The following is a 55553-nucleotide window of genomic DNA, read 5'->3' on the forward strand; positions in this document are numbered from 1 at the left end:
CAGTGGCACGCCGGACCACCCGGCCCGCCACCCCCGCCGATGAGCCCGGGCGGTCAGCCGCTGGCGAGCTTCGCCGACCGGCTGCTGGCCTGGATGATCGACACGGCGCTGGCGACCGCCGTGGCGCTGGCGTTGTTCAGCCCGTTCTTCGTCATCCTGTGGTTGCGGATGTTCAGCGAGATCACCCGGACCAGTCCGGACGGGGCCTTCGTGGAACCCGACCCGGGCATCTTCCTCGTGGACTTCTTCCTGCCGATAGTCTTGCTCCAGTTCGGGCTGTTCGTGGTGATGCTCGGGCTCTACTGGCTCTACCACGTGGAATACCTCAAGCGCGGCGGTCAGACGCTCGGCAAGAAGGTGATGAAGCTGCGGGTGGTGCCGCTCGACCCGAGTCGCACGCTCAACCGGGGTATGGCCGGCCGACGGTGGGTGGTGCAGTACCTGGTGGGTTCGTTGGTCCCTGGGGGCAGCTACCTGGACGGGTTCTGGCAGCTCTGGGACAAGCCGTGGCAGCAGTGCCTCCACGACAAGTTCGCCGAAACGGTCGTCGTTAGGGTGTCCTCGTGAGTGTGCAACCCGGCTGGTACGTCGACCCCGCCGACACCGAGACCCGGCGCTACTGGGACGGCGAGGGTTGGCTCGGCGCGCCCATTCCCGTCGACGCCACCCCGCCGGACGGCCCACCGCCGCCCGAGCCGGAGCCTCCCGCGCCGGCCACCCCGGACGCGCCCCCGACCTCCCCGGGGCCCGTCGCACCGGGCTGGCCGCCACACCAGGGCCCACAACCGGGTCCAGGACCACAACCGGGGTACGGCCCGCAGCCGGGGTACGGCCCGCAGCCGGGTCACGGCCCGGGCTGGGGACCGCAGGCCGGCCCGCCCGGTTGGGGACCGCAGGGTGGCCCGCCCGGCTGGGGTCCGCAGGGCGGCCCGCAGGGCTGGGCGCCTCCGGCCGGTCACCCCGGCTGGCTCGGACGACCGCCCGAGCCGCGACCGCACGGCCTCAGGCTGGCCGGCTACGGCCGTAGGCTGGTCGCCCGGCTGATCGACTTCGGCATCGTCTTCGCACTGAACGTGGTCGTCAACGGCTGGTTCGTCTGGCGCTGGGCGCAGGAGTGGGCCCCGTACTGGCAGGAGGTCTTCCGGCGCGCGTCGCGCGGCGACACCTCCGCCGACGGCCTGCCGCTCCCCAGTGAGCAGGCCAACTCTCTGCTGGTGGCGATCCTGCTGATCGCCACCGCGCTCTGGCTGGCGTACGAGGTGCCGACAATGGCCTCCGGCGGGCAGACCGTCGGCAAGCGGGTGATGCGGATCCGGGCGGTGCCGATGGCCGCCGACCAGCCGCTGGGCGTCCGCCGAGCGCTGAGCCGGTGGAGCACGCTGGGCCTGCCGACTCTGCTCTGGTACTGCGCCGGGCTCGGCCTGGTGCTGCAACTGGTCGACGCTCTCTCCCCCCTCTTCGACCACCCCCTGCGCCAGGCGCTGCACGACAAGCGCGCGCAGACGGTGGTCGTCGAAGTCCCCCAACACACCGATACCGCCCCCTCGAACGACCGTAACCAGCCCCCGGGAGACACCCCATGACCGACTCCGGACGTCACCAGCCGGCGCTGCGGCTGACCCGCGTCGACCTGGACGCGCTGCCCAGCTACGTGCCGGGGCGCAGCCCCGCCGACCTGGCCCGGGAGTTGGGCCTGCCGGAGGCCATCAAGCTGGCCAGCAACGAGGTGCCGTACGGACCGCTGCCCGGCGTGGTGGAGGCGGTCACCGAGGCGATCACCACCTCGCACCGCTACCCGGACATGGGTGTGGTCGCGCTGCGGGACGCGCTGGCCGAGCGGTACGGGGTGGACGCCGATCGGATCGCCACCGGCTGCGGTTCGGTGGCGCTGGCCGAGCACCTGGTGCGTGCCACCTGCCTGCCCGGTGACGAGGTGCTCTACTCGTGGCGGTCCTTCGAGGCGTACCCGATCATCGTGGCGACCAGCGGCGCGACCAGCGTGCGGGTCCCCAACGACGCCGGGCACGGGCACGACCTGGCGGCGATGGCCGCGGCGGTGACCGACCGGACCCGGGTGATTTTCGTCTGCAACCCGAACAACCCCACGGGTACGGCCCTGCGCCGGGCCGAGCTGGACCGGTTCCTCGACGCGGTGCCGGACGACGTGCTGGTGGTCATCGACGAGGCGTACCGGGAGTTCGTCACCGACGCGGAGGTGCCGGACGGTCTCGACTACCTGGACCGGCCGAACGTGGCGGTGTTGCGCACGCTGTCGAAGGCGTGGGGGCTCGCCGGGCTGCGGATGGGCTGGCTGGTTGCCCAGCCGGTGGTGGCCGCCGCCATCCGCAAGGTGGCGACCCCGTTCTCCAGCAGCACCGCAGCCCAGGCCGGGGCGCTCGCCGCGCTGACCCAGGTGGTGGAGATGGAGCGTCGCTGCGCCCTGGTCGTCGCCGAGCGGGACCGGGTCACCGAGGCGCTGCGCAAGTTCGTGCCCGAGGTGCCGACGAGCCAGGCCAACTTCGTCTGGCTGCCGTTGGGCGAGCGGGCCGTGGCCTTCGGCAAGGCGTGCGAGGCACGCGGGGTGATCGTGCGGCCGTTCGCTGGAGACGGGGTCCGGGTCACCATCGGCACCCCGGCCGAGAACGACGCGTTCCTGGCGGCGGCCGAGGCCGCCCTGGCCTGAGCGACAGCCCGGCGTCGTGGGCGGTACCGCACCGGCCACAGGCAGGCAACGAACGACGAGGGCGGGCGGGACAGCACTCAGCTGCTCCGCCCGCCAGTACCCGGCTAGGGCGCTCCGTCGACCACCGCCAGTCGCCACTGCGCCTCACCCTCGACCCCGACGGCAAGATCGGTCGAGACGCCCTTGTCGACGAAGACCTGCGACCGGTTGGGCACTCCGTCGCAGGGATATCGCAGCGGAGCGGCGGTCTTCATGTTCAATGCGATCCGACCTCCTCCGGTGCAGACGAAATACACAGTGAAGCTGGCCCCACTGGGAACAACATCGGCGATGGTTGCTTCCTTCTGCTCTGCCAGCGGGCCGGCCAGCAGCACCCGACCCGCCGGAAACCACCCTGTCGCTGCTTCCGGAGTGGGAGAAGGCCGGTTCGGCACGGTGGGTGAGGGCGGTTCGGACGGCAACGCCGATCGTCTCGCCGTGTCACCGGTGCAGCCGCTGACCATCAGCAAGGGGACGACCATGCCGATGGCCAGGCATACGGCGTAACGACCAGCACGCATCTCGCGTCTCCAATCCAGGCCGGACGAGCCTGATGACCCTCACCTCGGTCGTCAAGCCGCCGGGCGGGCACGGTCAGTAGTACAGCTTCCAGGCTTCGCGGTAGGGCGCGTACGCGCTGCCCGAGTTCTCGGAGGCCGTGTTGCAGTTGCTGTAGACGTAGTGCGACTTCCAGCTGACGTTCTCCTTCCAGTTGCCGTAATCGCCGTACAGGGTGGAGTTGGCGTTGACGGTGCCGCTGACCTCGACACCATAGGACGTCGTGTTGGTTTGTTCGACACCTGCGTTGATGGTGGCTTCCATCTTCGCGAAGATTGCCGCCTTCAGCTCGGCCGAAACCGAAACCGAAACCGTGAAGGTCGTGGTGCCCGTCTTCGTCGCGGTGAACTTGAAGCTCTTCGCCGAACTGGTGTTGTTGATGACCGACGTACGGAACTTCGCGTCGAAGGTGTTGGTGGTGTTGGTCATCGAGTAGAGGTAGGTCCCCGGGGTGCAGTACTCCGCCTGGGTGCCAAACTCAGGGCCCTGCTCACCCTTTGGCGGTATCGGAGCCGGGATTGGCACGAGGCTCTCAGACGCCGCCGGCGTGACCCCGCCCCCCGCCGTGGCAGGAACTGCCGGCAGCAGTACGGCGGCGACGACGGTCGCAGCAAGGGGAAATGCTCGGAGCAGACCTGTAGATTTTTTACTCATCGCCACATCCCTGGTCGTTATTGCGGTGGAGATCGCAGCCTTTCACTTCGATGCACCAGCGCTGCACATTCGCAGCACACGCCGTCCGCTGGGGCGGGCGGCCGAGTCTTTTGCCGCCCGAATTGGATCACGTCGTTCCGGCCGTCCGGTTTGGCGCGCGCAGCGCACGCTCGACCGAATCGTCGAGTTGGAGAACCATCGTCGTGTGCCCGGATCGCCGACCTCTGGTGGCCATGGCGACGGCAGATGCGGCCTGCCGGACAGGTCGACGCGGAGATGACAGAGTGTCGCGACCACACCAATCAAGCCGCTGGAACCTCGTCGCCGGCCCGTCATGTGACCACGTCACTTTCGCTTTCCGCTACTCCCGCCTCAGTTACTCCACGTGACGGGCGACTCCGCGCGGGCGCCTCAGTCCCGAAGCGACAAAACGGTCGACCAGCCGCAAGGCGCATCGGCTCTAGATAAGTCCGTTAAATAATGGCGAGAGCATCCGTTGCCTCGATGCTCGGGCCGATGTAGCGTCCCTGTCGCTGCCCACCCTGACGGTGAGCGACAACGGGGGTGCCAAAATGATGTTCCGACTACTCAGATCTCCGGGCGTGACAGTAGACAATGCCTTCCACTTCCCACGGGAAGGACGCGTCCAGGGCATTTTCGCAGCTCTTCTATTTCGACATGGGCAGAATGTCAGCGCGACCAGCCTGGCGGCTGCCCTCTGGAGCGACCCGCCAGTTTCCGCAGATGCGAACGTGCGGACCTACATAGCCAAACTGCGCCGGTTCCTTGCCGACATAGGCCCGGAACTCCACGAACGTCTCGCAACCGTCCATGGTGGCTATCGGCTCGACATTCTCGACGGAGAGTTGGATCTCGCGCGGTCCAACGAACTCTGGAACGAGGGCCGGCGGGCGATGAGCCGCTCGGATTTCCGTGGCGCGGTTGAGTCACTGCAAAGCGCATCGGCGCTCTGGGCCGATGCGCCGGGCCAGGACGTGGCCGCTCAGGGGTGGCTCGACCACCGCTTCGCAATGCTCCGCGAGCAACGATTCGCCCTGGCCGAGGACCTCGCTGCCGCCCGTATCGCCAGCGGCGACGGCCTCTCCGCCATTGCTGGGCTGCCGGAGATCGATGACCCGAATCTCGCCCGGGAGAAGTCCGCAGCGCTCATGCTCGTCGCGTGTTACCGGGCCGGCAATCTTCCGGCGGCCCTGCGCATCTTCGCGGCAGCCCGCGCCACGTTGCGCCGGGAGTTTGGCGTGGACCCGGGATCATGGCTGCAGACCCTCCACCACGCAGCACTCCGGCGCGATGACGCTCTGCTGTTCTCTGATCAGCTGCTGGTGAGTTTGAGCCGCGACGCCGAACCGCGACCCCAGCACTCCAACCTCACCGCCCGAGTGGCCTGACGGAGAAGGGCGAGGCCGACGGCTCGGCAGCGTGACCAGGCGGCGTCAACTTCAATCGTGAACTAAGCCCTGTTTGTCCGCCTTTGCGTGCTTTCTGCCTTATCTTCCGAGTAGCCGGTTGTGTCGAGGACTCACTCCGGCTCACTTCGAGAAGACGGGGTAACGAACAGTGCGTACTGCCAAGATCTGTCTGGCCGGGGCGGCCGCCGCGGCAATGGTGGGCTTCCTCGCCGCGCCGGCTGCCGCCGCGCCCACCGACACCACCGACACCACCTTCGAGGTGCTCGCCGGCACCCTCGACATCGTCGCGCCGGCCACCGCCGACCTCGGTAACGGTGCCCCCGGTGGCGTCATCAGCGGCCAGCTCGGCGTGGTGACGGTCACCGACTCCCGAGGCGCCGCCGACGCCTCCTGGGTCGCGTCGGTGACCGCGAGCGTCTTCCAGACCGGCGGCGGCTCACCGCCCGAGACGGTCCTCCCGGAGGAGATCGACTACTGGTCCGGGCCTGCGACCGGGGTACCGCCGACCACCGGTGACGGCACCTTCACGGAGGGGCAGGCCACCGCCGGCGACGCCGCACCGCTGTCCAGCGTCACCCCGCTCACCGCGTTCACGCACAGCGGCGGCACCGGCGGCAACTCCGCCAACTGGACCCCCACCCTGGTGGTCAACGTCCCGCTGGACAGCATCGCGGGCGTCTACGAAGGCACGGTGACACATTCCGTGGCGTAGCCCCCGGGGGCGGTCGACGATCGCTGTCGCGCTCGCCCTGTTCTTCCTTGCCGGTCCGGGTCTGTCGACCCGGGCCGGCGCGGTCGAACCGGAGGCGGGATCGGACGACGGCACCATCGGGATCCGGTTGCTGGAAGCCCCGACTGAGCGCCGCAGCGACCCCCGGGCGCTGCGCTACATCGTCGACCACCTACCGCCGGGCACCACCATCAAGCGGCAACTGCTGATCGTCAACCGCACCGACCAGACCCGGCGGGTCGACGTGTATCCGGCGGCCGCGACCCTGGAGGATGCTGCGTTCCGCTTCGGCGAGGGTCGCGCCGAGAACGAGCTGACCTCCTGGGTCACCCTCGACGAGCGCTTCGTGGAGCTGGGACCGCGGGGCGAGACCCGGGTCCGAGCGACCATCACCGTGCCGCCGAACGCCTCCCGCGGCGAGCGGTACGGGGTGGTCTGGGCATCCACCGCCTCAACTCCCCGGTCCGGCGGCGAGATCATGCAGGTCCACCGGGTCGGAGTCCGGATGTACCTCGACATCGGGCCTGGTGGTGAACCCGCCTCCGACTTTTCGATCGGCGAGGTACGCCCGGCCCGCAGCCCCGAGGGCGAACCGTCGATGACCGTTCAGGTCACCAACACCGGAGGCCGTGCCATCGACCTGACCGGCGCGGTCAGCCTGAGCGATGGTCCGGCCGGCAGCCGGGCCGGCCCGTTTCCGGTCGGGCAGGGCGTCACGCTGGCACCGGGCGCGTCCGGGCAGGTCATCGCCCGATTCCCGGTCACGTTGCCGAACGGCCCCTGGAAGGCGGAGGTGAACCTGGAGAGCGGCCTGGTGAAGCGGAGCATCACCGCGCAGGTCACCTTCCCCGACGCTGGTCAGGTCGGGAAGCGGGGCAGTGTCGTCTCCCGGATCTTCTCCGGGTGGACCGTGGCGGCGGCCGTCGCGGGCCTGTTGCTGGTCGTCGGCCTCGCCATCCTGGCCCGCCGTTCCCGCCGTTCCCGCCGGTCCGGTCGGCCTCCCGCCGGCCAGCCGAGGGAGCGCACCGCGGCCGGGCGTTGACCCCGGCCGTCAGCCCGGCTCACCTTTGGCGGGCCCGTCAGCCCGGCTGGCTCTGGATGGGCCTGTCAGCTCGGCCGGCTGCGGCGGGCGGCGAACCACCCGGCGACGATCAGGGCTGCGCCCAGCATCGCGAGGAGCAGCGCCGACCCGCCCGAGCCGGTGACCGGCAACTCACCGCCGTGACTGGGTGTGGGTTGGGGTGGTGCCGTCGGTGTGGACGTGGGCGGGGGCGGGGTCGGCGACGCCGGCAGGATCTCGAAGGTGACGCCCGTGCCCGCCGACGGCTCGGCCCGGACGACGGCGAACCCCCGCGCCGAGGCGGGGTCGGCGGCCAGCACCGGCGACACCGCCAACGCCAGGCTCGCGGTGGCGGCGAGCGCGCCGCCCACGAGGTAATTGGCTGCCGTTCTGGCCATGCGCCGACCCCTTCCACCGGAAACCTGAACCATGAAAAAACTACCCTTTTATGACAAAGGGAACGGAATGGTTCGGGGTTCCCGGGCCGAAGACCCCACGATCAGGTGGCGGCCAGGATCACCGTCTCACCGGTGTAGTAGTAGCGCCGGTCGTCGCCGCTGGGGTCGACCGGCTTGCGAAGCCGCTCGATCGCGACGAACCCGTCCTCGGCGGTCACCGCCCCGGGTGCCCAGCCAGTCCCGTCCGAGCCGACATTGAGCGCGAAGCGCGACAACTGCCTACCGGTCACCGGATCCAGCGTCACCAGATCGTTCGCCTCGGTCAGCAGATGCACCCGGCCCGGCTGCCCGGCCAGCACCCGGGCACCGCCGAGGCCCGTGGACCGCCACAGCTCGGTGCCCGTACGCGCCGATCGACCCACCACGACCCCGTCGAGCACGGCGACGGACTGCTCACCGACCAGCGCGGCCCCGGCCGGGTCCAGCGCGGGGGCGGCGACCGGCGGACCGGCAGCCAACAACCAACCCCGACCGCCCTCGTCACCCGGCCCGGCGGTCCGCAACCCCAGACAGTCCGACCGGCCGGTACGACAGCCGAGCGGCGTCACCACAAATCCGTCCGGGCCGCCCGGCGGTCGCCAACGCTCACGTACCTCGCCCGTCGCCGCGTCCCGGAACTCGACGGTGGCCGCCCCGGCGCAGGTGTCCAGGCCGATCAGCTGCCCGGTGGCGGTGGTGCCGACATCGCTACGGCACCTGCCGGGCAGCTCGACCCGCCACAGCTCCCGACCGCCGCTCAGCTCGACCCCGCGCGCCTGGGCATCCCCGGTCACCACCAGCACGGTCCGCCCGTCGGGAAGGTCGGTGAGCTGGAGCCCGGGCGCGTCCCAGACGGTCGCCGCCCAGGTACGACGAGCCGGCGCCGTGCTCTCGACGGGCTCCGGGCCGTCGGCTCGCCAGAGCACCCCGCCGGTCCGGGCGTCGAGTGCGACGAGCCGCCCGTCGGACCAGCGGCTGACCACCGTGCTGCCGCTCGCCACCACCCCGGTCAACTCCGCCGGCCACCGCCGGTACGACCAGTACGGGCTGGTCCGGTACCGACCGTCGACCGGCCGGTCGGCGTAGACCTGGCGGTGTGCGGCGTACACCCGCAGTCTCCCGTCGACGATCAACGGGGCGACCGGCAACCGACCGATCACTCCGGCAGCCGGTCGGGCCGGGGCCGGATAGTCGGCCCGCGCCACGGTGCTCACCTCTGCCGGTGCGAGGACCCGGTGGACGATGACCACGACGGCCGCCGTCGCGAGCAGCGCCGCGACCGCGATCGCGAGCCGTCGCCGGCCTCTCGGGAACCTCATGCCGCACCTCCGCCCGGCACCCTACCCAGCGGAGGGGGCCGGACCCCGTTCAGGTCACGGCGAGGGCTGACCGCCCGGCGCTCAGGCGGCTTCGACGGACCCGGTGGCACCGGCCGCGGCGGCGATGTCGGCGAGATCACGCCAGAGCGCCGCCTCGACCGCCCGCGCGGCCAGCCCGCCGAGCAGCAGCGCCACCACCCGGCCGTACGGAGCGGTCGGCACCGCCTCGTGGGTCACGGTGATCGCCGTGCAACCCCGACGGCGGCGGCGGACCGGCCGCAGGCTCCAGGTGATGCGGTAGTCCGCGCCGGTGCCGGAGGAACAGAGCACCAGTCGCTGCGGTGCGAGCGCCTCGACCACCAGGAATTCCTCGGTCAGCGTGCCGCCGCCCGGCTGGGCCCGCTCCTCGCGCCAGGAGGTGCCCGGCCCGAACGAGCCCGGGGTGAGCACCTCGATCGGGCCGGCTGCGGTCAACCGGGCCGCGCGGCCGGGCAGGTCGGTCAGCAGACGCCAGACGTCGACAGCGTGCGCCTCGATGATCCCGGTAATCGCCACCGTCGACATGCCACCCTCCCGTGTCCCCGACGGTACGCGGAGTGAGGGCCGGACGGGGCCTCCGGAGCGGAATTTCCACCACCCGGAGGCCACGCTGTCCTATTCGGCGGTCGCTTCGGCACCGGTCGTCGTCGACCGGCGCCGAAGCGCCGGTCAGCGCTCGAAGCGACCGGCCCGAATCGCGCCGATGAACGCCGTCCACCCCGGCGGGCTGACCGCGAGTGTGGGACCGGCCTGGTCCTTGGAGTCGCGGACCCCGACCAGACCATGGACATCGACCAGGTTGTCCGCCACTTCCACGCAGAGCCCCTGGTCGTTTGAGCGGCTGCTGGTACGCCAGACCGCGCCTGCAAGATCGTGCATCGTCGTTACCTCCGTGTGCGTCGGGATTGCCCCACCGCTGGCGGCCGGGCGGAGCCCGGCTCGGATTGCGCGGTGTGGCAACGGAATCCGGACGATCAACGGATCAACCGGGGCCGGTGATCGCACAGCCGGTGCGATCACGGGTCCCGTGCACGAGACGGATGGCGGGTGCCCGCTCAGCGGGCCGGACGAACCGTGCCGGACACCTCACCGAGGCCGATGGTGGTGCCGTCCGGGCCGGGGGCGGTGGCCGTGATGGTCACCGTGTCGCCGTCGTCAAGGAAGGTACGGCTCTCGCCGCCCACCTTGACCGGCTCGGCCCCACCCCAGGTCAGTTCCAGGAAGGAGCCGACCTGTCCTCGGTCCGGGCCGGAGACGGTCCCGGAGGCGTACAGGTCACCGGTGCGCAGCGAAGCCCCGTTGACGGTGAGGTGCGCCAACTGCTGGGCGGGGGTCCAGTACATGGTGGCGAACGGGGGCTCACTGACCTGGTCGCCGTTCCACTCCACGGCCAGGCGCAGGTCCAGGCCCAGGTGCGGCACGTCCCGCAGGTAGTCCACCACCGGCGGGTCCTGGTCGGGGGCCGGCACAAAGGCGTCGGCGAGGGCGTCCAACGGCGTCACCCATGCCGAGACCGAGGTGGCGAACGACTTGCCGAGGAACGGGCCGAGCGGCTGGTACTCCCAGGCCTGGATGTCGCGGGCCGACCAGTCGTTGACCAGCACCACCCCGAAGACGTGCTCGGCGAAGTCATCCACGGAGACCCGATCGCCCAATGCGCTGGGTACGCCCACCACGAAGCCCACCTCGGCCTCGATGTCGAGGCGTACCGATGGGCCGGTGACCGGGCCCTCGGCGGAGGCCCGTTGCCCGGTCGGCCGGGTCACCGGCGTGCCGGAGACGACCACCGTGCCGGCCCGCCCGTGGTAGCCGATCGGCAGGTGCTTCCAGTTGGGCAGCAGCGGCGGCTGGCCGGGGCGGAAGATCTGCCCGACGTTCGACGCGTGGTGAACGGATGAGTAGAAGTCGACGTAGTCGGCCACCTCGATGGGGAGCAGCAGCTCCACGTCGTCGAGGGGCACCAGCAGCGGCTCCACCGCGTCCCGGTGCGCCGGGTCGGTCAGCAGCTCGGTGAGCCGCTGCCGTACCGCCGTCCACTGCGGACGACCCAGGGCCATGAAGTCGTTGAGCACGGGCCTGCACAGCGTGCCGGCGGCCAGCACCAGCTCGGCGGCCTCGGCCGCCGCGAGGTCGAAGACCCAGGACCCGATCCGTACGCCGATCCGCGACGGACCCCCGTTTAGCCGGAACACCCCGTACGGGAGGTTCGTCACCCCGTACGGCGAACCGTCGGCACCGGTCACCCAGGTCATGCGTCGTAGCCCCCGTTCACCAGCCCAAGCCGGATCAGATCGGTCAGTGGTTCCAGGATGCTGCACGAGCCGAACCCCACCCACAGGGGGCGAGGCCCGTCCAGCCGTGCCGTCGCGCGCTCCACCAGGGGGCGCGGGTCGACCACGGTCAGCAGCTCGGCGACGGAGCGCACCCCGTCACCGTCGGCGGCGGCCAGGGTCGCGGCCAGCACGTTGGCGTAGCCGTGGTGGGTGAACCCGGTCTCCGGGTCCAGGTGTCGGATCGCCTGGTGCAGCCCGGCGGTCAGCTTGAACGGCAGGCCCCGGTCCCGGCAGGCGCAGATCACCGCGGCCAGCTCGGTCGGGGTGGGGAAGAGTTCGGCGGCCAGGCCGCCGGTGCGGAACTTGGCCGCGATCGGCGCTCCGTCGGCCCGCGCGGCGACGAGCGCGTCCAGTGCGCCCATCAGCCCGAAGGTCAGCGGCAGCTCGGCGTAGACGGTTTCCACGCCCGGTAGCTCGTCGGTCAGCCGCAGCAACTCGGCGATGCCGGGCAGCGGGTCCTCGCCGCGCTTGGCGACCGCCACCTCGACCTGACGCGCGGTGACGCCGTCGGGGGCGAGAAACGACAGCGCGAACGGCAGGTTCCCGATCCCGGTGTCACCGATCACGCCGACCACCAGGCCCTCGCCCGGGTCGACGAGACCGCTCAGCTCACCGGCGGCCACGTCCGAGGCGGGGATCAGCAGTGGGCCGACCAGGTCGGCGTACCAGGCGGCGCGGTGTTGACGGTGGGCGGCCAGGGCGTCGTGCAGCGCGGCGCTGCCCGGTGGGAAGACGGCGGCGTCGTCCACCAGGCCGTGGAGGAGTGCTGGCACCTGCGTTGACACGGAACAAGAATGTACGGGACGCTACGAGGAACGGACAACAGCGTCCGATTATCGGACGCCTTCGGCCGGTGAACGGGAAATATCGGGAGGCGAGATGCCGTACTACCGCAGCGTCGGCGAGGTGCCGCGCAAGCGCCACACCCAGTTCCGGCAGCCCGACGGCAGCCTCTACGCCGAGGAGCTGATGGGCCAGGAGGGCTTCTCCTCCGACTCGTCCCTGCTCTACCACCGGCACGCGCCCACCGCGATCCTGGCCGCCGACGAGTTCACCCCGCCCGCGTTCACCCGGGCGCCGAACCTGCCGCTCAAGCCCCGCCACCTGCGCACGCACAAACTGGGCACCGGCGGCTCCGACCCCATCCTCGGCCGGCAGTACCTGCTCGCCAACGACGATGTACGGATCGGTTACGTCCTCGCCGACCGGCCCTCACCGCTGTTCCGCGACGCCACCGGCGACCACTGCCTCTACGTCGAGTCGGGCACCCTGCGGGTCGAGTCCCCGTTCGGGGTGCTGGACGCGGTCGCCGGCGACTACGTCGTCATCCCCACCTCGACCATCCACCGGCTGGTGCCCACCGGCGACCAGCCCGTCCGGCTGCTCGCCGTCGAGGCGTCCGGCCACATCGGCCCGCCCAAGCGCTACCTCTCCGTACGCGGCCAGTTCCTGGAGCACTCGCCGTACTGCGAGCGGGACGTCCGCGGCCCCGACGCCCCGCTGCTCGTCGACGGCGAGGAGGTTGAGGTGCTGGTCCGGCACCGGTCCCGGGCCGCAGGCCCCGGTGGCAGCGGCGCTGCCTGGACTCGTCACACATATGCCCACCACCCGTTCGACGTGGTCGGCTGGGACGGGCACCTCTACCCGTGGGCGTTCTCCATCCACGACTTCGAGCCGATCACCGGCCGCATCCACCAGCCCCCGCCGGTGCACCAGACCTTCCAGGGGCCCAACTTCGTCATCTGCTCGTTCGTGCCGCGCAAGGTCGACTACCACCCGCAGTCGATCCCGGTGCCGTACAACCACCACAACGTCGACTCCGACGAGATGCTCTTCTACACCGGGGGCAACTACGAGGCGCGGCGCGGCTCCGGCATCGAGCAGGGCTCGATCTCCCTGCACCCGTCCGGTTTCACCCACGGCCCCCAGCCGGGTGCCGCCGAGCGTTCCATCGGCGCGGACTACTTCGACGAACTGGCCGTCATGGTCGACACCTTCCGCCCGCTGAATCTCTGCGACGCCGCCAGCTCGTGCGAGGACGAGGGTTACGCCTGGACCTGGGCGCGTTCTGTCTAGCGGACGGCGGTACGCGTGAACACGGCGAACTCGGCTACCGCCGTGGTGGCGATGGCCAGCACCAGGGGCCACGGTGAGCCGACCATGGCGTACACCAGCAGCAGCAGCGGCGCGGCGGCCACGGCGTAGACGGCCAGTGCCATCGCCCGGTCCGAGTGCAGCAGGGCGGGCAGGACGGTTCGGGTCAGCCCGGGCAGCCGGGCCGCGAGCTGCCAGACGACGATCCCGCCGGTCAGGGCGGCGAGCACCGCCAGGACGCGGGAGAACCCGTCGCTCGCCGACGCCGCGAACGCGACCAGCACCGCCGCCACCAGCGACCAGCCCGCGCCGTAGAGCACCAGGCGGTGCAGCCCGTACGCGAGGGTTCGTGGCGAGTCGATCCGGCTCGGGCTGACCGTCACCGCCTCGGCGACGTGCTCCAACGCCTCCGACCAGCGGCGTTGCTCCAGCCGCATGACACCCACGTCGTGGCCGGCCTCGCCGATCCGCGGGTCGAGCCGCAGCGCCTCCCGATAGGCCCGCTCGGCCAGGTCGAACAGGTCCAGGCGGGCGGCGACCAGGCTGAGCACCAGGTGCGCCTGCGGCTCCTGCGGCGCCAACTCGACACCGCGCCAGGCCGCGTTCAGCGCCGGCTGACCGTTGCGGGCGCCGGCCAGGATCGCCGCGGCGCTCCGCTGGGCGTACGCGTCGGCCGGGCCGAGGGTGAGGATCCGATCGGCGGTGGCCGCCGACTCGCTGTAGCGCTCCAGGTCGGCAAGCGCCATGCCCCTGGCGACCAGCGGCGGCAGTGCCTCCGGTGCGGCGGCCACGGCCGTGTCGGCGGCGGTGAGCGCCTCGGCCGGGTGCCCGGCGGCCAGGTGCACCCGGGCCAGCATGGTGAGTGCGTCGACGTCATCCGGCTGGAGGGCCAACCCGTAGGCCAGCTCCCCGGCCGCCTCGTCGTAGCGGCCGAGTTCGGCGAGGAGTTGGGCCCGCTGGACGTAGCCGTCGGCGGCGGACTGGTCGGGGGCGGGGTCGCTGGACATCGCGGCGAGCTTAGGCGGCCGACGCGTCGTACACCAGGGCCACCGCGACCCCGGCCAACCCTTCCTCGCGGCCGGCGAAGCCGAGCCCGTCGGTGGTCGCCGCCGAGACGGTGACCGGGGCGCCGACCGCGGCGGAGAGGACCTCCTGCGCCTCCGCGCGGCGCCGGCCGATCTTGGGGCGGTTGCCGATGACCTGCACGGACACGTTGCCGATCTCCAGGCCGGCGGCGCGCACCCGACGGGCCGTCTCGGTCAGCAGAGCCACCCCGGACGCGCCGGCCCACTCCGGCTGGCCCACCCCGAAGGCGGAACCGAGATCACCGAGACCGGCGGCGGAGAGTAGCGCGTTGCAGGCGGCGTGGGCGGCCACGTCGGCGTCCGAGTGCCCGGCGAGACCGTCCTGATCGGGCCAGAACAGCCCGGCCACCCAGCAGGGCCGGCCCGGCTCGAACGCATGCACGTCGGTGCCGATGGCCACCCGGGGAACGATCATGATCAGAGGGTACGCGTCAACCGGCAGCGGCAAGCAGATGCTCGGCCAGAGCCAGGTCGAACGGTCGGGTGATTTTCACTGCGTACTCCGAGCCGGGCACGCAGCTCACCGCGACGCCCTGCTTCTCGACCAGCCCGGCGTCGTCGGTGAGGGAGTCACCGGCGGCGGCGTGGGCGGCGCTGAGCACGGCCCGACGGAAACCCTGCGGGGTCTGCACCGCGCGCAGTGCGGAACGGTCGACGGTGCCGAGCACCACCTCGTCGGCACCGACTTCCTTGATCGTGTCGACGACCGGCAGGACCGGGATCACCGCGTCACGCCCGCCACGTACCGCCGCCGCGACGGATTCGACCAGCTCAGGTGGGGTGAGCGCTCGGGCGGCATCGTGCACCAGGACGATCGTCGGGCCGGCGGGCACCGCGGCCAGCGCGGCGGCCACCGACGCCTGCCGTTCGGCACCGCCGGGCACCACGATCACCGGGGCGACCGGCGCCAACAGCTCGCGGACGGCCTGCACCTCGGCGGGCGGCGCCGCCACCACGATGGTGTGCACCGACGGAGCGGCGGCCAGTCGACGCACGGCGTGCACCAACAGCGGTTCACCGGCGAGCAGGCGCAGCGCCTTGGGTCGGCCGGGGCCGAGCCGTACGCCGGCACCCGCCGCAGGCACGAGGACCGCGACGTCACCGCGCGGATTGAGCTGCGCGGTCACGTCGCGGTCCTCGGTGGTTTCTTCACTGAGATGTGGGTACGACGATGCTGTGCGGACTAGGCCTCGGTGAGGACCTTGTCGAGCAGCGTCTCCGCCTCATCCTTGGTGCTCTTCTCGGCCAGCGCGACCTCGCCGACGAGAATGTCGCGGGCCTTGGCGAGCATCCGCTTCTCGCCCGCAGAGAGGCCCCGCTCCCGCTCCCGGCGCCACAGGTCACGCACGACCTCGGCGACCTTCAGCGGGTTGCCGGAAGCCAGCTTTTCCAGATTGGCCTTGTAACGCCGCGACCAGTTGGTCGGCTCCTCGGTGTGCGGAGCCCGCAGAACGTCGAAGACCTTCCCGAGGCCCTCTTCGCCGACCACCTCGCGGACGCCCACGATCTCGGCGTTCTCGGCCGGCACCCGGACCGTCAGGTCACCCTGCGCGACCCTCAGGACGAGGTATTTCTTAGGCTCGCCCTTGATGATCCGAGTCTCGATTGCCTCGATGAGTGCGGCCCCGTGGTGGGGGTAAACAACGGTCTCGCCGACACTGAAAACCATAGGTTCGAAACCCCTTTCGCTGTGTCTAGGGTAACACGGTCAGGCACTGATGTCTCTCCGATGTCCTGACCGTTGGCGCAGCTCAGGGGCCCTGTGAGAGGTCTTGCTTCAGCTTGACAGGCGGTCAAACCGATGGTTCGAACACGCTCCGTAACGCGCGAATGACTGCCCGGTACGGGTGAACAGAACGTCGAGATCAAGGGCTATGCGCTCCTCCCATGGTAGCCCGGCCAGCAGGACCGCGCCCAGATGTAGCGGGAGGAGCCCCTGGTGCGCGACCCTGGAGACCGAGCCACACTCCGCTCTCGAGACGCTTCCAGGAGGTCCGATGGGCAAGCCGGACGCAGAGGGTCACGGGCCAGCCGACGGCGTGCCCGGCCTACCGCCCGAGTGGGGCCGCGTGGTGGTTCCCGACGACGCCTCCGCACTGGCCGCCGAGGCCGCTGAGCTCCGCCGTGAGCTGCGCCGGGCCAGTGGCCTCCCGGGCGGTCACCGGGGCCTGGGTCTGCCGCTGGTGGTCCTGCTGGTGGCAGTCCTCACCACGCTGGCCGGCCTGCTGGCGGTCACCTGGCCCCGCGCCAACCGCGGCGCCGACCGGCCGACCCCGGCCCCCTATTCGCCACCCGCGACCCTCGTCGGTCGGGCGCTGCCCGCACTGGACCTGGTCGACGCGGACGACGCACCCGTGCCACTGCGCGGTCTGCTACCCGCCATGATCATCCTGTTGGACGGCTGCCCCTGCCCGGACCGGGTCACCGACGCCCTGGCGGCCGCGCCCGCCGGCGTCTCCGTAATCACCGTCACCGGAGGGCGGACGGTGCCAGCCAGGCCCACCATCGAGCGGCAGGCTCGCGCCCTGGCCGACCCCGCCGGAGGCCTGCGGTCGTTCCTGAGCCAGCCGGCCCGCCCCGGCGCCGTGACAGCCCTGCTGGTCGACCGGGCCGGCACAGTGACCCGGGTGCTGCCCGACCTGGGCACGATCGAGTCCTACCGGAGCGACCTGAGCGCCCTGGCCGCCTAGCGGCCCTGCTAGCGAGGGGGCAGGGCGACGAGCTGCGCCTGGATGTCGATGGGCCGGTCGACGGCCGACAGCGACACCCGGAACGGCCCGCCAAAGGGCAGCACCTCGGCATGGGCAGTCATGCCGTCGCAGTCGATGCGCAACGGACCGTTGATCTTGGCTTCGTCGCTCGTAACCGCCATCGTGCCGGGGCGGGTGCACTTGTACTGGAGCAGGTAGCGCGCACCGTGGTTGCCGGCCTCCCGGGTCACTTCCTGGCCAGGGGCGAGGTCCCGTTCCTCCCGCCAGATCGTCTCTTTGAACGGGGGCAGGTCACCCGGGGCGAAGAGCGCCGCGGGATCGCCCTCGATGTCGGTGATCGAGCCCGTCGCCGGGTCGACCACCGCGTGCGGGCCGCCTCGTACCCGGATGACCTCGCCGGTGTCGGGGTCCATCCGTGCCGTGATCCGTGCTTCAGGCTCCGCCTCAGCCGCGAGGAGACGTTCCAGTGGGGTGCTGACGCTCGGCCCGACCGATGGCACCGCCGCCGCGGAAGGGACAGCCGTCCCTGCCGTCGACGCGGGCGCGGCGGCACGCCACCACCAGCCGCCGACGACCAGAACGGCCGCCGCAGCACCAAACAGCATCACCGAGCGCAGCCGGTCGTCCGCCGTCGCATCCACCCCCCGAGCGTACCGGCCGGGCCGACGAGGTTCAGTCCTGTCGATCGAGCAGGGCGGCGTACAGGGTGAGGCCGGGGCCGAAGGCCAGCATGACGATGCGCCGAGCCGAGGGTGTCGCCCGACCCAACCGGTCCAGGATCAGCAGCACGGTCGGCGACGAGCAGTTGCCGTGCTCGTCCAGCGTCGCCCGGGACGCCGCCAGCCCCAGCGGGGGCAGCGCCAACTCCCGCTCCACCACGTTGAGGATCCGCGGCCCGCCCGGGTGCACCGCCCAACCGTCCACCTCGGAGCTGGTGACGCCGTGCCGAGCCAGCAGATCGTCGACCAGCCCGCGGACGTGCTTCGACAGCACCTGCGGCACCTTCGGCGACAACCCCATCCGGAACCCGGCGTCGGTGACGTCCCAGGTCATGTGGTCGGCGGTCGAGGTGTCGGTGACGGCGGTGACCTCGCGCAGCGCGTACCCCGAGCCGCCCGGCACGACCACGGCGGCGACCGCGGCGTCCGAGAAGAGCGCGTGGGACACGATCTGCTGGGTGTCCACCCGGGCGCTGGACGGCTGGATGTGCAGGCTGGTCAGCTCCGCGCAGAGCAGCAGCGCCGGTCGCCCCCGGGCGGTGACGAAGTCACTCGCCGCGCCGAGCCCCGGCAACGCCGCGTAACAGCCCATGTGGCCGATGACCATCCGCTGGGTGTCCGCGGCCATGCCCAGATCCCGGGCGAGCAGGATGTCCAGCCCCGGGGTGGCGTACCCGGTGCAGGAGCAGACGATGAACAGCCCGATGTCGCCGGCGCTCAGCCCGGCCGCGGTCAACGCCCGACCCACCGCCTCCTTGCCCAGCGGCAGCGCCTCCACCTGGTAGCGGCGCATCCGGCGCTCGGTCGGCCAGTCCGAGACGTCCTCCAGCAGCGGGTTGACCGCGGCCTGCCGCCGGGTCACCCCCGAGTTGGCGAAGATCCGCTGGGCCAACGACCGGGTGGTGCCGGAGAAGTGCCGGGAGAAGAAGCCCTCCCACAACTCGTCCTGCGAAGCGGACGGCGGCTGCGCTGTCCCGAGCCCCGCGATCACTGGTACGAACACGATCCCCACCTCTCGTCAGATGCTGTCCTCCCCCTGGCCGTCCCACCAGCCACCTCGGCTGGTCGTTCTTCCGTGCGAGCCCGGTGCGGCGGGCTCACCAACGCGGTGCCGATCCGTCACGATCCGGGTCGCCGCCCAGTGCGGCGATGCCGAGCCAGTCGGCGCAGACATCCGACGTGGCCGGGTGCAGCGAGCCGCAGCGGGCGTCGCGGTAGAGCCGCTCCAGCGGATGTCCACGGCGTGTCGCCGAGGTGCCCGCCGCCTCCAGCACCGACGCCGCCACCTCGGCGGCCGTGGTCCCGGCGAGCAGCTTCGCCCGCCACACCCAACGGTTGGTCTCCTCGTCACCGGGCGCCTCGTCCACCCGGCGGGCCGCCTCGGCCACCACCAACTGCGCGGCGGCCGTCGCCGCGTCCGCCCGACCCAGCCGGGCCCGCACCGCCGGCAGACCGGACAGGTTGCGCGCGTTGAGGTGCTCGGCCGCCGCGTCGATCGCCGCACGGGCGACCCCCACGTAGACGGCGGCGTAGCTGGCCACCAACCAGTGCGGCATCAGCTGGGCGACCACCAGCGCCAGCCCTTCGACCCCACCGAGCAGCCGGTCGGCGGGCACTGAGACGTCCAGGTGCAGGTCGTGGGAGGAGGTGGCGCGCATGCCGAGCGAGTCCCAGGTCGGCTCCACGGTCAGCCCGTCGCCGGCCGGCACCAGAAACTGTGAGACCACCGACTGGTCGGCCGCGCTGCGCGCCGCAACCAGGTATCCGTCCGCGTGCCCGGCACCGGAGCAGAAGGTCTTGCTGCCCTTGAGATGCCAGCCCCCGTCGGTCGGCTCGTACGCCGTGGTCAGCTGGGACAGCCGCGCGCCCGCGCCACGCTCGCTCATCGCGACCGCGTACCAGGAGCCCTGCGCCGCCGCGCTGAGCAGCCGGTCGCGGGCGACCAGCGCCTCGTCCGGTACGCCCAACGCCTCGGCCAACTCCTCGGTGACCGCGCCCAGCGCGCCGGTCACCGAGGCGTGCATGTTGAACACCAGGGCCGTCGCACCGTTGCCCCGGGCAAGCTCAGTGGCCACCGCGGCGTACTCGGCGAAGGTGGCACCCAGACCGCCGAGCGCCCGGGGCACCATCAGCCCGAACAGGCCGGCCTCGCGCAGGTCGGCGAAGTCGTCCACGGGGAAGGAACCGTCCAGGTCGTGCTCGGCCGCCCGCGCGGCGAACCGCGGCGCCAACCGGCGTGCTGCCTCAAGCGCGTGCACCGTCATCTCGTTCCTCCTCGGCGTTCCATACCCCGCCACGGCCTGACTATCCTCTGCGGACCCCCCGGCCCTGGTAGAGCACGGCGGTGGAGCGGGTCGGCACGATGCGCGGCGCGCGGCCGGCAGGCACCGCACCGACCGTTCGGCTCGCGCGAGCGCGGCGCAGCAGCCAGGCGAGCGTGCCGCCGACCTGCGGACGGATGCCCCGCAGCCGCAGGTCGACACCGTGTCGGGCGCACTCGGCCACCAGCGCCCGGGCGTCCACGAACAACCGTGGATCGTGGATGCCGCGGGGCACCGTCGGCAGCCGCTCGGCGATCCGGACCGCGACCAGCCGGGCCAGCGCCGTGTCGTTCAGAGTGTCCAGCACCAGCACACCACCGGGGCGCAGCAGCCGACACGCCTCGGCCACCGCGCGCGGCCAGGCCGGCACGTGCTCCAGCAGTTCACCCGCCGAGACCACGTCCGCGCAGCCGTCGGGCAGCGGGACCGCTGTGGCATCACCCTGGACCACCCGCACCCCGTGCTCGGCCGCCTGGACGAGCGCCGAGCGGGTCAGATCCACCCCGACGTGGCGGTAGCCCTTGCCGGCCAGGTGCGGCGCGAGCAGGCCGGCGCCGCAACCCAGATCGACAAGCAACGCGTCCGGACGGGTGGCCGGCGGCACCAGCGCGGCGCGGGCCTCAGCCAGCCAGTGCAGCATCGCGAACGCACCATCCGGCCGCCACCACTCACCGGCCAGATCGTCGTACTGACGCGGATCGTTTCGCGGCAGCACCCTCGGACCGGTGGACGCCCCGGCCGCAGCCACGTCTCGCATGGAACCGAGCGTGGCACGACTGCTCGGTAACGACCAGACTTCCCTTATGTCGTCGAGGGTGTTAGGGCTGGTCAGAGCGAGCCATCCGGAACCGGCCGCGGCGGTGACCACGGTGGCCGGTCTGCTGGCCTGGGGAGTGGGCCACCGGCCGGCCGGAATCGTCTCGGTGGTGCTCGCCGTGCTGGCCAGCCAGCTCGCCGTCGGCTGGACCAACGACGCGCTGGACGCCGAGCGGGACGCCACTGTGGGGCGTACCGACAAACCGGTCGCCAGTGGCGCGGTCGGTCGACGCGTCACGGCCTGGGCCGCCGCGGCGGCCGCGGTGGCCTGCCCGCTGCTGGCGCTGACCACGAACCCGGTGGCGGCGTTCTGGCTGACGCTCGCCCTGGTCTCCGCCCTGCTCTACGACTGGCCGCTCAAGGCCACCGCGTTCTCGGTGCTGCCCTACGCCGTGTCGTTCGGCGCGCTGCCCGCCTTCGTGGTGCTGGCGCTGCCCGGTCAGCCGACCCCGCCGGCCTGGCTGGTGGCGGCGGCGGCCTGCCTGGGCGCCGGTGCGCACTTCGCCAACGTGCTGCCCGACCTGGCCGACGACGCCCGCACCGGCGTGCGCGGCCTGCCCCACCGGCTGGGTGCCGCAGGCAGCCGGGTGGCCGCGGCGGGTCTCCTCCTCGCGGCGACCGCGACACTGGTCCTCGGACCACCCGGCCCGCCGACGGCGATCGGTTGGGCGGCGGTCGGCACGGCCGCCGTGGTGCCGCCGCTGAGCTGGTACGCCGGGCGCTCCGCGATCCGGGCCGGCCGGCGGCCGGTGGCGGCCTTCCGGGCGGTGATGCTGGTGGCCCTCATCGACGTGGTTCTGCTGGTGGCGAGCGGTCGGGTGGTGTGAACGCCCCCCGGGCAGGTGGCATTGCCCGGGTCCGCGTGCGGGCCTCGATCAGTCCCAACTACCCTGGAGCGCGGTCTGCGCGGGTATGGCCACCGTGCCCGGCGTACGGCCCGGGTGGGGATTGTGACGAGGAGGACCGACGTGACGCGCTCGATCAGGGGATCCCGGCGGGCGGCCCTGTTGCTGTCCGGGATTGCGGCGGCCAGCCTGCTGGCTTCCGGATGCGGCACCGGTCAGATCGCCGAGACCGCATTGAAGGAGCCGTCGGTCCAGGGCGTCAGCCTCACCACCAACAACGGTTCCTTCTCGGTGCGGGGCCTGCTCGTGGACTACCCGGGCACCGAGGGTTACAAGGCCGGCCAGGACGCTGGGTTCAGCGCCGTGATCTACAACGACTCGAAGGAGACGGTGACTGTCACCGTCACCACGGAGAGCGCCCGCGAGGTCGTGATCAGCGGCGGCTCGGCGAGCCCGTCGCCGTCCGCCTCGGAATCCGCCTCCATGAGCCCCTCGCCGTCCGGTTCGGCCAGCCCGTCGAACTCGACGTCCGGTTCGCCGAGCCCGTCGGTGACGCCCTCCGAGACCGGATCGTCCTCGGCCACCCCGTCCGCCCCGGAGTCGGCGCGGGCGTCCGGTTCGGCCAGCCCTTCGGCCCCCGGCCAGCCGGCCCGGATCGAGCTGGCGCCGTTGAGCTACATCCAGTTCAACTCCGAGGCCACCACCCAGCTCCGGCTGATCGGTCTGACCGAGGCGCTGCGGTCCGGCCAGAACGTGGTCGTGACCTTCGACTTCGGCAACGGCAACACGGTCACCGGGCAGGCGCCGGTCGCCGTGCCGCTCACCCCGGCGGCCCCTCCGTCGCCGATCATCGAGCGCGAGGGTGGCTACGAGGGCAACGAGGGCGGCACGACCCACGAGTGACCCGACCCGCACATCGACGAACACCCCGGCGTGGTGACCACCACGCCGGGGTGTTTTCGTCGTACGCGAGGGCTAGCGTCCTGATGTGACCACCTCCCGATCGACAGCTCCGCGTGGCGGCACGGCCGGTGCCGCCCGTGGTCGGTCCACCGCCCGCGAGCCGCGTCCGGCCTACCAGTGCGACGCCTGCGGGCACCAGCCGCCCAAGTGGGTGGGGCGCTGCCCGGAGTGCGGCGAGTGGGGGGCCGTGGTCGAGCACACGGTGACCGGCCCGACGGTCTCCGGTCGGGTGGTCAGCTCCCGGATGCCGTCCGAGCCGGCCCGACCGATCGCCACCATCAGCGCCGCTCCGGCCCGCGCGGTGCCCACCGGGGTGAGCGAGCTCGACCGGGTGCTCGGCGGCGGCCTGGTCCCGGGTGCCGTGGTGCTGCTCGCCGGCGAGCCCGGTGTGGGTAAGTCGACCCTCCTTCTCGATGTGGCGCAGCAGTGGGCGGTCGGCGCCGGCAGCCCCTCGCTGGTGGTCAGCGGCGAAGAGTCGGTCAGTCAGGTGCGCCTGCGCGCCGAGCGGATGGGCACCCTGCACGAGCGGCTCTACCTCGCGGCGGAGAGCGACCTCGCCTCGGTGCTCGGTCACCTCGACGCGGTCAAGCCGGGCCTGTTGGTGCTCGACTCGGTGCAGACCATCTCGACCACCGGCACCGAGGGTGTGCCCGGTGGGGTGACCCAGGTCCGCGCGGTCACCGCCGCGCTGGTCTCGGTCGCCAAGGAGCGGGGCATCGCCACCGTGCTGGTCGGGCACGTCACCAAGGACGGTCAGGTGGCCGGGCCTCGGGTGCTGGAGCACCTGGTCGATGTGGTGCTGCACTTCGAGGGCGACAAGCACTCGTCGCTGCGCCTGGTGCGCGGCGTGAAGAACAGGTTCGGCGCGGCCGACGAGGTCGGCTGCTTCGAGATGCACGAGGGTGGCATCAGCAGCCTGGCCGACCCGTCCGGGCTGTTCCTGACCCGCTACGCGGAACCGGTCCCGGGCACCTGCGTGACGGTGGCCATGGAGGGGCGGCGGGCCCTGGTCACCGAGGTGCAGGCGCTGATCGGCGCGACCGTGGCGGGCTCTCCCCGGCGCACCGTCTCCGGTCTCGACTCGGCGCGACTGGCGATGGTGCTCGCGGTGCTGCAACGGCGCACCGAGCGGCTGACCCTGCACGACCGGGAGGTCTTCGCCGCCACCGTCGGCGGGATCCGGGTGGTGGAGCCGGCCGCCGACCTGGCGGTGGCTCTGGCGGTCGCCTCCGGCGGGCTCAACCTGGCGATCGCGCCGCACCTGGTGGCGATCGGTGAGGTGGGGCTGACCGGCGAGGTGCGCCGGGTCGGGGCGGTGCCGCGCCGGCTGGCCGAGGCCGCCCGGCTGGGGTTCAAGGTGGCCCTGGTGCCGCCCGGCTGCGGCCCGACCAGCACCGGCGCGGGCCCCGAGCAGATGCGGGTGACCGAGGTCACCGACGTCCGTTCGGCGCTGCACCATGCGGCTCGCGCGTCCGCCGAGTGACCCACCGTGCCGACGAGGGCGGCGAAACCGGACAGCACGTCGCAAGCGGGAAACGTCGGAAAGGGCGGCATCGTGACACATCACAGTAACCACGACAGCACCCACCGCACGGCAGTCCGTAGACTGTGCCCGTGCCGATCGACCGCGATACCACCAAGCCAGCCGGCGCGCCGCCTCAGGCCCGCACCGGCGCCGTGGGCTCGCCCGCCCGCCCGATCAGCGTGAGCGTGACTGCGGGAGCCGCCGGAAGCGCCGGAGATCCGCTACGCGCCAATCTCGCCCTGATGGCCCCGGGCACCGCCTTGCGCGACGGTCTGGAGCGCATCCTGCGGGGTCGCACGGGCGCGCTCATCGTGCTCGGCTACGACAAGGTGGTCGAGGGCCTCTGCACCGGCGGCTTCCCGCTGGACGTGGAGTTCTCCGCGACCCGCGTACGCGAGCTGTGCAAGATGGACGGCGCTGTCGTGCTCTCCAGCGACGGCACCAGGATCGTCCGGGCGGCAGTGCACCTGATGCCCGACCCGTCCATCCCGACCGAAGAGTCCGGCACCCGGCACCGCACCGCCGAGCGGGTGGCCCGCCAGACCGGCTATCCAGTCATTTCGGTTAGCCAGTCCATGCGGATCATCAGCCTCTACGTCAACGGCCAGCGGCACGTGCTCGACGACTCGGCGGCCATCCTCTCCCGCGCCAACCAGGCCCTCGCCACCCTGGAGCGCTACAAGCTCCGGCTGGACGAGGTCTCCGGCACGCTCTCCGCCCTGGAGATCGAGGATCTGGTCACCGTGCGGGACGCGGTGGCCGTGGTGCAGCGACTGGAGATGGTTCGCCGGATCGCCGACGAGATCGCCGGTTACGTGGTGGAGCTGGGCACCGACGGCCGCCTGCTCGCCCTGCAACTCGACGAGCTGATGGCCGGCGTGGACGCCGACCGCACGCTGGTCATCCGGGACTACCTCCCGGTCGGCCGCAAGTCGCGCACCCTGGACGAGGCTCTCGTCGAACTGGACCTGCTCGGTGCCACCGAGCTGATCGACCTGGTGTCGGTGGCCAAGGCGATCGGCTACCCGGCCGCGTCCGACGCGCTCGACGCCGCGGTCAGCCCGCGCGGCTTCCGACTGTTGGCCAAGGTGCCCCGGCTGCCGGTGGCGGTGGTCGATCGCCTGGTGCTGCACTTCGGCAGCCTCCAGCGTCTGCTCGGCGCGACCGTGGAAGACCTGCAAGCTGTCGAAGGGGTCGGTGACGCCCGGGCCCGCGGCGTCCGTGAGGGGCTGTCCCGGCTCGCCGAGGCATCCATCCTGGAACGCTACGTCTGACCTGGCTCAGCCGGTGACAGTGAGCTTCACCGGGTCGCTGAGCTTCGTGCCGACCCGAGCGAACACCTGGTAGGACCCGACCGGCGGGAACGGCCCGCCGGCCAGCGCTCCGTCGCAGCGGCTGGTGTCCCGCCCGTTCCACGGCACCTGGTAGGAGCGCTCGATGTTCGGCGTGAAGGACACAACGTCCGAGCCCTGGACCTTGCCGCAGGTGTCCGACGACCAGATTTTCTCGGCACCGGACTTGATGAAGATCTCTTGGAGGTCGGCGCCGACGTTGCGGCTGCACGTCCGATCCGACGTGTTCTTGATCTTCAGTTGCAGCTGGACCACCGCGCCCCGCTGCACCGAGGTCGGGCTCGCCGACGAGACCACGCTGATCTCCCCGTCGGTGCAGGTGCCGTCGTCCTCCGAACCGGCCGCCGCGCCCAGCGGCGGTGTGTTGCTGGTGATCGCCGGGCTCGGACTCGTCGCACCCGAATCAGCGGACGCGGACGACGACGGGCCGCCGGTCTGCGGTGTCAGCACCGGCCCAGCGGGACCAGGCGTCGCGGCGGACGTCGCCGACGGCGAACCGCCCGCCTTCGGCTCCTTGTCGCCGGAACGACCCGAACCGGTACAGGAGTAGAGCAGGACAATCAGGAACAGGAACCCCGCTCCGAGTACGACGGCGCGACGCCGCCAGTACACGGCGGGTGGCAGGGGGCCGACCGTCAGACGCATGATGCCCTCCACCGTAGCCGCGCCGTACCCGGCAGTGCGGCGCGACGCGCCGGAGCCACTCCGGGGCGCTCACCCGACCCTCCACACAGGACGATGAGCAAGCCGGTCCGGCACCCGATCACAGGTAGACCTTGCGCTGATAGACCGCGTGCGCACCGGCCACCCGGTCCAGGAAGAGTAGCCCCGCGCAGTGGTCGATCTCGTGCTGCAACGCCCGAGCCTCGAAGCCGTCGGTCACCAGCCGGACCGGCTCGCCGCTACCCGGCAGGTCACCCTCCACCACCAGCCGGCTGGCCCGCTTCACGTCCCCGGTCAGGTCCGGCACCGACATGCAGCCCTCCCGGCCCGGCTTCCACCGCGTCGCCTCGACCACGCGCGCGTTGCACAACACGAAGGTGCCGTGCACCGTCACCGCCTTCGGGTGCCCGGTCACGTCGACGGCGAAGACCCGAGCGCCCACCCCGACCTGCGGCGCGGCCAGCCCGACGCAGCCCGGCGAGACCTTCATCGTGGCTATCAGGTCGGCCGCGAGTTGGACCGTCTCCTTAGCCGTGGGGTCGACCTCGTCCGCGGCCCGACTCAACACCGGATGTGGGGCGGACACCACCGCCCGCACCTCGCCCGGCACGTCCAGCGACTCCGGTGTCCAGTCCCCCAGGCCGACCTCCGGCCCGCGCTCCCCGCCGGTCACAACAGGTCCGGGTCCGCCGGCCGGAGGGTGACCTCCACGCCCAGCTCGGCAGCCGTCCGGTGCAGCCGGTCGAGCAGAGTGTCCGCCACACCGGCCGGCAACTCGACCTCCGCCAGGACCACGTAGAGCGCACCGGTCAACCGGGTACTCAGGTCGGTGACATTCCCCCCGGCATCCACAAGCACCCGCGTCATCGCCGCGACGATCCCCATCCGGTCCGAACCGTGCACCGCCATCACGTACGGCTCACCCACCGGAGGAACATCGCCGTCCGGGGTGACCGCGCGTACCGTCGCCAGCAGTTGGCCCTCGGCGGCCAGCGACGCCAGTGCGGCCTCGACCTCGGCGGCGGCCGGGCCGGTGCAGATGAGGGTCATCGCGAAATGCCCCCGCAGCCGCGTCATCGTGCTGTCGGTGAGGTTCGCGCCCAGTCGGGCCAGCACCTCCGCGACGTCGGCCACGATGCCTGGCCGGTCCCGACCGATGACGGTGATCGCGAGCTCGTTCATCCGCGCATTCTCCCCCGTCCACCGAACGAGGACGTGGCACCCCGCCCGAGCCGCCCACCCAACGGGAACGCCGGGCGTGACATCATCGACGACGCCATGACTCAACCCGACTTCGCCTCCCTGGTCAGCCGGTGGTTCCAGCAGCACGCCCGTGACCTGCCGTGGCGCGAGCCAGGCGTCACCCCGTGGGCCATCCTGGTCAGCGAGGTCATGCTCCAGCAGACACCAGTGGTCCGGGTGGTGCCGGCCTGGCAGGCGTGGCTGGCCCGCTGGCCGGAGCCGGCCGCGTTGGCGGCGGACACGCCAGCCGAGGCGATCCGGATGTGGGGACGCCTCGGCTACCCCCGTCGGGCGGTCCGACTGCGCGAATGCGCTGTCGCGATCGTCGACCGGCACGGCGGTCAGGTGCCGGACCGGCTGGAGCAACTGCTCGCACTGCCCGGCGTCGGCACGTACACCGCCCGGGCGGTGGCCGCCTTCGCGTACGGGCAGCGGCACCCGGTCGTCGACACCAACGTACGCCGGGTCGTGTGCCGGGCGGTGGCCGGCGAACCGGACGCCGGGCCCGTCACCCGACCAGCGGACCTCGTCGCCACCGAGGAACTGCTTCCCACCGAACCGGCCGCAGCGGCGCTGGCCAGCGCCGCGTTCATGGAACTGGGCGCGGTGATCTGCACAGCCCGGTCACCGCGCTGCACCGCCTGCCCCGTCGAGTCGGTCTGCGCCTGGCGGGCGTCCGGCCAGGAGGCGCCGGCCGGGCCGACCCGCCGACCCCAGCGGTACGCGGGAACCGACCGACAGGTCCGCGGTCTGCTGCTCGGAGTGCTCCGGGACAGCACCGGGCCGGTCCCGCACCAGCGGTTGGACCAGGTCTGGACCGACGACGTCCAACGCGCCCGCGCCCTCGCCGGGCTGGTGCAGGACGGCCTGGTCGAACCCGCCGGCACCGACTCCTTCCGCCTGGTCGGTGACGGCCCGTCCCTGCCAACCGCGGACCTCACCACCTGACCCGGGGTCAGCTCGTTGAACAGGATCCGCTCGGAGAGGTTGTCCTCGATGTCGCGCTGGATCGTGCGACGAAGCGGACGGGCACCGAGGACCGGGTCGAAGCCCTTCGCGGCCAGGTACTTCTTGGCGTTGTCGGTCAGCTCCAGACCCATGTCCTTGTTCCGCAGCTGGCCCTCGATCCGCTGGATCATGATGTCCACGATCGAGAGGATCTCGGTCTGACGCAGCTGGTGGAAGACGATGGTGTCGTCGATCCGGTTGAGGAACTCAGGCCGGAAGTGCTGCTTGAGCTCGTCGTTGACCTTCTGCTTCATCCGGTCGTAGTTGGACTCGGAGTCCTCCGACTGCTGGAAGCCCAGCGACACCGCCTTGGCGACGTCACGGGTGCCCAGGTTCGTGGTCAGGATGATGACCGTGTTCTTGAAGTCCACGATCCGACCCTGACCGTCGGTGAGCCGACCGTCTTCGAGGATCTGCAGGAGCGTGTTGAACACGTCCGGGTGAGCCTTCTCGATCTCGTCGAAGAGGACCACCGAGAACGGCCGACGCCGCACCTTCTCGGTCAGCTGCCCGCCCTCGTCGTAGCCGACGTAGCCGGGAGGGGCACCCACGAGCCGGGAGACCGTGTAACGGTCGTGGAACTCGGACATGTCCAGCTGGATGAGGGCGTCCTCGCTGCCGAAGAGGAACTCGGCGAGCGCCTTGGACAGCTCGGTCTTACCGACACCGGACGGGCCGGCGAAGATGAACGAGCCCGACGGGCGCTTCGGGTCCTTCAGGCCGGCCCGGGTACGCCGGATCGCCTTCGAGACCGCCTTGACCGCGTCCTCCTGGCCGATGACGCGCTTGTGCAGCTCGTCCTCCATGCGCAGCAGGCGCGAGGTCTCCTCCTCGGTCAGCTTGTAGACCGGGATGCCGGTCCAGTTGCCGAGCACCTCGGCGATCTGCTCGTCGTCAACCTCGCTGACGACGTCCAGGTCACCGGCCTTCCACTCCTTCTCCCGCTGAGCCTTCTGGCCGAGGAGCTGCTTCTCCTTGTCGCGCAGCTGGGCTGCGCGCTCGAAGTCCTGCGCGTCGATCGCGGACTCCTTGTCACGACGCACCTGGGCGATGCGCTCGTCGAAGTCACGCAGGTCTGGCGGCGCGGTCATCCGACGGATTCGCATCCGGGCACCGGCCTCGTCGATCAGGTCGATCGCCTTGTCCGGGAGGAAGCGGTCGGAGATGTACCGGTCGGCCAGGGTCGCGGCAGCCACGAGAGCAGCGTCGGTGATGCTCACGCGGTGGTGAGCCTCGTAGCGGTCCCGCAGGCCCTTGAGGATCTCGATGGTGTGGGCCAGCGACGGCTCACCCACCTGGATCGGCTGGAAGCGGCGCTCGAGAGCGGCGTCCTTCTCCAGGTGCTTGCGGTACTCGTCGAGCGTGGTGGCACCGATGGTCTGCAGCTCACCACGGGCCAGCATCGGCTTGAGGATGCTCGCGGCGTCGATCGCGCCCTCGGCGGCACCCGCACCCACCAGGGTGTGGATCTCGTCGATGAACAGGATGATGTCGCCGCGGGTGCGGATCTCCTTGAGCACCTTCTTGAGGCGCTCCTCGAAGTCACCGCGGTAGCGGGAACCGGCGACGAGCGCGCCCAGGTCGAGCGTGTAGAGCTGCTTGTCCTTGAGAGTCTCGGGCACCTCGCCCTTGATGATCTTCTGGGACAGGCCCTCCACCACGGCGGTCTTGCCGACGCCGGGCTCACCGATCAGGACCGGGTTGTTCTTGGTACGGCGGGAGAGCACCTGCATGACCCGCTCGATTTCCTTCTCGCGCCCGATGACCGGGTCGAGCTTGCCCTCGCGGGCGGCCTGAGTCAGGTTGCGGCCGAACTGGTCCAGCACCAGGCTGGTCGACGGCGCGGCCTCACCCGGCGCGGCGCCCGCCGCGGCAGGCTCCTTGCCCTGGTAGCCGGAGAGCAGCTGGATCACCTGCTGGCGGACCCGGTTGAGGTCGGCGCCGAGCTTGACCAGCACCTGGGCGGCGACGCCCTCGCCCTCACGGATCAGCCCGAGCAGGATGTGCTCCGTGCCGATGTAGTTGTGGCCGAGCTGCAGCGCCTCGCGCAGCGACAGCTCCAGCACCTTCTTGGCTCGCGGCGTGAACGGGATGTGCCCGCTCGGCGCCTGCTGGCCCTGGCCGATGATCTCCTCGACCTGCTGGCGGACGCCCTCCAGGGAGATGCCGAGGCTCTCCAGGGCCTTTGCCGCGACGCCTTCACCTTCGTGGATCAGGCCCAGCAGGATGTGTTCCGTACCGATGTAGTTGTGGTTGAGCATCCGGGCCTCTTCTTGGGCCAGGACGACAACCCGTCGCGCTCGGTCGGTGAACCGCTCGAACATGCCCTCGTGCTCCTCACGTGCCGTGCGCCTTGATGGTCAAGATCTTGGCGGGGCCGGTGCACGAACGTCCAGGACGGGCGTCCGTGCCTCCTTACTCTATCGTCGCTGACCGACTCAGCTGAGGTCGTGTGTCTCTGCTCTGGGTCGGTTGCACGTCGTTTTGAACAACCGTCCGCGCTCAGGAGGTGTTCCGGTAGCCCTGTCGCTACGCGCAGAGCGAAATCCGACTGGCTCGACGGAAGCCCGATCCGGGGTCCGGAAGCGCTCCGGGAGTCCCTGGAGGGCGGATCGGCGGTCGCGGCGAGTGCCGCGCCGGACCCCTGAAGCAGGTTGTCCACAGGCTGTGGACAACTGTTCCACTGGTTGTGGACAACGCCGGTGGGCCCGGAATGCTTCCCGGCCCCGGACGCACACGGCGACGCCGCCCGGATACGGCGACGCCGGCCCGGAGAACTCCTCCGGCCCGGCGTCGGTGTCGCCTGCGGTGGCGGCTGGCCACCAAGCTGCTGACGGATCAGCGCTTCGCGTGGAACTCGTCCACGATCTCCTGCGGGATACGACCCCGGTCCGAGATGTCCTTGCCGGCCTTCTTGGCCCACTCCCGGATCGCCTTGTTCTGTTCCCGATCGGCGGTCGCGCCACCCCGACCGCGGGCAGCCCGCCCACCGATCACGACACCACCACGGCCGACCTTGGTGCCAGCACCCACGTACGACGCAAATGCATCGCGCAATTTCGCGGCGTTGGCGCTCGACAGGTCGATCTCGTACTGAACGCCGTCGAGGGCGAACTTGACGGTCTCGTCCGCGTCCCCGCCGTCCAGGTCATCGACCAGCTTGTGAATGATCTGCTTGGCCACGTCCCACATTCCTTTCGAGCAGGGTGCTCCTGCTAACGAGAGCACAATAACCCGCGCGCCGCTCGTCGCGTCAATAGGACCCGGTTACGGCTCGGCGTACGACCGGACGGGACTACTCCTGGCGGACCAACGGGAAGAGGATCGTTTCCCGAATTCCGAGGCCGGTCAGGGCCATCAAGAGCCGGTCGATTCCCATTCCCATACCGCCGGCCGGCGGCATTCCATACTCCATCGCCCGAAGAAAGTCCTCGTCGAGACGCATCGCCTCGTCGTCGCCACGCGCGGCCAACTGCGCCTGGGCGACCAGCCGTTCCCGCTGCACGATCGGGTCGACCAGCTCGGAGTACGCGGTGCCCAGCTCAAAGCCGAGCACGTAGAGGTCCCACTTCTCGGCCAGCCCCGGCTCGCTGCGGTGGGCCCGGGTGAGCGGGCTGGTCTCCTCCGGGTAGTCCCGTACGAAGGTGGGCGCCTCCAGGCCGGGAACGACCAGTTCCTCGAACAACTCCTCGGCCAGCTTGCCCGGGCCCCACTTCGGGTCCACGGCCAATCCGACCTTGTCCGCGTACTCCACCAGGCGGGTGCGTTCGGTGCGGACCGTGACCTCCTCGCCCAGCGCTTCGGAAAGCACACCGAACAACGTCACGGACCGCCACTCGCCGCCCAGGTCGAACTCGCGCCCGTCGGCGTGGGTCACCACCGTCGAGCCGCTCACCGCGATCGCCGCCTGTTGCACGAGATTGCGGGTCAACTCGGCCATCGTGTCGTAGTCGCCGTACGCCTGGTACGTCTCCAGCATCGCGAACTCCGGCGAGTGCGAAGAGTCGACACCCTCATTACGGAAGTTGCGGTTGATCTCGAAGACGCGGTCGACGCCGCCGACCACAGCGCGCTTGAGAAACAGTTCCGGAGCGATTCGCAGATACAGATCGGTGTTCAACGCATTGCTGTGGGTCACGAACGGTCGAGCCGTCGCGCCGCCATGCAGCAGTTGCAACATCGGCGTTTCCACCTCGATGAAGCCCTGCCCGTGCAGTGAATCGCGCAGACTGCGTACCGCGGCGGCCCGGGTGCGCACCATCTCCCGTGCCTGCGGCCGGACAATCAGGTCGACGTAACGCTGCCGGACGCGCGCCTCCTCGGAGAGGGGCTTGTGGGCCACCGGCAACGGGCGCAGCGCCTTGGCGGTCATCTCCCATTGCTGGGCCAGCACCGACAGCTCACCCCGACGGCTGGTGATCACCTCGCCGGTGACGCCCACGTGGTCGCCGAGGTCGACGAGGCGCTTCCACGCCTCCAGCCGCTCCGGCCCGACCCGGTCCAGGGAGAGCATCGCCTGCAACTCGGTGCCGTCGCCGTCCCGGAGGGTGGCGAAGCAGAGCTTGCCCGTGTTGCGTACGAAGATCACCCGGCCGGTGACCGCGACCTGGTCGCCGGTCGCGGTGTCGGTGGGCAGGTCGGCGTAGGCCGCTCGGACCTGCGCCAGGGTGGTGGTGCGGGGAAAGCCGACCGGGTAGGGCTCGACGCCCTCGGCGAGCATCCGGTCCCGCTTCTCCCGGCGGACCTTCATCTGCTCGGGAAGGTCATCGGCGGGGTCCACTGGCACGGGGTTCTGCTCGGTCACGGCACGCTTCCTCGTCACGGAGATACAGGGGGTCAGGCCCGAGCGTACTCAAGCGGTCCGGAGGGCGTTACGGGATAACCTGCCCGTCATGGTCGATCACACTCACGCCCTGTCGTTCGGTGCCGCCGCGAGTGATTACGACCGGTTTCGACCACGCTATCCCGAGGCTGCGGTCCGTTGGGCACTCGACGGTCTGAGCGAAGCCCGGGTGGTCGATCTCGCTGCGGGCACCGGCATCCTGACCCGCGCTGTACTGGCCCTTGGCCACGAGGTCGTCCCGGTCGAGCCCGATCCGGGGATGCGGGCGCAACTCGCCGCCAGCACTCCGGGCACGACGGCGCTGGCGGGCAGCGCCGAGGCCATGCCGCTGCCCGACTCGGTGGTGGACGCGGTGCTGGTCGGGACGGCGTACCACTGGTTCGACCGGGAGCCCGCACACACCGAGATTGCCCGGGTGCTTCGTCCCGGCGGCACCTTCGCCCCCATCTGGAACATCCGGGACGCCAGCGTCGACTGGGTGGCCGAGCTGGGTCGCATCGCCCACTTCGGTGACAAGTCGACCAGCCAGCTCTTCGGCGAGCGCCCCGACTTCGGCCCCGCGTTCGACGCCGTCGAAAAGCGTGAGTTCACGCACCGCACCACGCTCACGCCGGACGAGCTGTTCGGCATGGTCCGCACCCGCTCGTACTGGCTCACCGCCTCCACCGACGATCAGCGACGGGTCGAGCGGGACCTGACCGAACTCCTGAACACCCACCCCGCCCTGAGCGGTCGGGACACCATCGAGCTGCCGTACCGGACGCTGGTGCTGCGCGCCCGGCGGCGCTGACGCCGACACGGAGGCCGGCCCCCGGCGGCGGCCGGGGTCACAGGTTGCGGTCGTAGACCATCCGCAGGCCGATCAGCGTGATCATCGGCTCGTGGTGGGTGATGCTGCGGCACTCGTTGATCACCAGGGAGGCGAGGCCGCCGGTGGCGATCACCGCCCGCACCTCGCCCAACTCCTCGGTCATCCGCTCGACGATCCGGTCCACCTGCCCGGCGAAGCCGAAGTACAGGCCGGCCTGGAGGCACTCCACGGTGTTCTTGCCGATCACCGAGCGGGGCTTGGTGGCCTCGACCTTGCGTAGCTGCGCGGCACGGGCGGCCAGCGCGTCGAAGGAGATCTCGATGCCCGGGGCGAACGCGCCGCCGAGGAACTCACCGCGCTCGCTGATCACGTCGAAGTTGGTGGTGGTGCCGAAGTCCACGACGATCGACGGGCCGCCGTAGAGGGTGTACGCGGCCAGGGTGTTCACCACCCGGTCGGCGCCGACCTCCTTCGGGTTGTCGATCGCCAACTGCACGCCGGTGCGCACCCCGGGCTCGACCACGACACTCGGTAGGTCGGCGTAGTAGCGGCTCAGCATGGTGCGCAGCGACCGCAGCGCGGCCGGCACCGTGGAGCAGGCGGCCACACCGGTGATCTCGACGTTGTCCCCGGCGAGCAGACCCCGGAACATCAGGCCCAGCTCGTCCGCCGTCGAGCGGGCATCGGTCTTGATCCGCCAGGAGTGCACCAGCTTGTCGCCGTCGAAGGTCGCCAGCACGGTGTTGGTGTTTCCGATGTCGATGCAGAGCAGCACGCACGCAGCCTAGACAACCCGGGCGTGTGTCAAAGCCACTGGCCGGCCTGCGGCGGGCCCAGCTCGACCGAGGCTTTGACACACGCCCTAATCCGCGCGCAGGTCCAGCGCGATGTCCAGGATCGGCGACGAGTGCGTCAGCGCGCCCACCGAGAGGAAGTCCACGCCGGTGGCCGCGTACCGGCCGGCCACCTCCAGGGTCAGCCCGCCGGTCGCCTCCAGCTCCGCCCGGTCACCCACCGCGGCCACCGCCTCGGCCAGCACCTCCGGCGTCATGTTGTCGCAGAGCAGGAAGTCCGCCCCGGCCTCCACCGCCTCCACCGCCTCCTCGACACTGGTCACCTCGACCTGCACCGGCACCTCCGGGAACGCCTCCCGGACCCGCCGGTAGGCCGCAGTGATGCTCCCGGCCGCCAGCTTGTGGTTGTCCTTGATCATGGCCACGTCGTAGAGGCCCATCCGCTTGTTGGTGCCGCCGCCGGCCCGCACCGCGTACTTCTCCAGCTCCCGCAGGCCCGGCGTCGTCTTGCGGGTGTCCAGCACCATCGCCTTCGAGCCGGCCAGCGCGTCCGCCCAGGCGCGGGTGTGGGTGGCCACCCCGGACATCCGGCAGAGCAGGTTGAGTGCCGTCCGCTCGGCCGTCAGCAGCAGCCGGCTCGGGCCGGTCACCGTCGCCAGCACGTCGCCGCGGGCCACCCGCTCGCCGTCGCGGGCCAGCACCGACACCTCGACGGTACGACCGAAGCCAGTCACCTCGCCCACCAGCTCGAACACGGCGGCGGCCACCGCCATCCCGGCCAACACCCCGTCCGCGCGGGCAACCAGGTCGGCGGTGTCGGTCTGTTCCGCCGGAATGGTGGCCACGCTTGTGACGTCCAGGAAATCCGGGCCCAGATCCTCGACCAGCGCGCCCTCGATCACCTGCCGTACGTGCGCCGGATCCAACCCAGCCGCCCGCAACGCCGTCTCCGTCGACTCGATCAATGCCATCTCCGTTCGCGACTGCGGGGCTCGCAAAACCGGCTCACTCCTCGCGCTCACTGTGCTTCCCCTCCCACTGTTGCGTCACCCGGCCCTGCGCCCCGACCGCCCCGACCAGATGGCCCAGCCACCGTTCGTCGGCCGTCGGGAAGTCCTCCCGCCAGTGGCAGCCCCGGGTCTCACCACGGGCGTACGCGGCGGCAACCAGCGTCGACGCCACGGTGAGCAGGTTCGTCGCCTCCCAGTCGGCGGTCCGCGGCCGCCCCCGGGCAACGCCCAGCTCGGTCAACGTCCCGGCCGTCTCGGCCAGCGTCGCGGCGGATCGGAGCACCCCGGCCCCCCGGGTCATCGCCCGTTGCAGGGTCGGCGTCACCTCCGCCGGCAGCACCCAGCCCGTCCCGCCACGCCAGGCGCCGGTCTCCGCCGGCTGGGCCTGCTCGGGCAGGCCGGCCGCGATGTCCTCGGCGATCCGCCGGGAGAAGACCAGCCCCTCCAGCAGCGAGTTGCTGGCCAGCCGGTTCGCGCCGTGCACGCCCGTGCAGGCCACCTCGCCGCAGGCGTACAGGCCGGGGATGGAGGTGCGGCCGCGCAGATCGGTGCGGACGCCGCCGGAGGCGTAGTGGGCGGCCGGCGCCACCGGGATCAGATCAGTCGCCGGGTCCACGCCGATCGCCAGGCAGGACGCCACGATGGTGGGGAACCGACCGGCCAGGAAGTCGCCGCCCAGGTGCCGTGCGTCGAGGAAGACGTGGTCGGCGCCGGTGGCCAGCAGCACCTGGTGGATGCCCTTGGCCACCACGTCGCGCGGTGCCAGCTCGGCCAGCTCGTGCTGGCCCACCATGAACCTCTTGCCGTCGGCGTCCACCAGGTACGCGCCCTCGCCGCGCAACGCCTCCGAGACCAGCGGCTGCTGCGCGTGCCCCGCCCCGGGCACCCCCGCGCCGGCCGGGGTGATCAGTGCGGTCGGGTGGAACTGGACGAACTCCACGTCGGTCACCGCCGCCCCGGCCCGCAGCGCCAGCGCCACCCCGTCCCCGGTGGAGACCGCCGGGTTGGTGGTGGCCGAGAAGATCTGCCCCATGCCGCCAGTGGCGAGCACGACGGCACGGGCCAGCAGCGCGCCGACGCCGTCCTCGCTGCCCTCACCCAACACGTGCAGGGTGATCCCGCAGGCCGGGCCGAGCCCATCCGGGCCGTCACCGGGCGCGCGCAGGAGATCCAGCACGAGGGCGTGCTCGACCAGCCGGATCCACGGGTCGCGCTGTACCGCGGCGTGCAGGGCCCGCTGCACCTCCGCGCCGGTGGCGTCGCCGCCAGCGTGCACGATCCGGTCCGCCCGGTGCCCGCCCTCGCGGGTCAGCATCAGTGAGCCGTCCGGGTGCCGATCGAACTCGGCGCCGATCCGCATCAGCTCACGGAGCCGGGTCGGGCCCTCCTCGACCAGTACCCGGACCGCCGCCGGGTCGCACAACCCGACCCCGGCGACCTCCGTGTCCCGGGCATGCGCCGCCGGGGTGTCGGCCGGGTCGAGCACGGCGGCGATACCGCCCTGCGCCCACCGGGTCGAGCCGTCGTCAATGTTGACCTTGGTGACCACCGTGACGTGCAGACCGGCCTCACGCAGGTGCAGCGCCGCGGTCAACCCGGCCACGCCGGAACCCACCACGATCACGTCGGTGGTCTCCACCCAGCCGGGCGCGGGCGCGGCCAGCAGCGCGGGCAGGGCAGGCAGGTCGACGGTCGGGAGGTCCATCCCCCCAGTCAACCCGAACCGTCCTCGCCCGGGGCGGCGGGGGCGGGACGAGTGTTTTGGGCGACCCCGTCCGGCGCGCGCCGCGCCGTGCCGACCGTCAGGCCGTGGTCACTTCGTCCGGACCGGCAGACCAACCGGGCCCGCGCCCTTCAGCGAGGCGGTCACCGTACGGTCGCTGAGCCACAGATAGCAGCGGACGCCCCGGTCACCGACCTTCCAGCGCCCTGCCCCCGGCGGACGGACCACCACACCGCTGCGGAAGCGAAGCGTGGCGTCGTCCGGCACGCCGGCGTACCGGGCCAGGACGCTACGACAACCCGTGTAGAGCGGCAGCCAGTCGGCGTCCCGGGTCGGGTACGCCTTATCCGGTGCGCGCCACACCCCGACGAACTCGGCGTCGTGCTGTTTGCCGCATTCCACCGGGGTCAGCGTCTGCACGCCCCGGCCGGCGCCACCGCGAGTCTGTTGGCAACCGAGGCGCAGCCCGGTGGGCCCCTTCAACGCGTCCCGCAGACTGCCCGACCGGACCACCACGGTCGCCGCCGCCTCGACCGTGGTCAACTCGGTGAGGTCGCAGCGGAACCACCGGGAACCCGCCGCCCACCCCGGCCCGTTGGGCAGCGCCACGGACAGCCGCAGCCGGCCGGACCGCCAGTCGTCACCCACGTAGCCCGTCGCCCGGGTGTCGCACTCGGCGAACGCGCCCCGCAGCTCGGCCGAACCCCCCGCCGGAGCGGCCGTCCGCTCGGCCGGGAAAGCCCCGACGTGCACGGTCTCCAGGCGGTGCGGCCCGGCGCAGTCCACCGGCTCATAGCCGGCCAGGCTGACCAGATCGGTGAAGTCGGCGGCGTGACACACCCCGGCGGCCGGGGTGAACGCCGACGGTGCCGGCAACGCCGCCCAGTCGTCGGTCAGATCACCGTCCAAGCCGCCGGACCCGGCACAGCCCACCAGCAGCACTGCCGTCACGGCAGCGGCGAACAGGGTCGTCATGGCACGGCTCATCGCGGCCTCCCCCAGCCACCGACCGGCTTCCGCCAGCGTGCCCAGGGTAACCGGAAATGACCTTCTGGTGACAGACCGGAATCACGGTACGGGGGGATCAGACTCCGGACACGGCCAACGGGCTGGGCACCGGGTTCCCGGCAGTGCCGGGTGCCGCCGCAGCCGGGTCGGCACCCAGCTCGATCACCCGGTTGTCGGCGTCGACGTGCACAACCCGTGGCCGGTACGACCGCGCCTCGGCGTCGTCCATCTGCCCGTACGAGATCAGGATGACCAGGTCGCCGGGGTGCACCAGGTGCGCGGCGGCGCCGTTGATGCCGATCACGCCGCTGCCACGCTCGCCCGGGATCACGTACGTCTCCAGCCGGGCGCCATTGGTGATGTCCACGATCGCCACCTGCTCGCCGGGGAGCAGGTCGGCGGCGTCGAGCAGATCCTCGTCCACCGTCACCGAACCGACGTAGTGCAGGTCAGCCTGGGTCACCGTGGCTCGGTGGATCTTCGACTTGAGCATGGTCCGCAACATCGGAGTGGCCTTTCGCGGTATCGGTGAAGGGTGGTACGGCCGGGTCAGGGACGCGGGGCGAGGTGGATCGCCGCGTTGTCGATCAACCGGGTGGCGCCCACCCAGGCGGCGATCACCAGCCGAGCCGGCCCGGCCACCGGCCCCGGTTCCAACTCGGGATCGGTGAGCACCAGGTAGTCGAGGCGGGCACCGGGCGTACCGGCGCCGAACGCGGCGTGCGCGGCGGTCAGCACCGCCCCGGCGTCCAGGCCGTCGTCGGCGGCGTGCGCGCCGGCCCGCAGCGCGGCGGACAGACTCAGCGCGGCGGCCCGCTCCGGCTCACTCAGGTAGCGGTTGCGGCTGGAGAGGGCCAGCCCGTCCGGCTCCCGGACGGTCGGCACGCCGACCACCTCGACCGGCACGTCCAGGTCGCGGGTCATCCGCCGGACCAGGGTGAGCTGCTGGTAGTCCTTCTCGCCGAAGAACGCCAGATCCGGCTGGGTGAGCTGGAGCAGCTTCAGCACCACGGTGAGCACCCCGTGGAAGAAGCCGGGGCGGCTCGCCCCCTCCAGCTCGGCGCCGAGCGGGCCCGGATCGAGGTGTACGCGGGGCTGACCGTCCGGGTACATGTCCGCCACCGACGGGGCGAAGACCAGATCGGCGCCCGCCCGCCGGCACACCTCCAGGTCGGCGTCGAGGGTGCGCGGGTAGCGGTCGAAGTCCTCGTTCGGCCCGAACTGCAACGGGTTCACGAAGACCGTAACCAGCACGTGGTCGGCCTGTTCCCGGGCCGCGTGCAGCAGCGTCTCGTGCCCGGAGTGCAGCGCGCCCATGGTCATCACCACCCCGACCGTGCCCTTCAGCCCGGCGCGGGCCTCGGCCAACTCGGCGCGCGTGTGCACCACCTGGGTCATAGCGCCACCTCGGTTCGCGATTGCGGGGCTCGCACGATCGGCTCACTCCTCACGCTCACGCGGCCACCTCCCGACCGCTGTCGGCCAGTACGCCGAGCAGCGACTGTGCGTCCACCGGCCGCAGCCGGCCGGCGGCGATCGCCCGGTCGGCGGTACGACGAGCCAACGCCAGGTACGCGGGGACGGACTCCGGTGCGGTGGCCGCCAACCGGGCCAGGTGCCGCTGCACGGTGCCCGCGTCGCCGCGCGAGACCGGGCCGGTCAACGCGTCGTCGCCGAGCCGCAACGCGTTCTCCAGGGCGGCTCGCAGCAGCGGGGCGAGCACCTTCTCCGGCCGGGACACCCCGGCGTCCCGCAACCGGTCGGTCGCCTCGTTGACCAGGGTCACCAGGTGGTTCGCGCCGTGGGCCAGCGCGGCGTGGTAGAGCGGACGGTCCGACTCGGCCACCCACTCGGGCACGCCACCGAGGTCGGTGACCAGCCGGGCAGCCAGCGGGCGCAGCTCCGCCGGGGCGGTCACCCCGTACGAGATGCCGTCCAGCCGGGCCAGGTCGTCCGGCGTACCGGTGAAGGTCATCGCGGGGTGCAGTGCGAGCGGCCGGGCGCCGGCCGCGACGGCGGGCTCCAGCACGGCCAGGCCGTGGGCTCCCGAGGTGTGCGCGACGATCTGCCCCGGTCGCAGCGCGCCCTGCTCCGCGAGGTCGGTCACCACACCGGCCAGTTTGTCGTCCGGTACCGCGATCAGCAGCAGGTCGGCGGCGGCGTGGGCCACGGCGGCGACCGGGCGGCGGGGCACCTCGGGCAACAGCAGGGCGAGGCGGGCGCGGCTGGCTCCGGAGCTGCCGGAGACGGCGACCACCCGGTGCCCGGCGGCGGCGAGCGCGGCGCCCAGCACGGCGCCGACCCGACCGGCGCCAACGACACCGACGGTGAGCAGACGGGAGGTGAAGGGAGTGGCGGAGGCACCGAGAACGGCGGGCCCGTGCGGGGCGGCCGGACGCGGGCGCAACGGTGCGCTCATGACGACGATCCAGTCCTCGAGAAGGGGTACCGGTCGATCGCAAGTATGCGCCCGGCCTACCGAACCCGGACAAGCATGTGTGAAAACCTTCACCACCGCCTCAAGTGCCCTTCGCCACCGTCCCCGGCCGCCCCAGGCCAGCGCGTTCCCTCTGCCACCATGATCAAGTGCTGAAAAGTAGGTAACCGGAGCGTTTCTGACCTACTTTTCATCACCTGATCACCGTGCGCCGCGCCCGCTGCATTCGGAGTGAACTGATGTCGATCGCCTGGCGAGACGCGATGAGCCGAGCCCTCTACGGGTCCGGCGGCTTCTTCGTCGCCGGCACCGGCCCGGCCGACCACTTCCGCACCAGCGTGCACGCCTCTCCGGCCTTCGCCACCGCGCTGCTGCGCCTCGTCACGGAGGTGGACGCCGCGCTCGGGCATCCCTCGCGACTTGACGTGGTCGACGTGGGGGCGGGGCGGGGTGAGCTGCTACGGGCTCTCGCCGGGCTCGCTCACAATCCCACCGGGCTCGCTCACAGTCCCACCGGGCTCGCTCACAATCCCACCGGGCTCGCGGTGGGGGTTTCCGGGGAGCCCACCCGCTCCGGGCGGTCAGGCTTGATCCCTCCACGGGTGGGCTCCCCGGAAACCCTGACTCCCACGGCCTCCGCCCGTCCGGCACCCGACGGGCCGTCGTTGGCCGCCCCCCGCGCGCCACTCGCGGAGCGCGTCCGCTTCACAGCCGTCGAGTACGCACCCCGCCCCGAGAACCTGCCCGAAGAGATCACCTGGACGGCCGAGATCCCTGCCGAGTTCACCGGAGTACTGCTCGCCACCGAGTGGCTGGACAACGTCCCGCTGGACGTCGCGTTGCACACCGAGGACGGCTGGCGATACGTGCTGGTCGACCCCGAGAGCGGTGCCGAATCAGTCGGTGAGCCCGTCAGCCCCGATGATCATGATTGGCTGACGAAGTGGTGGCCCAACCCCGAAGCCTTGCCCAGCATGGACGGCGCCCCGAACCTGGGGGTGACCTGGTCGGATGCGACAAGCGAAGGCGAGTCGGGTTTCGGGGCAGCCCGGCCGGCGCAGGGATCAAGCCTGACCGCCCGGAGCCGGCCGGGCTGCCCGGAAACCCCCCACAGTGACTACCTACGAGCCGAGATCGGCCGAAGCAGAGATGATGCCTGGGCCGACGCGGTGAGGAAGATCAGCCGAGGGCTGGCGGTGGCAGTCGACTACGGGCACCTGCGGGAGGCGCGGCCGGTCGACGGGACGTTGACCGGGTACCGAGGTGGGCGGCAGGTGCCTCCGGTGCCCGACGGGTCGAGTGATGTCACCGCGCACGTGGCCATGGACTCGGTCGCCTCCGCTGGTGCGGCGGTCGCCCGGTGCGCGTACTCCCTGGTCTTGCAGCGGGAGGCGCTGCGGGCGCTCGGGGCCGACGGCGGTCGACCGCCGCTCAGCCTGGCCGGCACCGACCCGGTCGGCTACGTGCGGGCGCTGGCCGCCGCCTCGGCGGTGGCTGAGCTGACCGACCCGGCCGGGCTCGGCGGGCACTGGTGGTTGCGCCAGCCGGTCGGCATCCCGCTCGGGCCGGCCGTGGCACGATGACGGGCATGACCACCGACGCCGGGGACCTCCGTGAACTGACCGTCGGCACCGGGGCCGGGCTGATCGCCGGCACCGGTGATCAGCAGCTCGGCACCGACATGGTGCTGAACATCGGCCCGCAGCACCCCTCCACCCATGGTGTGCTGCGGTTGAAGCTGGTGCTCGACGGTGAGCGGGTGGTCGCCTGCGAACCGATCGTCGGTTACATGCACCGGGGCGCGGAGAAGCTCTTCGAGGTGCGTGACTACCGGCAGATCATCGTGCTGGCCAATCGGCACGACTGGCTCTCGGCGTTCTCCAACGAGCTGGGTGTGGTGCTCGCTGTGGAACGCCTGATGGGCATGGAGGTGCCGGAGCGGGCCACCTGGCTGCGGATGGCCCTCGCGGAGCTGAACCGGGTGCTCAACCACCTGATGTTCCTCGGCTCGTACCCGTTGGAGATCGGGGCGATCACGCCGATCTTCTACGCCTTCCGGGAACGCGAGACCATCCAGGCGGTGATGGAGGAGGTCTCCGGCGGCCGGATCCACTACATGTTCAACCGGGTGGGAGGCCTCAAGGAAGAGGTGCCGTACGGGTGGACCGGGCGGGCCCGCGCGGCGATCGGCGAGGTACGCCGCCGGTTGCCCGACCTGGACCACCTGATCCGGCGCAACGAGATCTTCCTGGCCCGCACCGTCGGCGTGGGCGTGCTGTCCGCCGCGGACGCCGCCGCGTTCGGCGCGTCCGGCCCGGTGGCCCGGGCCTCGGGGCTCGACCTGGACCTGCGCCGCGACGACCCCTACCTGGCCTACGACGAGCTGGACGTTCCGGTGGTCACCAAGACCGCCGGCGACTGCCACGCGCGTTTCGAGGTGCTGCTCGACCAGGTTTACGCGTCACTGGACCTTGCCGAGCAGTGCCTCGACCGGGTGGACCGGCTGACCGGGCCGATCAACACCCGGCTGCCGAAGGTGCTCAAGGCGCCGGAGGGGCACACGTACGCCTGGACGGAGAACCCGCTCGGCATCAACGGCTACTACCTGGTGTCGCGGGGCGAGAAGACGCCGTGGCGGTTGAAGCTACGCACCGCCTCGTACGCGAACGTGCAGGCGTTGGCCACCCTGCTCCCCGGCTGCCTGGTCCCTGATCTGATCGCGATCCTCGGCTCGATGTTCTTCGTGGTCGGCGACATCGACAAGTGACCCGAGCCGCCTGACCGGTCACCGCCAGCGGTCGGTGGGTGGCGCGCCGCCGGCACGCGGCACGTCGTCCTGCGGCGGGTAGCCGTAGCGCTCGTCGACCCGCCGCCGGCCGGTCCGTTCCGGCGCGGGTTCCGCCTGGTGGCCGCGTTGGCGCGGTGGGCGCCACTCGTCCGGCACCGGCACACCGCCCACCGGCAGCGCGGGCCTTCCCGGCTCGGCCCGCCGACCACCGTCGTGGCGGCGCGGTTCTTCATACCGGCCGGCGTCGTCGTAGCGGCCGGCGTCGTCGTAGCGGCCGGCGTCGTCGTATCGGCGCGGCTCCTCGTAGCGGGCGGCGTCCTCGTGACGGCGCGGCTCCTCGTGGCGGACGGCGGCCCAGCGGTCGGCCACCCGGTACTCGGTGCCGGTGGCGTCGGCGTGCACCTCGGCCCGACGTTCGCCGACCCGCACCTCGCGACCGTTCTCGTCGTCGCGGACGGCGGCCCACCGGTCACCGGCCCGCAGCTGCGACCAGTACTCGCCGGTGTCGTCGGCCCGCAGCGGCGGTCCGGGCTGGGGTGCCGGGGCACCCGCCCGGTCGCGCTGCTCCGACCAGCCCCGATCGTGCGGGCTGTCCCAGGATTCCGCCGCCGGCCTCTCCGGGGTGCGGTGTGACCGGGCCGCCGGGGCGGGCTCGTCGGGCTGGGCGTACGCGTCGCGCCGATCCGTCCACTCCGGTTCGTCGCGGCGGCCCGTCCAGCCCGGCTCGTCGCCGTACCCGGCCCTGGGGTGCTGCTCCGGCTCGCTCCTCGCCCGGCCGGACGGGCGAGGGGGCTGTTCGGCGTCGCCGCCCCGGGTCCACTCCTGCGCGGGTGCGGTCCACTGACCGGCGTACCCACCGCCGTAGCGCCCGGCCGGCTCGGCCGGACCGCCGTCCACCACTGTGTGCCGGGTGGTGACGTGCACGGTCTCGGTGTGTCGGACCACGCCACCCGGCCGGTGCGCTGCCTCCGGGCGGTCGTGCTCCCGGGGGCGAGCTGAGCCGTACGCGGTGGCGGCCGGCCGTTCCCCGCCGTACATCCCGGCGGCGGCCGGCGGCTCGGGGGCCTCCCGGGCGTACGCCGGTTCGTCGTCGTCCGGGTGCTCCGGGCGCCTCCACCGGGGCGTGTCGTCGGGGCCGGACACCCGGGCGCGGCCGGCCGGCGCGTCGCCCCGGTTACGGGCCACCGGCGTGTCGTCCACCGGCGGCTCGACGGCAGCCACCCGCGCCCGTCCGGCGCCTGCCGGCTCGACGGCGGGGGCGGCACCGGCGGGGGCGGCACCGCTGGCGTCGAGACGACGGCGCACCGCGGCGATCCCCTCCTGGGCCCGTTGCGCCTGATCGAGCGCCTGGTTACCGCGCTGGGCGGCGGCCACGATCTCGCTGCGCAACTCCCGACGCAGCTCCTCGATCTCGTCCAGCAACTCGTCGGTCCGCGCCGAGGTGCCCTCGCCGTCGGGCCGCAACGCGATGGAGAGGCCGATCAGCACCACCGCGAGGATGGCGAGCACCGCGGCGAAACGCAGCGGGCCATTGCCGTCGGCCACCAGCAGGATCAGCGCCGCCACCGGCGCGAGAGCGACGCCCGCCCAGAAGAGCATGGTCAGCAGCGGTGGTTGACGCCGGGCGTCAGGGGTGGCCGGGGCTGGCATGGATGTGCAGCCTACCCACGATATCCACCGGAGGGAACGGGGTCCCCGAGACGCGCGGACGCCCCCGCCCGGTCGGGGCGAGGGCGTCCTCAGCACGTGCGGAAAGGGCTCAGCTGGTGGCGAAGGCGCCATCCGAGGAGAAGATCAAACCCACGCTGATCGAGCCGTCGCGCAGCCCGCTCTTGGTCAGCGGTCCACCCTGGTCAAGCGAGGAGAACTTGCCGACCGACAGCCCGTAGGTCTTCTCCAGGCCCGGCTTGCAGAATGGACGCTGCTCGCACTCCGGCGGGCCACCCAGCACGGTCGCGCTGCCGGAGCACTTTGCCGCCAGCTCGGAGAGGGTCCGCACGCCGTACTTGTCCGCGAAGGCCTGGGTCACCGCGAAGGCGTTCTGGTCCTGTGCGGCGGCCGGGGTGCCGAAGGTGAGGCCGGCCTTGTCGCCCTCGGCCTTGAGCGCGGTCACCGTCGTGTTGATGTCCGGCGAGGAGACCGGCTGCGCGTTCTGGCCGTTGGCCTTGGTGTTGAGGAACTCGGCCATGGTCGCCGCGTACTCCGGGACGACCTGGATCTCGCCCTTCTCCAGGGCCGGCGCGTAGAGCTCCCGGTTGCCGATCTGCTGCACCTTGACCTGGTAGCCGGCGGCGGAGAGCACGATCCGGTACAGCTCACCCAGGATCTGACTCTCGGCGAAGTTGCCGGCGCCCACCGTGATGTCGCCACCCGGGCCCTTGGCGATGCCCGCGGTCAGGTTGTTCGCGCTGGCGAACTCCTCGGCCGCCACCTTGGGGGTCTTGCGGTCCTCGTTGACGGCCTTGTTGAGCTGGATCAGCTTCGGGGTGTCGAGCGCGGCGGAGACCTTGTCCAGTGCGGCGATCAGCTGCGGGTTGGCCGCCTTGCTGTTGACCGCGGGAATGACGTTGTCGGAGTTCTGGAGCTTCTTGTCGTCCTGCAGAGCGATGAGCTGCTGGCCGGCGACCGGGGCGCACCCGGCGCCGGAGGCGCTCGTCTGGGGTGCGTCGGTGCCGGACGAGCCGGCGTCACCGCAGCCGGTGAGGAGTGCCGCCGCGGCGACGGCGCTGACCGCCCCGATCGCCAGACGTGTACGTGCGCGCATGTGCCCGCCTTCCGTGTCCCGGCGCGACCCGTCCCGGGCCAGCCGCGTGTCCGACGGGCGATCCTGATTGTCGGCCGCCCGCGAATGTCCACCCAACATGCTCCGGAACCGACCGACAACTTGGGATGGACTTCGTCACCCCATCGTCACCGATTTGACGGACGTGGGTCGCCCGCTCGACGCGGGCTCACCCGGACGGTCAGGCGCTGCCGGTGGCGTCGGCGGCCCGGGGCCGCCCGAGGCGCTGCCGCCCGCGCCGCAGCGGCTTGGGGGTGACCAGCCGTTCGACGCCGCCGAGGACCACCTCGGCCAGCAGCGCGAGCCCGGCCACCAGCACACCGCCGGCGACGATCTGCCCGCCGCCGGCCGCGATACCGATACCGAAGCCGGTCCGGATGATCTGGCCCAGGCCGCCGCCGTTGACGAAGGACGCCAGCGCCGCGGTCGCGATCACCTGGACCGCCGCGGTGCGGAAACCGGCCGCAAGATAGGGCACCGCGAGCGGCAACTCCACCCGGCGCAGCAGCTGCGCGCTGGACAGGCCCATCCCCCGGGCCGCGTCGCGGGCCTCCGGGTCCACCTGCCGCACCCCGGTGTACGCGTTGGCCAGCAGCGGCGGCACGGCGAAGACAGCCAGTGCCACCACTACCGGTGTCTTCCCGAAGCCGCTGGCGAAGACGACCGGGAGGATGGTCAGCAGCGCCAGGGTGGGGATGGCCAGGGTGGCGTTGGAGATCAGCACCACGAGGCCGCCACCTCGACCGAGGTGCCCCAGCCAGAGCCCGAGCGGCCAGGCCACCAGACAGCCGAGCGCCACGGCCAGGGCGGAGATTGTCAGATGCTCGCCGAGCCGGTCCAGCATGCCGCCGGGGTTGGTCCAGTTCAGTGGGTCGTTGATCCAAGTGATGGCCTGCCCGATCGGGTTCGCCGCGACGGTCACCGTGCCCTCCGGGTGGACCAGGGAGTCACCAGTCGGGCGACCAGGATGAGCAACAGGTCGAGCACGACCGCGAGCGCCACGCAGAGCAGTGCGGCCGTCATGATCTCGGCCTTGTAGAGGTTGTTCTGGAAGCCCGCGAAGATCAACTGCCCGAGCCCGCCGTGCCCGACCAGCACCCCGACCGTGACCAACGCCACCGTCGAGACCGTCGCCAGCCGTACGCCGGTCACGATGCCCGGGAGCGCCAGCGGCAGGTCGATCCGGAACAGCCGTCTCCACCGGCCGTAACCCATACCCTCGGCGGCTTCCCGAACCTCCGGGGGCACCTGGTTGAGACCGGCCACCACGTTGCGCACGATCAGCAGCAGCGCGTAGAGGACCAGCCCGACCAGCACCGTGGTGGCCCCGGTGCCCAGGTAGGGGGCGATGAACGCGAAGAGCGCCAACGACGGGATGGTGTAGACCACCCCGCTGACAGCGAGGATCGGGCCGGCGAGCGGACGGACCCAGTACGCCAGCACGGACAACGGCAGGGCGATCAGCACCGCGATCAACACCGCTCGGCCGGTGAGGGAGGCGTGTTCGCGCACCGCGGCGAGGATCGTGTCAGAGTTGTCCCGCACGTACTGCCAGGAGAACCAGGGGTTACCCGGGTCGGCCCGGTAGCTCAGGCGGAAGGACATACGTGGACGTTACCCCGGAGGCTACCGGCGTGGCCCAATCCCCTCGCGCGGCGTCGATCTCCCTGGAGGGCATCCAGAAGCACTACCCGAACGGCACCGAAGCTGTCCGGGACCTCAGCCTGGAGGTCCCGGCCGGCGAGCTGGTGGTGCTGATCGGCCCGTCCGGCTGCGGCAAGTCGACAGTCCTGCGGATGATCAATCGCTTGATCGAACCGACCGCCGGCCGCATCACGCTCGGCGACGAGGACGTCACGAACGTCGACCCGGTGCAACTGCGCCGTCGAATCGGGTACGTGATCCAGAACGTCGGTCTCTTTCCACACCAGACCGTGCGGGCCAACGTGGCCACCGTGCCGAGCCTGCTCCGCTGGCCCAAGGGCCAGACCCGGGCCCGGGTCGACGAGCTGCTCGACCTGGTCGGGCTGGACCCGGCCGAGTTCGGCGGTCGCTACCCGCACGAGTTGTCGGGTGGCCAGCGGCAGCGTGTCGGGGTGGCCCGGGCGCTCGCCGCCGACCCGGTGGTGCTGTTGATGGACGAGCCGTTCTCGGCCGTCGACCCGATCGTCCGGGCCCGCCTCCAGGAGGAGTTCCTGCGCCTCCAGGCCGAGGTGCGCAAGACGATCGTGCTGGTCACCCACGACCTCGACGAGGCCGTCCGGCTCGGTGACCGGATCGCGGTCCTCTCCGAGGGCGGGCAGCTGGAGCAGTACGACACCCCGGCCGCACTGCTCGGCGCACCCGCCACTGCGTTCGTACGCGAGTTCGTCGGCGCCGACCGGGGCATCCGCCGGTTGGCGGTCACCCCGCTCGACCGGGAGGCGCTGGAGCCGGTGCCCGAGGACGCCGCACCGGACCTGCCCACCGTCGCTGTGGACGGCTCGGCGTACGACGCGTTGGCGGTCCTGCTCACCTCGGGCCGGGACCGGCTTCTCGTGACCGACGCCGGCCGGCCGGTGGGCGCGCTCAGCCGACAGCGCCTCCTCGACCTCGGCCGCCCGACCAGCTGACCCCCCGCGCCTGACCCCGCCTCGGCCGGGTCAGGCGCGACCGCCGAGGCTGGCGATGCCGATGATCCACCCGGTGAGGAAGCCGTAACCGGCACCGGTGCTGGCTTCCTGCAGGGCCCCCAGCAGTGACGGTGCCGGGCCGAGCAGCGCCGCCAACACTGCGGCCAGCCCGCCGGCCAGCACGTACGCTGCCCAGCCGGAGAAGAACTGGCTGACCGGGCCGGGCACCCGGGCGACCTGGGCGGCGGGCAACAGGTAGAGCAGCGCCACCGCGAGGACCACCACCAGCACCGCTCGCAGGTCGGCGGCGAACAACCCGCCGGCCTGCCCGTCCGCGTCCAGCCGCCAGGCCGGCCAGGCGAGCAGGCGCGCGTAGAACGCGCCGCCCGATTCCGGGTCGGTCAGGGTGGCGGCCCAGCCGGTGTACGCCGGACTTCCGCAGATGCCGACCAGCAGCAACACGGCGAGCGCGCCGGTGCCGGCGGCCGTGCCGTAGCGGCTGACCGGGCCGGAACGGTGGATGAGCGACGTGATCCGCCCAGGCCCCGAACCGGTGGCTCGGGCTGACCTGGGCTGTCCCGAGCGGCTCAGTGCTTCATCAGGTAGTCGATGAAGGCGGCCCGCAGCAGCGGCGCCGACTCCTCGTAGCCGTGACCGGTCAGCTCCCGCCACAGCGCGTTGGCCTCGTCGATCGTCGGGCCGATCGAGTTCGGGGCGCCGTCCAGCACCGTGGCCTCGTCCGCGTTCGGCAGGTGGCGCAGCACCGACCAGAAGAAGCCCACGTCCTTGTGCTCCCGGGCCCGGGCGAACGCCCGCTCCCGCAGCTCCTCGGTGGACAGCGCGTCAAGCTCATCGAACGAGGTTCCGCCCGGGGTGGCGGCAGGTGAGTCGGTCATGTCGCCGAGCCTAACGGTCGAGATCAGCTCCGGCTCGGTGGACGCGACGCGGCTCACCGCTCGTCGGTGTCCCACCGTCGCGGGCCGTCCTCCCACCGCGGATCCCGCCAGGGGTCGATCGGTTGGGGCGCGGCCTGGGTCGGCAGCGTGGGAGGCCAGTTGTCGACGGACTGCGGCTGCGGCGTGGTCCAGCCCGAGCTGATCGTGCCGTCGCTGACCGGCTCGGGCCGCTCCGGGCTGCCCACTCGGGGCCGCCCGAGCGTCTCGACCAGCCGGGTGGCCAGCAGCCCGACGCCGAGCGCGGCCCCGCCGACCACCCAGTTGCTCAGCGTCCAGCCGCGCTCCGGCGCGTACACCTGGAAGACGGTGACCAGGCCGACCGCCAACAGCGTGCCGAACACACCGCCCCGGCGGCCGTACGCGCTGGTGCCGGCGAGCAGGGCCACGCCGATTGCCAGCACCGTCCAGTCCAGCCCGGAGGTGGGTGCCACCGGCCCGGGGTCGTTGGCGGCGAGCAGCATGCCGGCCAGAGCGGCCAGCACCGTGGAGACGACCAACGCGACGGCGGTCACCACGGCTGCCACCGCGCCCCGCCGACGGGCCGGGTCGGCGATCGGTCGGTACCGGCCGACGAGCCGGCGGATCGCCCGGATCGCGCCGAACAGCCCACCCAGGACGGCCACCGCGGCGAAGCCGGCGAAGAGGTAACCGGCGCTGCTGGTGGGGTCGTAGTCGCCCTGCACCAGCACGGGTGCCGAACGGCGTTCGATGTACACCACCACGGCGGCGGCGCCGGCCAGGCTGGCGGCCCAGCCCGGCACGTGCAGCACCACCACGGCCAGCGCCAGCGCCAGCCCGCCCACCGCGGCGACCGCCACGGCCGGGCCGAGCGACGCCGGCAGGCCCCGGTCACCCTGCTCGGCGTAGTGCAGGGCGGCCGCTACCGCGATCGGGCCGACGGCCAGGTTCGGCGCGGCCGTCCGCAGGCTCAGCCCGGCGGCCAGGGCGAGCAACCCCAGCCCGACCGCGTCGATCAGCAGCGTGCGCAGGTTGCCGTCACGCACCGCGGCCGGATCCTCCCGCCAGAGCAGCCAGCTCACGGCCGCCAGCCCGGTCAGCAGCAGCAGCTCCCACCACAGGTGTACGCCGATCCGATCACGGCCGGGCTCACCGTGGGTTGGGTCGTCGAAGACGTTCTCCAGTACGGCGTTCGGCACCCCCGACGCGGGTTCGGCCGAACGGTCCCGGCCCGCTTCTTCGTACCCCATGACGCCGCCTCCCAGTGGCCGGCCGTCCCCAGTCCGGCGCGCGGACGGACCCTGGGCGGCCCTTGCTCTCCGATCGCAGGCACCGTACCCGCGACCGCAGCCGGGCGTAACCCCCTGCTCAGCGCTGGCCGGGGCGGCTCTCCCGAGGGTCCTGCTCGTGCTCGTCGTCCGGGCGTTCCGGCACCCGGCAGGAGCGCTCCAACCAGAGCGCGGCGCCGACCAGTGCCAGCGAGGCGAGCAGGCCTCCGCTGGCGGCCGGTCGATCGTCCAGGGCAGCGCGGGTGGTCTCCACGAAGAGCCAGCCGGTGAGCCCCGCGTAGAAGCCCGCGAAGATCGCGGCGGCCAGCGCCGACGCCTTGGCCAGCACCACGAAGCGGGCGACCAACAGCGGATTGACCGGGTCCCGACCCGGCTTGCGCTCGATTCGGCCCCGGGTGTTGATTGCGGCGTACGCCTCCAGCACGGCGAGCCCGGCCAGCGTCACCACCGGCAGCCAGGGCAGCCGGGGAATGCCGCTGTAATAGAGGCTGCTGATCAGCAGCCAGGCCACCGCCGCCGCACCCAGGCCGGCCACGACCAGGGTCGAGATCCGGGTGGGGCCCATCCGCGACCCGTCCGGGCCCGAGCCGCGGGGTGGAGGCTTCGCCTGCGTCATGCCGGCCGGTTCCGCTCGGTCATGCCGTCGACTCTAACGCCAACTCCGGCCGGGGACGCAGTTCCAACGCCTCGTCGGCCGCGGGGCCGGTGGTCAACAGGTCGGTCAACCAGCCGTGACCGGGCAGCCGACCGTACGGCTGGATGTCGATCCACGGACGCAGCACGAAGGCGCGCAGGTGCGCCCGGGGGTGCGGCAGGGTCAGCTCCGGGTCGTCGCTGAGCACCGGCTCGTCGTCGTCGCCCCAGACGGCGATCACGTCCACGTCGAGGGTGCGCGGTCCGAACCGCCGCTGCGGGTCACGGACCCGGCCGGCCGCCCGCTCCGCGTCGCGGGCCCGCTCCAGCCAGTCGCGCGGGGTCGCGCTCTCGTCCTGCACGAGCACCACCGCATTGAGGTACGCGGGCTGATCGGTGTCACCCCACGGGGGAGTCTCGTACACCCCGGAGAGCACGAGCACCGCGTCGCCGAGGGTGGCGACGGCCGTGCGCAGGTGCTCCAGGCGGTCGCCCAGGTTGCTGCCGAGCGAGAGGACCGCCCGGGTCATCGGGTACGCGTCCGGGTCATGGTGACGGCCACGTCGGTGAAGGTGTGCGGCACCGGAGCCTCCGGCTTGTGCACGGTGATCGTCGCGGCGTCGACCCGAACGTCTGCCAGGCAGACCGCGAGGAGCCGGTCCGCCAGGGTCTCGATCAGGTTGACCGGCTCGCCGGTCACCACCGCGACCAGGCGCTCGGCCAGCTCGCCGTAGTGCACGGTGGCGGTGACGTCGTCGCTGGCAGCGGCCGGGCCGAGGTCCAGCTCCAGGACGGCGTCGACCACGAAGTCCTGCCCCTGCTCGCGTTCGAAGTCGTACACCCCGTGCCGGCCGCGCGCCCGCAGGCCGGTCAGCTGGATCCGGTCCGTCGTCATCGCCGTACCCCATGCTCGTGATCGTCTTGCGTTCGCTTCCTGTCGTGCGGCGGCACGGCCAGGCGGGGGCTGCCGGTCGCCGCCCAGACGGCGAGCGCGTCGGCGGTGGCCTGCACGTCGTGCACGCGTACGCCCCAGGCTCCGGCGGCGACCGCCAGCACACTGGTGGCCACGGTGGCCGCCTCCCGCTGGGCGGTCGGTCGCGGCGTGCCGTCCGCGGCGGCAAGCAACCCACCGAGGTACGACTTGCGGCTCGCCCCGAAGAGCAGCGGGTAGCCGAGATCCAGCAACTCCGGCAGGCGGGCGCTGAGCTCCCAGTTGTGCGCGGCCGTCTTGGCGAAGCCGAGCCCGGGGTCGACGATGAGGCGGTCGGCGGCCACTCCGGCGGCCAGCGCCGTGTCGATCCGTTGGGCCAGCTCGGCCCGGACGTCGGCCACCACGTCGGTGTAGGTGGCCAGCTCGCGCATGGCACGGGAGTGCCCACGCCAGTGCATCAGCACCCAGGGGCAGTGCGCGTCGCGCACCACCCGGGCCATGTCCGGGTCGGCCAGGCCGCCGGAGACGTCGTTGACCACCGCCGCGCCGGCGACCAGGGCGGCCTCCGCGACCCGCGCACGGCTGGTGTCGACGCTGACCGCCACACCGGCGGCTGTCAGTTCGCGGATGACCGGCAACACCCGCTCGGCCTCGGTCGCGGCGTCGATCCGCTCGGCGCCCGGACGGGTCGACTCGCCACCGATGTCGACCAGGTGCGCACCGGCGTCGCGTAGACGGACGCCGTGTCCGACGGCCGCGTCCAGGTCGGCGTACCGTCCGCCGTCGGAGAAGGAGTCCGGTGTGACGTTGAGGACGCCCATCACCACCGGGCCCGAAGCCCGCACCAGATCGGTCACGACTAGACGGTACCGGTCGCGGCGGCGGCGCCCAGCGACCCGGGTACGCCCCGCACCACTGCCCCTGACGTGCCGATTGGAACAGGTGTACGATCGGTCATCTGGGCAGCATCGGGCAGCCCCTTCGCGGCTTGTCGCAATCCGGGGCGGCCCGTACGCTTTGGAATTGGCCAGCATCGAGATGGCGAAGCTTGGAGGGAGGGCCGAAGCGGGGAAAATCCGCCCAAACCTCGCCACCCTCCGTGGTGAGTAACGAACACAGGGTCAAGAACGCCATGCCCTGTGGGGCACTTTTCCCGCCCGGCTTGCCTATTGCACCGCCGCGGCACCGCCGGCCGCGCTATGGGGAGGTTCCAGTGATCGCCTTCGAGCTCATGGAGACGGCGTCGTCCGGCGTCGCCCACGCGCTCTCCACCCTGGCGTCGACTCCACTCGCGGAGCCGGCACCGAAGGGAATCGACACCAACAGTGTCGTCACCTTCTTCGCCAGCAAGATCGCGCCGATCCTGCTCGCCGTCCTGGGCGTCATCTTCATCGGCCGTGCCAGCCGAGGCGAGATCTCCAAGGTGCTGACCAGCTCCGCGATCGCCATCGTCGGGCTCGCCTTCATCGCGGGCGCGGCAACACTCTTCTTCGTCGGCGATTACCTGATCGACCTGATCTTCGAATAGGCGCGTTCACCAGATGCGGCTGCGCACCGACGACGACATCTACCGGGCCCGCCTGGTCTACCTCGGGCCGCCCGGTTACACCCTTCCGGTCCACCTGCCCTACGCCCAGTACGGGCTCTTCATGCTGCTGGTCCCCCTCTACATGTTCATCCACTGGCTGTTCACGTTGACGGTCGAGCTCTTCCCAGCCTGGGAGATCGCGCTCGCCATCGTGACCACGTCGTTCATCTTCCGGCACGTCGACCCCGATCGGCCGGCGCGGGTGGTCATCCGCACCGCGCTGACCGACTGGCGGCGCACCCGGGAGCCGGCGATCGAGCAGCGCGATCCGCGCCTGGTCGGCAGCCGGATCAGGATTCGGGAGGAGCTGGCATGACCGGACGTACGTCGAACGGTCCGTCGCAGGACGCGGACATGGGTCTGCCGACAGTCGCCGAGGCGATCGCATGAGCCGCTCCACCACGCCGGGCTCCCCGGCCGGCCGCCCGGGCGCACCAGCTGGTCACCGTGCGCACTCATTCGACTACACCGAGGACGAGGACGAGGTTGCCCTCGACCCCGCGCTGGTGACGTCGCCCGGCCACGGTGCCGTCGGCGTGTTCCAGGCACCCCGGCCGATCCCCCGCCGGACGCCACCGGCTGAGCCCACCGCCGTGTCGGCCGGCGAGAACGCCGACATCGACTCCCCCTTCCTGGACCTCTTCGGCGGCGGGGGACGACCCGCCTCGCCACGAGCCGTCACCGCCGGCCCGAGCACCCGCGAGCAGCCAGCGATCCCGCATCAGCCGCCACCCGCCGCCAGCCCGGCACCGGCCCGCGCGGTT

General features: G+C 71.8%; 59 protein-coding genes and 1 pseudogene (1 of these 60 running past the window's edge). 20 read left to right on the top strand and 40 right to left on the bottom strand.

The features are described from left to right. The 3 genes from DLJ58_RS09440 to hisC all read left to right on the top strand — a co-directional run. The coding region (locus tag DLJ58_RS09440) for an RDD family protein (RefSeq protein ID WP_244218858.1) at positions 1-567 on the top strand (567 nt) is incomplete at its 5' end. After that, the gene (locus tag DLJ58_RS09445; RefSeq protein ID WP_124854884.1) at positions 564-1583 is read left to right on the top strand and encodes an RDD family protein; all 1020 of its coding nucleotides are present in this window, start codon (positions 564-566) and stop codon (positions 1581-1583) included. The genes DLJ58_RS09440 and DLJ58_RS09445, both read left to right, overlap by 4 nt. Beyond that, positions 1580-2683, top strand: coding sequence for a histidinol-phosphate transaminase (gene hisC, locus DLJ58_RS09450; RefSeq protein ID WP_124854886.1), 1104 nt, complete (start codon positions 1580-1582; stop codon positions 2681-2683). Before DLJ58_RS09445 ends, hisC begins: the two co-directional genes overlap by 4 nt. Positions 2684-2787: 104 nt before the next feature. On the opposite strand, the gene DLJ58_RS09455 is transcribed toward hisC, so the two are convergent. After that, positions 2788-3243 carry a hypothetical protein gene (locus DLJ58_RS09455; protein ID WP_124854888.1) on the bottom strand — a complete coding sequence of 152 codons (456 nt, stop codon included), beginning with the start codon at positions 3241-3243 and terminating at the stop codon, positions 2788-2790. A gap of 73 nt (positions 3244-3316) precedes the next feature. Continuing rightward, a complete protein-coding gene (locus DLJ58_RS09460) occupies positions 3317-3934 on the bottom strand; it encodes a hypothetical protein (RefSeq protein WP_124854890.1) in 618 nt (205 codons plus the stop codon). Between the two features lie 548 nt (positions 3935-4482). Here DLJ58_RS09460 and DLJ58_RS09465 point away from each other — a divergent pair. The 3 genes from DLJ58_RS09465 (at position 4483) to DLJ58_RS09475 (ending at position 7136) form a co-directional block, all read left to right on the top strand. After that, complete coding sequence (locus DLJ58_RS09465) at positions 4483-5343, top strand: AfsR/SARP family transcriptional regulator (protein WP_124854892.1); 861 nt, start codon at positions 4483-4485, stop codon at positions 5341-5343. 169 nt (positions 5344-5512) lie between these two features. Further along, on the top strand, positions 5513-6076 hold the full coding sequence (locus tag DLJ58_RS09470) for a hypothetical protein (protein WP_244218859.1): 564 nt from the start codon (positions 5513-5515) through the stop codon (positions 6074-6076). Positions 6077-6203: 127 nt separating this feature from the next. Continuing rightward, the gene (locus tag DLJ58_RS09475; protein ID WP_208740965.1) at positions 6204-7136 is read left to right on the top strand and encodes a hypothetical protein; all 933 of its coding nucleotides are present in this window, start codon (positions 6204-6206) and stop codon (positions 7134-7136) included. A 65-nt stretch (positions 7137-7201) separates the two neighbouring features. Here the strand turns inward: DLJ58_RS09475 and DLJ58_RS09480 are convergent, their stop codons facing one another. From DLJ58_RS09480 to DLJ58_RS09505, 6 genes are all read right to left on the bottom strand, one after another. Next, on the bottom strand, positions 7202-7552 hold the full coding sequence (locus DLJ58_RS09480; RefSeq protein ID WP_208740967.1) for an LPXTG cell wall anchor domain-containing protein: 351 nt from the start codon (positions 7550-7552) through the stop codon (positions 7202-7204). Positions 7553-7653: 101 nt separating this feature from the next. Then, positions 7654-8910: an outer membrane protein assembly factor BamB family protein gene (locus tag DLJ58_RS09485; RefSeq protein WP_124854896.1), complete on the bottom strand. Its 1257-nt coding sequence runs from the start codon at positions 8908-8910 to the stop codon at positions 7654-7656. A gap of 81 nt (positions 8911-8991) precedes the next feature. Then, positions 8992-9474, bottom strand: a complete 483-nt coding sequence (locus DLJ58_RS09490; protein ID WP_124854898.1) for an SRPBCC family protein — start codon at positions 9472-9474, stop codon at positions 8992-8994. Between the two features lie 144 nt (positions 9475-9618). Then, positions 9619-9828, bottom strand: a complete 210-nt coding sequence (locus DLJ58_RS09495) for a DUF397 domain-containing protein (RefSeq protein ID WP_030327888.1) — start codon at positions 9826-9828, stop codon at positions 9619-9621. 176 nt (positions 9829-10004) lie between these two features. Further along, on the bottom strand, positions 10005-11201 hold the full coding sequence (fahA, locus tag DLJ58_RS09500) for a fumarylacetoacetase (protein ID WP_124854900.1): 1197 nt from the start codon (positions 11199-11201) through the stop codon (positions 10005-10007). After that, positions 11198-12067 (bottom strand): hypothetical protein, encoded by an 870-nt coding sequence (locus DLJ58_RS09505; RefSeq protein WP_124854902.1) that lies wholly within the window; start codon positions 12065-12067, stop codon positions 11198-11200. Before DLJ58_RS09505 ends, fahA begins: the two co-directional genes overlap by 4 nt. Before the next feature lie 94 nt (positions 12068-12161). On the opposite strand from DLJ58_RS09505, the gene DLJ58_RS09510 reads away from it, so the two are divergent. Then, positions 12162-13358, top strand: coding sequence for a homogentisate 1,2-dioxygenase (locus tag DLJ58_RS09510; RefSeq protein WP_124854904.1), 1197 nt, complete (start codon positions 12162-12164; stop codon positions 13356-13358). On the opposite strand, the gene DLJ58_RS09515 is transcribed toward DLJ58_RS09510, so the two are convergent. Genes DLJ58_RS09515 through DLJ58_RS09530 form a run of 4 tightly spaced genes read right to left on the bottom strand, consistent with a single transcriptional unit; the run spans position 13355 to position 16130 of the window. Next, complete coding sequence (locus DLJ58_RS09515; protein WP_124854906.1) at positions 13355-14383, bottom strand: tetratricopeptide repeat protein; 1029 nt, start codon at positions 14381-14383, stop codon at positions 13355-13357. The two genes, DLJ58_RS09510 and DLJ58_RS09515, sit on opposite strands and share 4 nt — an antisense overlap. A gap of 10 nt (positions 14384-14393) precedes the next feature. After that, a complete protein-coding gene (gene ispF, locus DLJ58_RS09520) occupies positions 14394-14879 on the bottom strand; it encodes a 2-C-methyl-D-erythritol 2,4-cyclodiphosphate synthase (RefSeq protein ID WP_124854979.1) in 486 nt (161 codons plus the stop codon). 13 nt (positions 14880-14892) lie between these two features. Then, complete coding sequence (gene ispD, locus DLJ58_RS09525) at positions 14893-15588, bottom strand: 2-C-methyl-D-erythritol 4-phosphate cytidylyltransferase (RefSeq protein ID WP_124854908.1); 696 nt, start codon at positions 15586-15588, stop codon at positions 14893-14895. Between the two features lie 56 nt (positions 15589-15644). Next, the gene (locus tag DLJ58_RS09530; RefSeq protein WP_088950500.1) at positions 15645-16130 is read right to left on the bottom strand and encodes a CarD family transcriptional regulator; all 486 of its coding nucleotides are present in this window, start codon (positions 16128-16130) and stop codon (positions 15645-15647) included. A gap of 328 nt (positions 16131-16458) precedes the next feature. On the opposite strand from DLJ58_RS09530, the gene DLJ58_RS09535 reads away from it, so the two are divergent. Further along, positions 16459-17151 carry a hypothetical protein gene (locus DLJ58_RS09535; protein ID WP_124854910.1) on the top strand — a complete coding sequence of 231 codons (693 nt, stop codon included), beginning with the start codon at positions 16459-16461 and terminating at the stop codon, positions 17149-17151. An 8-nt stretch (positions 17152-17159) separates the two neighbouring features. On the opposite strand, the gene DLJ58_RS09540 is transcribed toward DLJ58_RS09535, so the two are convergent. From DLJ58_RS09540 to DLJ58_RS09555, 4 genes are all read right to left on the bottom strand, one after another. Further along, positions 17160-17813: a hypothetical protein gene (locus DLJ58_RS09540; protein WP_124854912.1), complete on the bottom strand. Its 654-nt coding sequence runs from the start codon at positions 17811-17813 to the stop codon at positions 17160-17162. Positions 17814-17844: 31 nt separating this feature from the next. Next, positions 17845-18903, bottom strand: a complete 1059-nt coding sequence (locus DLJ58_RS09545; RefSeq protein ID WP_386997151.1) for a type III polyketide synthase — start codon at positions 18901-18903, stop codon at positions 17845-17847. Positions 18904-18988: 85 nt separating this feature from the next. Beyond that, positions 18989-20155, bottom strand: a complete 1167-nt coding sequence (locus tag DLJ58_RS09550) for an acyl-CoA dehydrogenase family protein (RefSeq protein WP_124854916.1) — start codon at positions 20153-20155, stop codon at positions 18989-18991. Between the two features lie 40 nt (positions 20156-20195). Then, a complete protein-coding gene (locus tag DLJ58_RS09555) occupies positions 20196-20969 on the bottom strand; it encodes a class I SAM-dependent methyltransferase (protein WP_124854918.1) in 774 nt (257 codons plus the stop codon). A 46-nt stretch (positions 20970-21015) separates the two neighbouring features. Here DLJ58_RS09555 and DLJ58_RS09560 point away from each other — a divergent pair, with 46 nt between their 5' ends. From DLJ58_RS09560 to disA, 4 genes are all read left to right on the top strand, one after another. Next, on the top strand, positions 21016-21855 hold the full coding sequence (locus DLJ58_RS09560) for a UbiA family prenyltransferase (protein WP_124854920.1): 840 nt from the start codon (positions 21016-21018) through the stop codon (positions 21853-21855). Positions 21856-21996: 141 nt separating this feature from the next. Further along, on the top strand, positions 21997-22776 hold the full coding sequence (locus tag DLJ58_RS09565; protein ID WP_124854922.1) for a hypothetical protein: 780 nt from the start codon (positions 21997-21999) through the stop codon (positions 22774-22776). Positions 22777-22861: 85 nt separating this feature from the next. Next, positions 22862-24319 carry a DNA repair protein RadA gene (gene radA, locus DLJ58_RS09570; protein ID WP_124854924.1) on the top strand — a complete coding sequence of 486 codons (1458 nt, stop codon included), beginning with the start codon at positions 22862-22864 and terminating at the stop codon, positions 24317-24319. A gap of 131 nt (positions 24320-24450) precedes the next feature. Continuing rightward, on the top strand, positions 24451-25635 hold the full coding sequence (gene disA, locus DLJ58_RS09575) for a DNA integrity scanning diadenylate cyclase DisA (RefSeq protein ID WP_030327921.1): 1185 nt from the start codon (positions 24451-24453) through the stop codon (positions 25633-25635). 6 nt (positions 25636-25641) lie between these two features. On the opposite strand, the gene DLJ58_RS09580 is transcribed toward disA, so the two are convergent. The 3 genes from DLJ58_RS09580 to DLJ58_RS09590 all read right to left on the bottom strand — a co-directional run bounded on the left by DLJ58_RS09580 (position 25642) and on the right by DLJ58_RS09590 (position 27558). Further along, a complete protein-coding gene (locus DLJ58_RS09580; RefSeq protein ID WP_124854926.1) occupies positions 25642-26358 on the bottom strand; it encodes a hypothetical protein in 717 nt (238 codons plus the stop codon). A 118-nt stretch (positions 26359-26476) separates the two neighbouring features. Beyond that, a complete protein-coding gene (locus DLJ58_RS09585; RefSeq protein WP_124854928.1) occupies positions 26477-27049 on the bottom strand; it encodes a peptide deformylase in 573 nt (190 codons plus the stop codon). Then, positions 27046-27558, bottom strand: a complete 513-nt coding sequence (locus DLJ58_RS09590) for a glycine cleavage system transcriptional repressor (RefSeq protein ID WP_091403183.1) — start codon at positions 27556-27558, stop codon at positions 27046-27048. Before DLJ58_RS09590 ends, DLJ58_RS09585 begins: the two co-directional genes overlap by 4 nt. Before the next feature lie 96 nt (positions 27559-27654). Here DLJ58_RS09590 and DLJ58_RS09595 point away from each other — a divergent pair, with 96 nt between their 5' ends. Beyond that, positions 27655-28566, top strand: coding sequence for an HhH-GPD family protein (locus DLJ58_RS09595; protein WP_124854981.1), 912 nt, complete (start codon positions 27655-27657; stop codon positions 28564-28566). Here DLJ58_RS09595 and DLJ58_RS09600 read toward each other — a convergent pair. From DLJ58_RS09600 to lysS, 3 genes and pseudogenes are all read right to left on the bottom strand, one after another. Next, positions 28550-30950, bottom strand: a pseudogene (locus tag DLJ58_RS09600) (ATP-dependent Clp protease ATP-binding subunit); the annotation flags it as partial. The gene DLJ58_RS09595 and the pseudogene DLJ58_RS09600 overlap by 17 nt on opposite strands. 514 nt (positions 30951-31464) lie before the next feature. Beyond that, positions 31465-31809 carry a histone-like nucleoid-structuring protein Lsr2 gene (locus DLJ58_RS09605; protein ID WP_036392792.1) on the bottom strand — a complete coding sequence of 115 codons (345 nt, stop codon included), beginning with the start codon at positions 31807-31809 and terminating at the stop codon, positions 31465-31467. Between the two features lie 112 nt (positions 31810-31921). Continuing rightward, positions 31922-33430, bottom strand: coding sequence for a lysine--tRNA ligase (lysS, locus tag DLJ58_RS09610; protein WP_124854930.1), 1509 nt, complete (start codon positions 33428-33430; stop codon positions 31922-31924). 88 nt (positions 33431-33518) lie between these two features. On the opposite strand from lysS, the gene DLJ58_RS09615 reads away from it, so the two are divergent. After that, positions 33519-34259: a class I SAM-dependent methyltransferase gene (locus tag DLJ58_RS09615; RefSeq protein WP_124854932.1), complete on the top strand. Its 741-nt coding sequence runs from the start codon at positions 33519-33521 to the stop codon at positions 34257-34259. Between the two features lie 37 nt (positions 34260-34296). Here DLJ58_RS09615 and DLJ58_RS09620 read toward each other — a convergent pair whose 3' ends face one another. The 7 genes from DLJ58_RS09620 to DLJ58_RS09650 all read right to left on the bottom strand — a co-directional run bounded on the left by DLJ58_RS09620 (position 34297) and on the right by DLJ58_RS09650 (position 41234). Then, on the bottom strand, positions 34297-35055 hold the full coding sequence (locus DLJ58_RS09620) for a type III pantothenate kinase (RefSeq protein ID WP_091403191.1): 759 nt from the start codon (positions 35053-35055) through the stop codon (positions 34297-34299). Between the two features lie 87 nt (positions 35056-35142). After that, the gene (gene nadC / locus DLJ58_RS09625; RefSeq protein ID WP_124854983.1) at positions 35143-36039 is read right to left on the bottom strand and encodes a carboxylating nicotinate-nucleotide diphosphorylase; all 897 of its coding nucleotides are present in this window, start codon (positions 36037-36039) and stop codon (positions 35143-35145) included. A 40-nt stretch (positions 36040-36079) separates the two neighbouring features. Next, positions 36080-37789 (bottom strand): L-aspartate oxidase, encoded by a 1710-nt coding sequence (locus DLJ58_RS09630; protein WP_124854934.1) that lies wholly within the window; start codon positions 37787-37789, stop codon positions 36080-36082. Between the two features lie 108 nt (positions 37790-37897). Next, the gene (locus DLJ58_RS09635) at positions 37898-38794 is read right to left on the bottom strand and encodes a septum formation family protein (protein WP_124854936.1); all 897 of its coding nucleotides are present in this window, start codon (positions 38792-38794) and stop codon (positions 37898-37900) included. Between the two features lie 97 nt (positions 38795-38891). Next, a complete protein-coding gene (gene panD / locus DLJ58_RS09640; protein ID WP_030327945.1) occupies positions 38892-39320 on the bottom strand; it encodes an aspartate 1-decarboxylase in 429 nt (142 codons plus the stop codon). 44 nt (positions 39321-39364) lie between these two features. Further along, on the bottom strand, positions 39365-40213 hold the full coding sequence (panC, locus tag DLJ58_RS09645; RefSeq protein ID WP_124854938.1) for a pantoate--beta-alanine ligase: 849 nt from the start codon (positions 40211-40213) through the stop codon (positions 39365-39367). Positions 40214-40268: 55 nt separating this feature from the next. Next, positions 40269-41234 carry a Rossmann-like and DUF2520 domain-containing protein gene (locus tag DLJ58_RS09650; RefSeq protein WP_124854940.1) on the bottom strand — a complete coding sequence of 322 codons (966 nt, stop codon included), beginning with the start codon at positions 41232-41234 and terminating at the stop codon, positions 40269-40271. A gap of 257 nt (positions 41235-41491) precedes the next feature. Here DLJ58_RS09650 and DLJ58_RS09660 point away from each other — a divergent pair, with 257 nt between their 5' ends. Together DLJ58_RS09660 and DLJ58_RS09665 are read left to right on the top strand one after the other, a co-directional pair. Continuing rightward, a complete protein-coding gene (locus tag DLJ58_RS09660) occupies positions 41492-42835 on the top strand; it encodes an SAM-dependent methyltransferase (protein WP_244218861.1) in 1344 nt (447 codons plus the stop codon). After that, a complete protein-coding gene (locus DLJ58_RS09665; protein ID WP_181539454.1) occupies positions 42832-44019 on the top strand; it encodes an NADH-quinone oxidoreductase subunit D in 1188 nt (395 codons plus the stop codon). The genes DLJ58_RS09660 and DLJ58_RS09665 overlap by 4 nt, the downstream gene beginning before the upstream one ends. 18 nt (positions 44020-44037) lie before the next feature. Here the strand turns inward: DLJ58_RS09665 and DLJ58_RS09670 are convergent, their stop codons facing one another. The 4 genes from DLJ58_RS09670 to DLJ58_RS09685 all read right to left on the bottom strand — a co-directional run bounded on the left by DLJ58_RS09670 (position 44038) and on the right by DLJ58_RS09685 (position 48427). Continuing rightward, positions 44038-45690, bottom strand: a complete 1653-nt coding sequence (locus tag DLJ58_RS09670; protein ID WP_124854942.1) for a hypothetical protein — start codon at positions 45688-45690, stop codon at positions 44038-44040. Positions 45691-45799: 109 nt separating this feature from the next. Continuing rightward, complete coding sequence (locus tag DLJ58_RS09675) at positions 45800-46804, bottom strand: glycine betaine ABC transporter substrate-binding protein (protein ID WP_124854944.1); 1005 nt, start codon at positions 46802-46804, stop codon at positions 45800-45802. Between the two features lie 199 nt (positions 46805-47003). Further along, positions 47004-47744, bottom strand: coding sequence for an ABC transporter permease (locus DLJ58_RS09680; protein ID WP_091403223.1), 741 nt, complete (start codon positions 47742-47744; stop codon positions 47004-47006). After that, the gene (locus DLJ58_RS09685; protein ID WP_091403225.1) at positions 47741-48427 is read right to left on the bottom strand and encodes an ABC transporter permease; all 687 of its coding nucleotides are present in this window, start codon (positions 48425-48427) and stop codon (positions 47741-47743) included. Before DLJ58_RS09685 ends, DLJ58_RS09680 begins: the two co-directional genes overlap by 4 nt. A 2-nt stretch (positions 48428-48429) precedes the next feature. Between DLJ58_RS09685 and DLJ58_RS09690 the strand changes: the two genes are divergently transcribed. After that, on the top strand, positions 48430-49434 hold the full coding sequence (locus DLJ58_RS09690) for an ABC transporter ATP-binding protein (protein ID WP_208740971.1): 1005 nt from the start codon (positions 48430-48432) through the stop codon (positions 49432-49434). Positions 49435-49464: 30 nt separating this feature from the next. Here DLJ58_RS09690 and DLJ58_RS09695 read toward each other — a convergent pair whose 3' ends face one another. The 7 genes from DLJ58_RS09695 to folP all read right to left on the bottom strand — a co-directional run bounded on the left by DLJ58_RS09695 (position 49465) and on the right by folP (position 54058). Next, a complete protein-coding gene (locus tag DLJ58_RS09695) occupies positions 49465-49896 on the bottom strand; it encodes a hypothetical protein (RefSeq protein WP_425271304.1) in 432 nt (143 codons plus the stop codon). Between the two features lie 125 nt (positions 49897-50021). After that, positions 50022-50330 carry a hypothetical protein gene (locus DLJ58_RS09700; protein WP_124854948.1) on the bottom strand — a complete coding sequence of 103 codons (309 nt, stop codon included), beginning with the start codon at positions 50328-50330 and terminating at the stop codon, positions 50022-50024. A gap of 53 nt (positions 50331-50383) precedes the next feature. Beyond that, positions 50384-51598 (bottom strand): ABC transporter permease, encoded by a 1215-nt coding sequence (locus DLJ58_RS09705; RefSeq protein WP_124854950.1) that lies wholly within the window; start codon positions 51596-51598, stop codon positions 50384-50386. 118 nt (positions 51599-51716) lie between these two features. Continuing rightward, a complete protein-coding gene (locus tag DLJ58_RS09710) occupies positions 51717-52253 on the bottom strand; it encodes a DUF3180 domain-containing protein (RefSeq protein WP_124854952.1) in 537 nt (178 codons plus the stop codon). 19 nt (positions 52254-52272) lie between these two features. Further along, positions 52273-52800 (bottom strand): 2-amino-4-hydroxy-6-hydroxymethyldihydropteridine diphosphokinase, encoded by a 528-nt coding sequence (gene folK / locus DLJ58_RS09715; protein WP_112674319.1) that lies wholly within the window; start codon positions 52798-52800, stop codon positions 52273-52275. Further along, complete coding sequence (gene folB / locus DLJ58_RS09720; protein ID WP_124854954.1) at positions 52797-53165, bottom strand: dihydroneopterin aldolase; 369 nt, start codon at positions 53163-53165, stop codon at positions 52797-52799. Before folB ends, folK begins: the two co-directional genes overlap by 4 nt. Further along, positions 53162-54058, bottom strand: a complete 897-nt coding sequence (gene folP / locus DLJ58_RS09725) for a dihydropteroate synthase (protein ID WP_124854956.1) — start codon at positions 54056-54058, stop codon at positions 53162-53164. The genes folB and folP overlap by 4 nt, the downstream gene beginning before the upstream one ends. Positions 54059-54414: 356 nt before the next feature. Between folP and DLJ58_RS09730 the strand changes: the two genes are divergently transcribed. The 3 genes from DLJ58_RS09730 to DLJ58_RS09740 all read left to right on the top strand — a co-directional run. Continuing rightward, on the top strand, positions 54415-54729 hold the full coding sequence (locus tag DLJ58_RS09730; protein ID WP_074315118.1) for a hypothetical protein: 315 nt from the start codon (positions 54415-54417) through the stop codon (positions 54727-54729). Between the two features lie 13 nt (positions 54730-54742). Beyond that, positions 54743-55105: a hypothetical protein gene (locus DLJ58_RS09735; protein WP_007466101.1), complete on the top strand. Its 363-nt coding sequence runs from the start codon at positions 54743-54745 to the stop codon at positions 55103-55105. A gap of 70 nt (positions 55106-55175) precedes the next feature. Beyond that, positions 55176-55553, top strand: partial view of an ATP-binding protein gene (locus DLJ58_RS09740; protein WP_124854958.1) — the 5' portion only. Its footprint extends 3069 nt past the window's final position; only the first 378 of its 3447 coding nucleotides appear in the window; its start codon is at positions 55176-55178; the stop codon falls past the right edge of the window.

Source organism: Micromonospora arida (assembly GCF_003857035.1).
GTDB lineage: Bacteria > Actinomycetota > Actinomycetes > Mycobacteriales > Micromonosporaceae > Micromonospora > Micromonospora arida.

Excerpts from the sequence above, each read along its gene's own strand:
- hisC (WP_124854886.1), top strand. The coding sequence starts at position 1,580 with ATGACCGACTCCGGACGTCACCAGCCGGCGCTGCGGCTGACCCGCGTC.
- DLJ58_RS09455 (WP_124854888.1), bottom strand. The coding sequence starts at position 3,243 with ATGCGTGCTGGTCGTTACGCCGTATGCCTGGCCATCGGCATGGTCGTC.
- DLJ58_RS09460 (WP_124854890.1), bottom strand. The coding sequence starts at position 3,934 with ATGAGTAAAAAATCTACAGGTCTGCTCCGAGCATTTCCCCTTGCTGCG.
- DLJ58_RS09480 (WP_208740967.1), bottom strand. The coding sequence starts at position 7,552 with ATGGCCAGAACGGCAGCCAATTACCTCGTGGGCGGCGCGCTCGCCGCC.
- DLJ58_RS09485 (WP_124854896.1), bottom strand. The coding sequence starts at position 8,910 with ATGAGGTTCCCGAGAGGCCGGCGACGGCTCGCGATCGCGGTCGCGGCG.
- DLJ58_RS09490 (WP_124854898.1), bottom strand. The coding sequence starts at position 9,474 with ATGTCGACGGTGGCGATTACCGGGATCATCGAGGCGCACGCTGTCGAC.
- DLJ58_RS09495 (WP_030327888.1), bottom strand. The coding sequence starts at position 9,828 with ATGCACGATCTTGCAGGCGCGGTCTGGCGTACCAGCAGCCGCTCAAAC.
- fahA (WP_124854900.1), bottom strand. The coding sequence starts at position 11,201 with ATGACCTGGGTGACCGGTGCCGACGGTTCGCCGTACGGGGTGACGAAC.
- DLJ58_RS09510 (WP_124854904.1), top strand. The coding sequence starts at position 12,162 with ATGCCGTACTACCGCAGCGTCGGCGAGGTGCCGCGCAAGCGCCACACC.
- DLJ58_RS09515 (WP_124854906.1), bottom strand. The coding sequence starts at position 14,383 with ATGTCCAGCGACCCCGCCCCCGACCAGTCCGCCGCCGACGGCTACGTC.
- DLJ58_RS09530 (WP_088950500.1), bottom strand. The coding sequence starts at position 16,130 with ATGGTTTTCAGTGTCGGCGAGACCGTTGTTTACCCCCACCACGGGGCC.
- DLJ58_RS09535 (WP_124854910.1), top strand. The coding sequence starts at position 16,459 with ATGGGCAAGCCGGACGCAGAGGGTCACGGGCCAGCCGACGGCGTGCCC.
- DLJ58_RS09550 (WP_124854916.1), bottom strand. The coding sequence starts at position 20,155 with ATGACGGTGCACGCGCTTGAGGCAGCACGCCGGTTGGCGCCGCGGTTC.
- DLJ58_RS09555 (WP_124854918.1), bottom strand. The coding sequence starts at position 20,969 with ATGCGAGACGTGGCTGCGGCCGGGGCGTCCACCGGTCCGAGGGTGCTG.
- DLJ58_RS09560 (WP_124854920.1), top strand. The coding sequence starts at position 21,016 with ATGTCGTCGAGGGTGTTAGGGCTGGTCAGAGCGAGCCATCCGGAACCG.
- DLJ58_RS09580 (WP_124854926.1), bottom strand. The coding sequence starts at position 26,358 with ATGCGTCTGACGGTCGGCCCCCTGCCACCCGCCGTGTACTGGCGGCGT.
- DLJ58_RS09590 (WP_091403183.1), bottom strand. The coding sequence starts at position 27,558 with ATGAACGAGCTCGCGATCACCGTCATCGGTCGGGACCGGCCAGGCATC.
- DLJ58_RS09595 (WP_124854981.1), top strand. The coding sequence starts at position 27,655 with ATGACTCAACCCGACTTCGCCTCCCTGGTCAGCCGGTGGTTCCAGCAG.
- DLJ58_RS09615 (WP_124854932.1), top strand. The coding sequence starts at position 33,519 with ATGGTCGATCACACTCACGCCCTGTCGTTCGGTGCCGCCGCGAGTGAT.
- DLJ58_RS09630 (WP_124854934.1), bottom strand. The coding sequence starts at position 37,789 with ATGGACCTCCCGACCGTCGACCTGCCTGCCCTGCCCGCGCTGCTGGCC.
- DLJ58_RS09635 (WP_124854936.1), bottom strand. The coding sequence starts at position 38,794 with ATGAGCCGTGCCATGACGACCCTGTTCGCCGCTGCCGTGACGGCAGTG.
- panD (WP_030327945.1), bottom strand. The coding sequence starts at position 39,320 with ATGTTGCGGACCATGCTCAAGTCGAAGATCCACCGAGCCACGGTGACC.
- panC (WP_124854938.1), bottom strand. The coding sequence starts at position 40,213 with ATGACCCAGGTGGTGCACACGCGCGCCGAGTTGGCCGAGGCCCGCGCC.
- DLJ58_RS09650 (WP_124854940.1), bottom strand. The coding sequence starts at position 41,234 with ATGAGCGCACCGTTGCGCCCGCGTCCGGCCGCCCCGCACGGGCCCGCC.
- DLJ58_RS09660 (WP_244218861.1), top strand. The coding sequence starts at position 41,492 with ATGTCGATCGCCTGGCGAGACGCGATGAGCCGAGCCCTCTACGGGTCC.
- DLJ58_RS09665 (WP_181539454.1), top strand. The coding sequence starts at position 42,832 with ATGACGGGCATGACCACCGACGCCGGGGACCTCCGTGAACTGACCGTC.
- DLJ58_RS09670 (WP_124854942.1), bottom strand. The coding sequence starts at position 45,690 with ATGCCAGCCCCGGCCACCCCTGACGCCCGGCGTCAACCACCGCTGCTG.
- DLJ58_RS09675 (WP_124854944.1), bottom strand. The coding sequence starts at position 46,804 with ATGCGCGCACGTACACGTCTGGCGATCGGGGCGGTCAGCGCCGTCGCC.
- DLJ58_RS09685 (WP_091403225.1), bottom strand. The coding sequence starts at position 48,427 with ATGTCCTTCCGCCTGAGCTACCGGGCCGACCCGGGTAACCCCTGGTTC.
- DLJ58_RS09700 (WP_124854948.1), bottom strand. The coding sequence starts at position 50,330 with ATGACCGACTCACCTGCCGCCACCCCGGGCGGAACCTCGTTCGATGAG.
- DLJ58_RS09705 (WP_124854950.1), bottom strand. The coding sequence starts at position 51,598 with ATGGGGTACGAAGAAGCGGGCCGGGACCGTTCGGCCGAACCCGCGTCG.
- DLJ58_RS09710 (WP_124854952.1), bottom strand. The coding sequence starts at position 52,253 with ATGACGCAGGCGAAGCCTCCACCCCGCGGCTCGGGCCCGGACGGGTCG.
- folK (WP_112674319.1), bottom strand. The coding sequence starts at position 52,800 with ATGACCCGGGCGGTCCTCTCGCTCGGCAGCAACCTGGGCGACCGCCTG.
- folB (WP_124854954.1), bottom strand. The coding sequence starts at position 53,165 with ATGACGACGGACCGGATCCAGCTGACCGGCCTGCGGGCGCGCGGCCGG.
- DLJ58_RS09735 (WP_007466101.1), top strand. The coding sequence starts at position 54,743 with ATGCGGCTGCGCACCGACGACGACATCTACCGGGCCCGCCTGGTCTAC.